Raw genomic sequence first — 57,671 nt, 5'->3', positions numbered from 1 at the left:
TCATTGCTAATGATAGATGTGGACCACTTTAAAGCTTACAACGACAGATTCGGCCATACGCAGGGAGATGCATGTTTGCAAGCCATTGCCAGAGTTCTGTCTATGGGGCTGCGGGACCCGGCCGATGCGGTAGCCCGTTTCGGAGGGGAGGAATTTGTGGTGTTACTGCCGGACACGGATCGCGAGGGGGCTGCCAAAGTGGCCGAGCGTTTACGTCGGCTGGTTCTTGCCGAAGCGCTGCCTCATCCGGACTCTTCAGGTTGCTTCGTCAGTATCAGCCTGGGCGGGGCTACATGTTCTCCAGAGCAAAATATGGCTGAGTTGGCATTGTTGCAACAGGCCGACGAGCAGCTCTACCGGGCAAAACGCCATGGTCGAAATTGTTACAGCATGGAGCACAGAACCTGGCAGGATTAAATTGACTGACGGCAGAGCGGATAAAAATGTTTGTTTGCCGCCAAACAGGCCATTAACCTACTGAAAATTGCAGTAACGAGAGCATAATGACAACAAAAAATCATGCGATTAGTAGCCCCTTGGTGGTAATCACGTTTTTAACCACTTTTGCGTTCTGGCGGCCAGTCAGTGCCGAAAACCTGGAGGAAATGCAGGAAATGGCCGAGCTGATGGCCATGCTTGAAGAAGAAACCGCCCTGGCTACCCATAGCAAAATGAACGCTGATTATGTACCTGGTATGGTCAGTGTATTGCATGGTGATGACCTTACCGAACGTGGTGTGCACAATGTAGGCGCTGCCCTGGATCAGATTGCTGGCTTTTACACTATGGTCAACAACAGCGGCGACATGGTTAGCGTGGTCAGGGGCATAGGGGCAACGCTAAATGGCAGCAACCTGAAAATTCTGGTCGATGGCGTACCGGTCAACCGCCCGGTGGATGCCTCGGCCGACTGGCTGATGCGCTTGCCAGTTAGTCAGGTGGAACGTATTGAAGTGGTGCGAGGCCCTGGTTCGGCACTGCATGGGGAATTTGCCTTTGCCGGGGTGGTGAATGTGGTTACCCGGCAACAAAATAGCCTGCTACTAAGAGCAGGTAGTCAGGATTACGGTCAGATCGATCTGTCACTGAATCACCAATGGCAAAACGGCCTGTCAACCTCATTCAATTTTTCAGCCTGGGATCAGAACGATGTTGGCAGACTGACCAATCCGGATAATTTTGCTCGTGGAGGGCATGGTTACTCACCTGGTGAAATCTATGATCGCGAAAAAGGTCGATTGCTGCTGGCCCAGGGCGAATATCAGGGCTATCAACTAAACCTCCAGTATGCAGAGGTTGAACGTGGCGGCTGGTATGGAAAAAACGCAGCCATGCCCCAGGCACTGGAACCCAGACTGGAGACAGTGCAGGGGATTCAGTTAAGTAAAAACTGGACCCTGGCAACAGACATGGAATTGGGTTTGACGCTGGCCAGTATGCAGACCCGCCTGAATGAAGCGACTTACTTGCCTATTCCGGCCGGTATTAATGGGCCTGGTGGCAGGCCAGTGCTGCGGGATAATTTCGTTCGTGAAGGCAGTGAAGACTCCACCTTGCGAGCCGCACTTGACTTGCATTGGCAGTTTTCAGCCAATCATCAATGGTATGCACAAATAAGTCATAGCCTGAATAAGGTGGATAATGCCTTCCACCAACTATATGCGCTGGGGCAGCCCATTGTAGAAAGCCTGCCTGAGCGCGTGCTGGTGATGTCGGGAGTAGAACGACGCCTGACCAGTATTACGTTGCAGGACCAATGGCAAGCAACAGACAAGCTGGAGATCACATGGGGCGCACGCTATGACAATTATGACGATTGGGGTAATCAAGCCTCACCCCGCATAGCGGCGGTGTGGCGACACAGCGACAGTCATATTTTCAAGGCGCAGTATGCCGAAGCGTTCCGCCCGCCTACTCTGAAAGAAAGCTACCCGGGCAGTCTGTCTGTGGTGGCGTCACAGTCCACCAAACTTAGCGAAGAGTCTTTGTCATCCAGCGAGCTGGCATATATCTATCGGGCGCCGGGTTTTAGTTTTCGCTCCACCTTGTTTTTCACCAAGGTTACTGACCTGATTGAATACTATCTGCGCCCAGGTCAACCCCCTGTTTGGCGCAATCGAGGAGATATTGACAGTCGTGGTGTGGAACTGGAATGGCAACAGGATATCAATCGAAACTGGCATTGGTTTGCCAACTTGTCTTATGTGCATGCCAAGGACCATCTGGATGAAACCGACGGCAAACTGCTGGGAGCGGTGGATTGGCTGGGTAACCTGGGGGTGACCTGGCGTTCTGATAGCATGGCTACCCATCAGGTTATGCTTCGCCACACTGGCACACAAGAGGGCTGGGATGTGCAATTGCGTACACCTGTTACTCGTGAATTTGACGCACACACTACCCTGGATTACAGCCTGACCATCAACGAATTGTTTGACCAAAATGGTCTGACGTTCACCGCCAGTATCAACAACCTAACGGACCGGGAGTATGACATTGTGCCAAATCTGATTCAGTACCCTGAAGGACTGCCATATGGTGGACGTCAGGCTTACGTGCAACTGCAATATGCATTCAGATAGGATTTGCCGTCATCCTGAAACAAGGTGATGCGACAAGATTATGCAGCATATAAGGCGCTGGTTTGCATGTCTGTTGACACTGACTGTTTTGTCAGTGCCAGCACCTGTGCAGAGCCTATATCTGGCCGACGGTTATGGCCAGCATCGAGCCTATGTTGGTTTGAAACTGTTTCGAACCCTGGTGACCTCAGATCTTGGCCTGCACGAGCGAATTGCACAGGACCAGACGCTGGTGTTTTACCTGATTCATGTCAATTCCGATGAGGACGCGCAGCTTTACCGGCAAGTACTGGCAGACAGTTTCGAGCAGCTGCAGAATGCCAAAACCCGTGTAGAAGTAGTCACTCTGGAAGAGCTGCTTGCGTTGCCGGGCAAACAAATTGCCGGCGCTTTTATTACCCAACCGCTAAATGACGATGAACTTAAGGCACTGGTGGCGAAGAGTATCGCTGAACCTTTTGTGTTGTTCTCGCCTTTTGAAGGGGATGTTGAACAAGGGGTGCTTGGCGGCTTGTCGGTGCAGGCAACAGTGCGCCCGTACATTAATTTGCGCACGCTGAAACGCAGTGGCCTCAACATTAAGTCCTTCTATATGAAGGTAGCCATACAATATGAATAACAGGCAAATACAACGCTGGCTCAAGGGCAACAGCAATCTGGTCAATCACCTGGTGATTGCCATTATCTTTCTGACCCTGCTGGCGGTTTTTCTGTGGTCATTGGACAGGTACTGGCAAAAAACCTTACAGCCCAGATTGTATCTGGCGGCGAAAACCCAGGCCAGTATCCTGGCCCAGTCACAAGGCACGGTTTTATTAGGAACCTTGGAACACAGTAATGCCCTGGCTGAGGACTTGATGAATACCATTCGACAGATGCTGATTGTGGAAGATCCAGCAATTGGCGGGCGTTATATTCATCACTTCAGCCTGGAATTAAATTATGACGCCATCGGGGCTCCGGCAGGGAGCCTGGATTACAGTACCGAAGGCACCCCCTGTCCTGATTGCTTTCGCGTGGATATTCCGCTCATCAGCCACATGGGAGAATTGATGGGTGTGGCCATGTTTGATATTAGTGACGCTTATTTTCGAAGTTTAAGAGCGGAAATGAAGTCCAAGTTGTATGCTGAATCCAGCATTGCCCTGGGCTTGTTGGTGGCTGTGTGGTTGGCACTGGCCATTATGTTCCAGCGACTCAATTCCGCCAAACTGCTGATTGAGGCTTCTGATCAGGCTAAAACAAAGTTTATGGCCAATGTAACCCACGAGCTGCGTACGCCATTGAATGCCATTCTTGGCTACACGCAGCTGTACAAGCAAAACAGTGCGCTGATGCAGGAACACAGTCACGGTATTGAAACCATAGACCGCAGTGCCGAACATCTTCTGTTGCTGATTAACGATATTCTGGAATTTTCCCGCACCGATGAGGACAGCCTGACAATTCACCCCCGCGAGGTTAAATTACCCTTACTCCTGCGCACGCTGGTGGACATGATCAGCATCAGCGCAGAGGTGAAAAACCTGACGTTCACTCATGTATTTTCTGCAGACCTGCCGGATATGGTGCTGGTGGATGATAAACGCCTGCGCCAGATATTGCTTAACTTGTTGCACAATGCGGTGAAGTTTACCCATTCAGGACAGATTAATTTTAGCGTCACGCACTTGAAACAAAGCCGCGATCATCGGCATAAGGTACGCTTTAGTGTCAAAGACACGGGGATTGGCATCGCCAAAGAGCAACTTCAGCACATTTTTATTCCCTTTCAGCAATTGGACAACGACATTACCCGCGCCGAAGGCTCAGGCCTGGGCCTGACTATCAGCCAGCGACTGGTCAGGCTGATGGGCGCAGAATTGGAGGTGCGCAGCGTGCCGGAACAAGGTAGTGAGTTCTGGTTTGAACTGGAGCTGCGCAGTATTGCTACCGCGGCTGAGATGGAAAACGCGCCTGAGCCCAGTCAAATTAACACGCCGTTAGTGCTGCCGTCGCAGGACATTCTGCAGCAACTACAACTGCTGGCCCGACAACACAATGTGCTGGGCATCCGGGAGCTAGTAAAGGATCTGGAACTGCACCATGAATATCAGGCATTTGTGCAAAAGATCCAACCTTTTATCCGCCAATACAGGTTCAAGCAACTGGTGGTCTGGTTAAATCAACTGCCCTCAGACGATATATAGAGCATCTCTGCCAGAAGGGCGGAGAACTGCTTAATCGTTAGGTATGCGCTGAAAGAGCACCAGGTTGTCTGTTGAACCTTCCAGCTTAAAGGGGCCAAGGGAAGAAAAACCGGCTCTTTCCAGTTGACGAATGGAGGCCTGATTGTCTGACTGGCAATAGGCCAGGATTTGCTTCAAACCTGTGGCGTCGGCATTTGCCAGCACCGCCTGAATGGCTTCCTGCGCATAACCTGCGCCACGGCCTGCCGGCAGAAATGCATAGCCCAGATCCGGGTGGTCAAGATAGTCACGTTTAAGCAGGCCACATAAACCTATGGCTTGATCTGTGTCCCGCAGAGCCACCCTCAGCAGGCAGTATCCATGGCTTCTATACATGGCTAACGGGCCATCCTGAATGTGCTGGCGGGCATCTTCCAGACTTCGCACATTTTTGTCACCGATATACTGCAAGAACGCCGGATCATTGAGCAGTGCGAGGATAAAGTCGGCATCCGCTTCGGTCAGCAGGCGTAAAGATAATCTTGGCGTCAATAATTGCATGGTGGGTGTACAAGTGTAGAAATCATCTCAGGCATCATAACTGGGAGAAAATATGTTGCCAATCAATGCTTTTCTAATGACTTTTTTGAGGGCAGTTGCCGGCGGACTCAAGCCGCCGGACAATAGAACAGCTTAATAGCCGCGGCGCTGGCGGTATGCCAGCACTGCCAGGCTTAATAGGAAGATGGCAAACAGTGACGGCTCTGGCACTTGTGCCACACTCAGGCTGTAATCGTAGACATCTATGCCTGGGCCAAAGTCATTGCCACCCACGGCCAGGGTATAGAACCCTGCAGCCAGGTTTATGCCAAACATATTGCCCATGCCTGGTACATAAGGTTCGCTGCCACCAACATAGGCAAGTTCTCCGTCGAACAAGCTGGTGAAGTTTTGATCATGGAAGAACAAAAAACCTGGGTCAGCGCTCAGGGTGCCGCTGAACAACGACAGGCCGAAGGTAATGGCTGAACTGACCGAAAATTCATAGTTGCCAGCCTGGGTGACTTCAAAAGTCCAGAAATCCACCCCGGCGGTGTCATCCATTTGCCAGGCATCCTCGCCAACCACTTGGCCCGTTACTGTGCCAGGCACGGTCATCGACATAATGGCCGCCTGAGTGGTAGTGCTGAGCATCAGCAGCAAAGCCAGGCCAGCGGATTTAATTAATGTTTGCATTGCTATTCTCCAATTAAATAAGGCGGGGCGCAGTGCGCCCCGGAGTCAATTACAGGGCGCCATTTTCCCAGGGACCGGTAATCGCAAATGTCACGCCAGGGGTCTGGATATTGACGAACAACCAACGATCATGGAAACAGGCTCCGGCCCACTCACTGCTGGTGAAGCTGCGGCGACTGGAACCATCGGTGGAATTGCCAACACTGGAGAGGAAGTTGGCACGAGTGCCAGGGTATACGGCATCAATAATGGCCAGGTCGCCCTGATCCAGCGCAATGCGGTTTTCAGCAAAATGGAACGTATTGCCTTCCATCGTTAAGCCGACCAGACGCTTGGGATTGGAACCCCCATCTTCACACATCAGAATGTTGCCACGGGGGCTAACGGCGATATTGTCCGGGCCATCTACTTCATCACGGCTCTGAGACTCAAACACCAGGGTGAGTTGCTCTTTACGTGGGTCGTAGCAGAAGATCTGTCCCAAATTGGCTGCACCGCCAGAGGTGGAAACAAAGTAAATTTTACCATCGTCATACCAGCAACCTTCACCACGCTCGATAATGGCTGCGTCGGTTGCCTGGCTGAAACATCTTTCGTTAAAGGCATCGGGATCTGCTACTTCCTGCCAGCTCACGTTCCATGTACTGCCTTCAACCAAACCGCCGCGCAGGTCCAGGCGAGGCGTATTGTCCAGCACCATGGCATACAACTTACCGCCTGATTTCAGGTCGCCCCATTTACCGGCAGGAACAAATTTGTAGAACGCTGACTGACCCGCATCTTCGGTTTCGTACACTACACCGGTGGCTGGGTCGACGGCAGCAGCTTCATGAGAGAAACGGCCCATTTCACGAATAGGTTCACCGTCAGACAGGCCAAATCCAGGTACTTCAAACACATAGCCATGATAGAAACCTTGCGCATTCTGATAGGTTTCTTCACAGGACATCCAGGTCCCCCAGGGCGTCAGTCCGCCAGCACAGTTGCGAATGGTGCCGCCCAGGCTGTTGTAAGAAGACAGGAATTTACCCTGAATGACATCAAATAGGATATTACTGGTACCGCCGCGCTGAGCGGAGTTGTAAACACCACGACCACCGCGAGGGGCGGAAGTATGGCCGCTGCCGCCCTGCTCATGGTTACGGACTAAACAAACTACGCTACCTTTGGTGGCAACCACAGCCATGCCATCATGGGCGCCAGGGGTGGGCTGGCCATCCGCCTGGTTGTATCCGGTCCAGCCAAATGAGGTATATTCAAAACCTTCTGGCAGAGCAAGCAGTTCCAGGCCTGTGGCCTGACATGGTTTTACCGTCAGTGGACCATAGGAATCGGAATAGGGCAGACTGGCTGCAACAGCGCGATTTGCCATCATGGCAAAGGCGGTACTGGCGGCGACCATGCCGCTGCCTTTAACGAAGTCGCGTCGATTCACTACGGGTTGGATTTCATTGCTATCGTTGGAGAGATTACTGGTCATCATTGCACCTGCTAAACAGTTGTTTTTGAAATTCTTTGGGTTACCTGCAAACCTCAAGGCAACAACACCCAACTGGTTATTCCAGCCAGGCCAATGTAGCGGGGGCAGATGACAGTGTTCCGTCAAATAGTTGACACTTAGTGGAAAGTTTTATGACACCATTGGCTGGCACTAAACAACCTGTCTGTGCGAAGGAATGGCAGCTTCTGCAGGTAGGTCAGATACTGGCCTGACGTCGCTGTCGGCTGCTGGCGTCGGCCTCGGTCCAGTGAATCAGCCAGATGGACAATTCGTACAACAGTAAAACCGGTAAACCCAAAGCAATCTGCGAGATAAGATCCGGTGGGGTGAGGAGAGCCGCCAGCAAAAAAATTGCCACTACGGCATGGCGACGATAGCGTTTCAGTCCTTCGGCGCTGGCTATTCCGGCTTTGGCCAGAACCAGCAGCAGGATGGGCAGTTCAAAACACAGGCCAAAGGCCAGAATCAGCTTAATGACCAAACCTAGATATTCACTAACCTTGGCTTCCAGCTCCACACTGATGGCATCACCGCCGCCCGGTGTTTCAAAACTGATAAAAAAATCCCAGGCCAGTGGCATGACGATGTAAAACGCCAGGGCGGCCCCGCCAACAAACAATACTGGTGTCATGGCAAACAATATCGACAGGCTTTTTTTCTCATGCTGATAAAGCCCCGGTGCCAGAAAACGCCATAACTGGATAAGCATCAGTGGCAGGGTGAAGAACAAGGCGCTGAAAAATGCCAGTTTCAGGTACGTAAAGAAGGCTTCATGCAGGCCGGTATAGATCATTCTTCTACCACTGTCTGGCCCAAAAATGACTAACAAAGGGCGCTGCAAAAAGTGATAAATATCCTGGGCAAACACATAAGAGAGGGCAAATGCCAGAGCGAAGAAGCCAAGGCAATACAACAGCCTGGTACGTAACTCCAGCAAATGACTGAGCAATGGTGCCTTGGACAAATCCAACGGGTTCTGATGGCTCATGGCTGTTGCTCTTTGCTCTGCATGGCCTGCTGCCGGGCTTGATCCAACTGAGTGCGACGTTCAGCATGCTGTTCGGCACTCATGCTGCCCGGCGTGAAGTCAGCCGGCAGGTTGCGTACTTCATCGGGGAGCCACTGTCGCCATTGTTCGTCGGGCTGGCTGGTTTTACCGGAGGCCATATCCACCTCCCGCTCCAGTTGACTGATGCTGCCAAGCATATCCTTGTAAATGCGCCTGGCTTTTGCCATCAGCTTGCCACCGGTGCGAAACAGGGCAGGCAGATCTTTGGGGCCAATTACAATCAGCGCCATCACGGCGACAAACAGCAATTCCATCCAGCTAAGGTCAAACATGATCAGGAAGAGGGCTGTTGGGACTTAGTGTTTTGTTCGGCCTTATCGGCGACATGACCTTGCTCGAGCCTGGAAGTTGCTTGCTCAGCTTCCTGCTGCTCTTCGCTCATGCCTTTCTTAAAGCTCTTGATGCCAGCGGCCAGGTCACCCATCAACGCAGGAATTTTGCCACGGCCGAACAGCAACAGGAATATCAATACCACCAACAGGATTTGCCAAACACTCAGGCCCATAACGCCTCCGCAGACAATTAACTATCCGGCAATCCTAGTGGTGGTTTATGTCGGGCACATGACGGAAATATGAACGATTTCAGTCAGCCAGATAATACTCAATAGTCGACACAACCCTGATGGTTTTAATATGAGGATTGTTCTTATCGCGATCTTCAATACTGAACTGGCCCTGAGAAGCTCGGCGAATCTTACCGACCTGGCTTTGCGAATCCTTAGCGAACTTCTCAGCGACCGCACGGGCGTTGGTGGTGGCTTCCTGCACCATGGCCGGTTTTAATTCGTTCAGGCCGGTAAACTGGTACTCGGTCATGTGTTCGTAGTTGTTGGCACTGAACACCAGCCCTTGTTTACCCAGCTCAACAATATCCTGCATGGCGTCACGAACCAGCTCGATTTGCGGGGAATACACTGTCACCACCTGAGTGGCCAGAAAGCGAAATTCTGCTTTTTCACCGCCACCCCATTGCTGGGCTGATTTGTCAGTAACGGATGGCGCATTAATACTGACAGCACTTTCATCTATGCCCTTGAGAGTGAGATAAGCGCGGATCTTTTCAACGTTCTTTTCCATATCCAGATACAGTTGCTCCAGGTCGTTTCCCGCTTCGGTAAAGGCAATAGGCCATATCACCACATCGGCCGGTACCTCTCGTTCAGACAGGCCTTTAACGGTGACGGTGCGCTCGTACTCTTTAACCTGGATGGCTGCATTGCCGAGCAAATAGCCGAGCAGCGCCAGGCCCAAGAAAACGCCCAGTGCCAGCAGACTGTTTTGTTGTTTTTGCATATGCTTTCTCTCTTGTATATATGTTGACCCGGATAGTTGGCCAAGCATAACGCCAAATCCTGGCAATACTATGGCAGCAAAAAGATGAATAGGGGATGACGCAGGCTAGGAACGGGGCAAAAAACCGAACAAGCGCTTACTCCAGTCTTCAACATAGCCCTGCTCCAATCGTAGCCGGGCTTTTGCCTGCCAGCTGTCGGATAACGCATCGCATGCCAGCAATTGCTTCAAGAATAGTGAATTTAACGGGTAGTTGAAAAATTGCCAGGCTACTATGCGTACGGTTAAATCCGGCCAGTTTCGCTGCAACAAACAGACGCTATCACCGGGTGTTACTAAACCGGGCTCCAGCACCCGCAGCAGATAGCCAGCCCGGCCGGTCAGTTGCAATTGCAAGGCCATATCCGGCACCCCAAAGCGCAGATTCAACTTAAAGCAAGGGGAGCGTGGCTGACTGATTTGCACTGTTGCCTGGCCTATCTGAAACACATCGCCAATACAAACCTGTTCCTCTGTCATACCGGTCAGGCTGATATTTTCACCAAAGGCCCCCGGCACAAAGTCTGGATGCTCAGGATACTGTTGCTGCCAGTAGGCATAGTGTTCCTGCGGGTAAATATGCAGGGCGCGATCCGGACCGCCGTGGTGTTTTTGGTCGGCCTGCTCGTCCCCGGCAAAACCCTGTCGGCTAAGCAGCAAAGCTTGCTGCTGTTTATGCTTAAAAATAGCGCTTTGTATATCCTTACCAAGCTTACCTGACTGACCAACAAACAGGTCTAACTTCACGCTCATACTCGTCCTGAAAATTGATGAGTGGCTTAGCAACTGCCGTCTCAAACTGCGACCAATACCAGACGGCGGCTGCGAGCCACTGATTTGGTTTACCTAGATGAATACCCGGCAGTCTGACATTGAAAACCTAATAGGTACAGCCATGGCAAATAAAGATGCACAAAGATCAGCCAGCGCCCCACTTGGTGCCAGCCTGCCATGCCGATGACACTAAGCTTTATGACAGCAGATGCTCTGCTGTCATGGGCTGCGTTGCTTTAGTCAAAGCCGCATAGTTGCAAAGGGCAACCAGAAGCGCCGTGCCTGCTGCTGCCACACACAGCATAAAGCCCTGAGCGGTACCTAAGCTATCCACTACCCAGCCAGCTAAGGCGGCGCCTGTGGCAACCCCGATACTCAGGCCGGTAATCAGCCAGGTCAGGCCTTCTGTCAACCTTGCAGGGTCCAGTAAGCGTTCCACCATAGTCATGGCCAGGATCATGGCCGGAGCAAAAAATAAGCCTGCTACAAACACGGCCAGTGACAGCTGATAAATCTGCCCAACCCACAAAAACGGCAGTGCACTTAACAAGGTCGCCAGTGACGCCAGGACTAGCTGAGCTGGCAGTGACATTTTGAGCCTCAGGGCCCCAAACGTCAGGCCAGCCAAGCAAGACCCCACAGCGTAAGCTGACAATACCAGGCTGGCCGCAGCTGGTTTGCCAAGCTGTTCGGCAAAGGCCACGCTAATTACATCAATACTGCCGACAATCACCCCAAGGGCCAGTAACACCAGGATCAGTGCAGGCATACCGCGGGCCATTAAAATGCTGCTCTGTCGTTTTACCACAGGCGGGTAAATAGCCGGCTCAGTGCGCTTTTGCCAGATAAACGCCATAACACCCAGTGCCAACAGTGCCGCTGCCAGCAAAGGGCCAGCCTGAGGAAACGCCAGTACACTTAATCCCACCGCCAAAGGCGGGCCAATAATAAAGCTCAGTTCATCCAACACCGACTCCAGCGCGTAAGCCGTTTGTAATTGAGGGGTATTGCGGTAAATCTCCGTCCATCTGGCTCTGATCATGGCTGGCATACTGGGCATGGCACCGCCGGTGGCAGCCAATACAAACAGCAGCCACACCGGCCCTTTGTACATGCTGACCACCAGCAGCAAGAGTACCGACAATACCGACACCGCGGTCACCAGGGGCAATACCCTGGACTGACCCAGGCGGTCTACCCACTTGGATATCTGTACCGACAGCACGGCCATGGAGAACGTAAAAGTCGCCGCCACTGCACCGGCCAGCCAATAGGAATCATACAACTGCGACAGCATGGTGATTAGACCAATACCCATCATTGATAGTGGCAATCTGGCCAGCAGCCCAGCTAAGGTAAAAGCCGAGCTGCCCGGCGCTTTAAACAGCGCCAGATAAGATAACGACATAACATCTCCTGAATGAGGGAATAAGCACAAAAGCACACACATACGCTGCGTATGTTATTTAAGTTAATTGACATACCTTGTGTATGTCAATGTAAAATAGCCAGGTAGCGAACTGGGAGCAGACAATAATGCGCAAGGCCCGCAGTGAGATGATTGAAGAGACCCGTACCAAGTTAATAGCTGTCGCCAGACTGCATTTCGGTAACCGCGGATATGGCAAGACCGTAATGGATGAAATGACCGCCGAGGCCGGCCTGACCCGGGGTGCTCTGTATCATCATTTTGGTGACAAAAAAGGTTTGTTTTTGGCGGTTTTAATAGAGCTGGATAATGAAATGGATCAGAAGCTCGCAGCTATTTCAGCCGAAAGCAGTGATCCCTGGCAGGCCTTTAAAAGCCGCTGCCAAACCTTTATCTGCATGGCAGTAGAGCCGCAAATTCAACAGATTATGCTAAGAGACGCCCCCTCAGTGCTGGGCGCAGATTATTTGCAGGCCAGTAAAGGCGACTGTGTTGGCTCTATCAGCGATTTACTGAAACACCTGATGAAACGTGGACTGGTCCGGCAGGCGCCGGCCGAGCCCCTTGCCAGACTGATACATGGCGGCCTGATGGATGCTGCCCTATGGATAGCTGACAGCGACCAACCTCAGCAAGCTCTGATGGATTCATTGCAGAGCCTGGATTTATTACTGGATGGGCTCAAAGTAGCGTAGTGCTGTCGTGCGGACAAGAAACTGGCTCTGTTAGCAAATTAAGTGCTAATAGTAAGTTGCTTCTGCGGGAATAGAGGCCTCCTGCATTATTTGGGTTAGTTTCTTGCGGTTTTTACGATATTCATTGAATCTCTACTATATCCATCACTTGGTTTTTCATTGAACGTAGAATTGTGAAACGTGAGTATGACAAAGGATATGCACGTGAGAAAGACAATATGGCAGGTTGCTGGCACCTTCTTCATCGGTGTCTTTGCCACTGGCCTTATTACATGGGACGTGGAACGAACCACTAAGGTAAGAATCGAAGAAGCCCTTGCTGACAGTCACAATAAAGCTGTCGCCGCCGTACTGGAGCGGATAAGACTCTACCAATATGGTCTGCATGGTGTGCGGGGGGCTGTTCATACTGTCGGGTTGGCAAACCTGTCCAGAGCCGCATTTTTGCGTTACACCGAAACCCGGAACTATAACCGAAACTTTCCTGGAGCAAGAGGCTTTGGTGTTATTCGCAAAGTGTTGCCTCAAGAGACTGAAGCATTTGTTCAACAAGCCAGGGATGATGGTTGGCCTTCTTTTAGCCTCACTGAGCTATCTGCCAATGCAAGCGAGCGCTATATCATTCAATACATTGAACCAGTAGACAGAAATGTTAAAGCGGTAGGGCTGGATATCGCATCAGAGAGAAATAGGCGAGAAGCGGCAAGAAAAGCGCTACTCACTGGTGAAGTGCAGATAACCGGGCCAATTACCTTAGTTCAGGTATCAGGGAAACATTTGCAATCATTCCTGATCCTCATGCCTATCTACCAAAGCACCACACTCCCCCCTGTTGCACAAAGAGAAGAACTGGCATTTGGCTGGAGTTATGCACCATTGCTAATGTCCGAAGTGCTGGCCGATATTAAGGTCGATACGGATACAAGTTTTCTACGGATTCAGGATATTACCGAGAGTGCATCAAGAGAGTACTTCTACGTCAGTGAGCCGTCGGATGAAGACATCATTCGTTGGCAAAGTTCGACTGTTGAGGTATTCGGACGAAAATGGAAGTTTGAATTTGGTATTAAGCCGGATTTCATATACCAGTTGAGTCCAGCAAACAGTATGCATTACCTGGCTGGAGGACTAAGTTTAAGCTTGCTTTTGTCTACCCTTGTTTATGTACTGGCATTGGGAAGAAGGAGCAGACAAGCGACTATTGATGCGCAGGCTAAGATGGCCTCGATTGTTGAGAATTCGGAAGACGGAATTTTAGGTCTGACAGCTAACCGGGAATTAATTAGTTGGAACCATGCTGCCAAAGAGCTGGTTGCCAATCAGAAGCCTTTGGAGCCTGGCGATGAGTTTCACAATCTTTGGGAGCCGCGATATCAGCCTTTTCTTGACCAGGCGTTTTCTGCATTGGACAAGGGGCAGCGCATTCATACTTTCCATATTCAACGGGAGCGTGATGAAAAAGTTCAATGGTTAGCGATCACGATCAGTGTTATTGGCGATACTGAACAAGGGTACTCAGTTGTGATCCGCAATGAGACAACGCAAAAAGAGGCTGAACTAACCATACAAAATGCCAATCTCCTGTTAGAGAAAAAAGTCGCATCCAGAACAACAGAACTTCAGAGTGTTAATCAGCTGCTCCAATCTGTATTAGATGCAGCGTCACAAGTTGTCATTATTGTTTTTACTGCAGAAGGTATTGTTACCTTGTTTAACCGTGGTGCCGAACAGGTGTTGGGGTACAACGAAGACGAGACCCTTGGCAGCAACATATTGGCGCTGTTCAATGACAATGAATTAAACGCCAGAAATGTCAAACTAGCCGCAGGAGTCAACTACTGCCCTGTTGGTTTAGCGGCACTCACCGGGCCTGCACAAACAGACGGTATTGAAAAGTTCGAATGCCACCTTATCAAGGCTAACCGCTCAACAGTACCTGTATCAATGGTTATCACGGCTATCAGAGGAACTGATAATGTCACATCGGGTTATCTTCTTATCGCCAACGACATCTCTGAACAAAAAAGCATAAAGGCGGCGCTGGAGGACACCAGGGATCGCTTGCTTATGGCAACGAGTGTTGCTGAGTTGGGTATCTGGAACTGGGATGTTCAAAGCGATGAGCTTAACTGGAACGACAGGATGTACGAAATCTATGATTATGGCACTGATATCAAATCGCAGGGCATCACCTACCAACATTGGCGCCGCAGAGTGCATCCGGACGATATAGAAATGGTTGAGTCAGCGTTAATGGACGTTGTGCTAAGAGATCTGGAATACAACACGAAGTTTAGGCTTATCAGTCCCCAAGGTGAGATTAAGTTTATAAAAGCGGAGGCTCGCAGCGTAAAAGATAGTGACGGTCGGGTAATTTATGTAACTGGTATCAACATAGATGTTACTGACCAAGTGGAAGTCGAACAAAGTTTACGGCGTGCCAAAGAGAATGCTGACGCGGCCAGTGCCGCTAAGTCAAATTTTCTAGCCAATATGAGTCATGAAATCAGAACCCCAATGAATGCAGTGATTGGCATGTTACAGCTCATTAGTCAAACGCCTCTTACTGACAAACAGCAAGATTACCTCAGCAAAGCACAATCGGCATCAAAGTCACTGCTACAATTGCTTAACGATGTTTTGGACTATTCAAAAATTGAAGCGGGAAAAATTGATATCGATTTACATCCCGCAGACTTGGAATCCTTGATAAGAGAGCTCACCGTGGTGTTCAGCGGGAGTCAGATGAAAAGTAGCGTAGAATTGCTCTATGACATTGATACGAGCTTACCTAAGTCCGTGCTTGTTGACAGTCTCAGATTAAAACAGGTGTTGATAAACCTAGTCAGCAACGCCTTAAAGTTCACTATGGCAGGGACGGTCACCGTTGTGGTGAAACGACAATCTAACGGAGAAATTCAGTTTGGTGTTAAAGATACCGGTATTGGTATTACTGAGGCGCAACAAAAGAAAATATTTCAAAGTTTTAGTCAAGCCGATCCATCGACCGCCAGACGCTTTGGTGGCTCGGGCTTGGGGCTTGTTATTTCAAGACGCCTTACCAACTTGATGGGGGGAGAGCTTCAATTTACCAGTGAGGAAGGAGAAGGTAGCCACTTCTGGTTTTCACTCCCACTAGTGGCTGTAGATGACGCTAATGCACCATCCATACCAACAGCCCAAGTTCTCTTTGAAAGGGTTCTAGTGATTGATGACAATCCCTATGCTCTTGAAATCCTCTCAGAGAGCTTAAAAGGATTTGGTCTTGAAGTTGACCAAGCAAAAACGGGCAAAGAGGGTATCGCAAAGTTTGAACACCATAGTAGATCGCATCCGATAGATCTATTGTTGGTTGACCTGCGCTTACCTGATATCAGTGGATTAGATGTGGCTCGCAGCGTGCGTCGTTCTGCTCCCTCATTGTTGCAACCTAGAATTGTAATGATCACTGCGCATGGAAGGGATGAACTAGAAGGTGAGTTAAACGGTGAGAAGCCTTACTTTGACTGTTTTATCACCAAACCTGTAACGCCTTTACAGTTATTTGAGTTGATAAGTGCTGCGAAAAAAGATGAGACAGTTAGTGAGAGGCCCAAGAATAACCAAAAAGCTAAACGGCTTAGTAATTTGACTATTCTTTTGGTTGATGACAATGAAATAAACCGTGTTGTCGCCAATGAATTACTGTCTGCTGAAGGAGCCAAGGTCTATTGCGCCGAGGGCGGTGCGGAGTGCATTACTATGCTGAAAGCAAATAAAGAACGCATTCAATTAGTGCTGATGGATATGCAAATGCCGGACGTCGATGGAATTGAAGCGACCACTCGCATAAGGAAAATCCCCGAATTTACTTCGCTACCTATAATCGCTATGACGGCCAACGTCTCAAAGGATGATATTCAGGCCTGTTTAGATGCAGGTATGAATGACCATATTGGGAAACCGTTTGATCTAGAGAACGTTGTTGAGAAGATTTTAAGCGTACTAGCTCGAACCTGATGTAACTGCTAGCCAATAGGTAAATCAGCATCATCAGTGAGTTGCTTCATCAAATCTGAATAGCTATTTTGTATTTTGGCGAGAAAAGAGGGAAGTAAACTTGTATCCCCTCGTTTTGCCACATCTTCCAATTCGGACAGCTCTGATGCCAAATGTGAGGCACCGACATCACCCGCTAATCCCCGAAATGCGTGGGCCGTTTTTCTTACGGCATCGATGTCTTGTTTCTCTATAGAGCTATTGAGTAACTGCAGTTTCTCACCGGAATAGTCAATGAACATTCGAACCACTTTGTCAAACAGCGTTTGGTTGTTCTGCATTCTGGTTAATGCTGCTTTTTTGTCCCATACCGGCAGGCTGCTACTTTCCCTGGGCGACACTTTTTTAGGAACCTTCTGTCCATCACACCACTTAATCAGCTTATCTTCCAAGATGGTTGCTGAGATAGGCTTTGTAAGGTAATCGTTCATGCCACTGGCCAGACACTTCTCCCGCTCTCCGGCCATCGCGCCTGCCGTCATCGCAATAATCGGGATCTCAATCAGTTTGTCACCAACTTCACCTGCTCTTATCCTCTGTGTTGTCTCGAAGCCATCTAAGATGGGCATTTGGCAATCCATTAAAATACAGCTGACTGATGGGTGCTCAGACAATACATGCAGTGCCTCTTTTCCGGAGTTGGCAACAAGGATATCTACTTGCAAAGGTTCGATTAATCCTTTTGCCACTTCAACATTGATGGCATTGTCGTCCACAATCAGGATGGTGTGCCCTAAAAGTGATCTATTGGAAGTTACTTGCGGTCTTTCGAGGATTGATTGGACATTCGAGGTGACGGATGCCAAGCCTGCAATTTTTTCAAGTAGCTCTGTTTGGGTCAATGGTTTGTTTAATATCGAGTAATCAACAGGAAGTGCTTTTTCCTCGTCCTTAAATGGGCCTAACAGCGCGAAGCAACGGAGTTGTTCTTGCGCTAACATGTCTACTACCTCTGTCAGTTCGGCATAGTTGTGATCAAATATGCAATAATCTGATTTCTCCAGAGCTTGTGGTAGTAAACTTCCGTCCTCTGGAGCATTTGCCGATGCGCCGAGTTTAACCAACAAGCGCTGTGTACACTCCCGCAGGACAGGGTGACCTACAAGAATGGTGACATGTTTGTCATTAAGGGCGGCGGAGACATCTTGAGTCAGTATAGGTGGCTTCTCTGGAACCACGTAAAATCTAAAGCAACTACCCTCGCCTTTTTGGGACTCGAATTCAATTTCTCCTCCCAAAAGGTGGCAAAGTTGCCGACAGATAGATAGCCCCAGTCCAGTTCCACCATATTGCTCTGAAATGCCTGAATGCTCCTGGCTAAAAGCCTGAAACATCTTGTGCTTATTCTCATCAGCTATGCCAACACCACTGTCCTGAACCTCAAAGTGCAGTCGATCTTTTCCATTTTCATCTACGTCATTGAAAGCCGATAGCTTAATGTAACCATGCTCGGTGAACTTGGACGCGTTGGATAACAAATTGGTCAGGATCTGTTTCAAGCGCAGTATATCGCTTTGCACTTCATCAACATGCAGGTCAGCTAGGTCCAAAATAAATTCCAATCCCTGCTCTTGTATCTTCACCGCCATGGAACCTGCCAACGTTTCGAGCATATGTACAACATTGAATGAGGCTAGTTCAATATCCAATTTGCCGGCTTCAATTTTTGACAGATCCAGAATGTCGTTGATCAGCGTGGCTAAGGTGTTTGTGCTACTTTCGGTCATCGCCAGATATTTCTTCTGGTTATCTGTCAGGGCATCACGTTTTAATAACTGTATTGAACCCATCATGCCATTTAATGGGGTGCGCATTTCGTGGCTGACATTTGAGATAAAAGCACTTTTTATCTCGCTGGCTTGCACGGCTTTTTGGTGCGCGACAGCCAGTTCAGCGGTTCGCTGCTTGACCTGTTTTTCCAGTTCTTCTTTGGCCAGTAGGCTTTTCTGCTCGGCTATCTTTTGTGCTGTTATATCCTCAATTGACACGGCAAAACCTTTCAAAGTACCGTCATTTGTAATCACCGGTGACAGGGATATCTTTGCATCTATTTGAGACGTCACCGTTTTAAATTGTGTTTCGGTAACTTCAACTGAACTGCTGTTAATTGCCTTATCTATGGCTTCATTTAGCTGTTTGTTGTTCAAAGCCGGTAAACTGTTATATACCGCCCCTAAGACATTGGCCGTAGACAAACCAAATAATCTCTGCGCTGCAACATTCCAAGTCTTAATGCGTCCAGCAAGATCTATGCTGAAGATGGCATCGGAGGCACCATTTACTATCGCTTCGGTTTCTGCCAGTGTCTCAGAAAGTTTGATTTGGGATCTAAGTTTCCCATTAAAGATCAATAAAATGGTTAAAAGTATGCTGGATAAAATAAACACAAAACCATAAGACGAAAGGCGTTCTTGCATTAGCATGAGTTGAATATTTGCTTGGGGATAAGCGAGGAGCAGTTGCAATATCCCGTCATCGGAGCTACCGCTAATGCGGATATCTTTACGGATAAACTGGAATGCCTTGGCGTCTTCCCTTGAAACGAGGCTTCCCCGGCGACCACTATCCGTGGTTGAAAGCATATACTCTGAATTCAACGATAATTCAGGGTTTAAATCTTCTGAATACTGCAGTCGTTCATCTGGGTGATAGATAAAGTGTCCGTCGTCGTCTAGCAGCATTAAGACAACCTCAGAATCCAGGGAATTAATCAAGCGGGTAAGCAATTCTTTCGCGCTGATGTTGATGATCAGGAAACCATACTGAGCGCCAGAGTCGTAAAAAATGGGCAGTGCCAATCTAAGCATTGGACGGTAAGGGTATTCAATTTTTCCGTACTCGCGATTTAGATTGATATTGGATATATAGAGCTCACCAGGGTGAGAGTCTTTAAGTACCTTAAAGTAACCGCTGTCAGATTTAGTTTGTAAGCGTTCTGTGGGGGTAGTTAACAGTGCACCAGCCACTCGATCAACTCGTACGACTTCCCTGCCAGCCCTTTCAGTACTGATAACTCTTAATTGATCAATCTCAATTCTATTCTGCATCAGAGCAGTAAATATTGTACTAAGGCGTTGTTTCCACTGTTCCAGTTTTGTGCCATCTAACGGGTCAACACCGTTGTTTTCTGTTGCTCGCGCTAAGCCTGAAATAGGGGGAGTGGCATGTAAAAAAAGTAGTTCTTGTCGGTATTGTCTAATCGCTTCGTTGACTAGATTAGCACTTAAAACTATGCCTTGCTGGAGCCGTTGATCTACCTCATCCTTAACTTCTTCATTGAGTCTCGATTCATAGTAAATCGTCAAAAGCACGGTAATAAATGCAACAACGGTCAGGGCGGCAGGCAGAAAGTACTTGAAGACATCTAAGCGTTTTACACCGCTATTAAACGCTACTCGCTTTTCATCTGAGCCTTCTGAGTCCACTGTCATTGTTTCTTCTCAATCTATTGGCCATTTGAGGTAACGCAGACATGATTACGTCCATCTGTTTTGGCCCTATACAATTGATCATCTGTACGTTGGAGCCAAGCCTCCCAATTCGCGCCATCTGACTCCTCAAGTTGTGAGAGTCCCCCGCTCAGCGTGACGACCCCAAAAGGGGATTCTGGATGACGTAATTCAAGTTGCTTAATCGCCGCTTTGATGCGTTCGACCACATTCAGTGCGCCATTTAAGTCTGTATCTGGTAACAGGCATAGAAATTCTTCACCACCATAGCGGACCAAGGCATCTGAGGGGCGCAATAGGGTACTTTTCAGTGCGTGTGCTACCTGTTTTAGGCACTGATCGCCCTGTATATGGCCAAAGTGGTCGTTGTAGCGTTTAAACCAGTCCACATCAAACATGGCTAAGCAAAAGGGCTGTTGCTTTCGTCTGGCTTGTCGAATTAATCGTGGCACGGCGTCGTTTAGCCAGTGTCGGTTATATACCCTGGTTAAGCCGTCCAGCACACTCTGCAGTTTAAGGAAGTCAGTTTGTAATTTCAGTGTCAAATGGGCTTTTACCCGATTGATCAAGGTAACCGCATTCACGGGCTTGACAACATAGTCGACGCAGCCAGCTTCCCAACAAGCTTGTTCGTCGTCGTTCTCGCTCAAAGAGGTGATAAAAATAACGGGGATATGTTGAAGGCCTGGTTCTGATTTAAGCAATTTACAGAAGGATAACCCATCCATCTCCTTCATTAAGATATCGGTCAATATAAGATCGGGAGGGGTGCGAGAACAGTACCTGACCGCTTCTTCCGCACTGGCAACAACGGCAACCTTACAAAGATCGTCAAGGTAGTTCGCAATAATTGTTCTGGTAATAGGCTCGTCTTCGACGATGAGTACCGTAGATGTACTTAGCTGGTAGGGAGTGTCGATCAAACTTTGCAAGGCCAAGCATCCTTAATATCACTTGCGAAACACTCATAAAATGAATGATTTATGCGCATTTACAGCAGCATTGATGAAAATAGTCGATACTCAGGGAAAGTGCCAGTACGGAGACGGCTTAACTATGTTGTTCATCCCACAAAAGCAAGATCTGCCCATCATTCTAATCGTGGATGATGAAGCAATTAACCGAATCATTCTTTCTGAGGCTGTGCAGGATCTCGGTAAGCTTGTGGAAGCCGAAACCGGCGAGCAGGCTTTGGAGCTGGCAGATAAATTGCGCCCAAAGGTGGTGCTGCTGGATATTGATCTACCCGGCATTGACGGTTTTGAAGTCTGTAGGCGTTTAAAAACCAATCCAAGCACGTCAGAGTGCGCTGTTGTTTTTGTGACATCTCATAGTGAATCCAGCTACGAATACCATTCCCTTAGTCAGGGGGGGATTGATTTTATTGGTAAACCAATAGATTTGGGTCTGTGTCGCCTGCGCGTTAAAAATCAATTAATACTGCAACAGCGCACTGAAGCGTTACAAGTCGCCAAAGATGACCTACATGAACTGGTGACACAAGTACCGGTGTTCATCTCCTGTTGGTCCAAAAAGCTAGAAAACCTGTTTAGTAACGACTTCGGAGGTGACTGGTTTGGTATCAACGCCAAAGCAATGACTGACCAACCTATGCAGCATGTATTCCCAGCAAGTCTCTACAATCTGATTCAGGAAAAGATACAAGAAGGTCTCCCCCTGGGTACGTTCACCGTTTACATGCCAGAACGGCCTAATGACATTGAATATGCTCAGGTTTACTTAACCGCACGTCGGATGCAGGAAGAAGAAATTGGCTTTCTGTTGACATTGGTTGATGTCACAAGCGTCAGGCGAGCCAAGCATGATTTAATGCTGGAGAAAGAACGGTTAAAAGTCACTTTAAATTCCATTGGGGATGCCGTTATCGCGACGGATACAGATGGCCGTGTGACGTTTATGAACCCTATTGCAGAGAGAATGACTGGGATGCGCTCCAAAGAAGCCGAAGGTGAGCATATCGAGTCAGTCATGAACCTTTGTGACGCAGATTCTAAAAAGCCCGGGATAAACCCGATCATGCTGGCACTTCAGGAGAAAAGAATTGTTGCCATGGCGCTGAACAGTCAGCTTACCGCTAAATCTGGCGAGGTATACAGAGTTGAAGACTCAGCTGCGCCCATTCGTGATGATGAAGGTAATATTATTGGTGCCATTATTGTGTTTCACGATGTTAGTGAATCCATCGCGATGGCCGTTAAGATGAGTTACCTGGCCAACCATGACCAACTCACTGATTTACCCAATCGCATTTTATTGCATGACAGGCTTGGTCAGGCCTGTAAACAAGCCAATTCGATGGGCAGGCAAGTGGCCGTATTCCTAATCGACGTCGACCATTTTAAATACCTGAATGACTCGCTTGGCCATCATCATGGTGATTTGATCATCAAACAAGTTGCCAAGCGATTGGAATCGTTGGTTGATGCCAGTGCAACACTGGCGCGAATAGGCGGTGATGAATTTGTTTTAGTGGTACCAGGTATTCGAAATTCAGGGATTGTGGATAGTATTGCCACGGCCATTGTTAAGGAAATGGCTGATCCGTTTATTATCGAAGCGCAAGAATATCGATTGTCAGTCAGTGTCGGTATTAGCCTCAATCCAACCGATGCTGATGATGAAGAAAGCTTAATGCGTCATGCTGATGTGGCTATGTATCGTGCTAAGCAAGAAGGACGAAATCGTTATTGTTACTTCTCGGAAGAGCTAGAAGCAAAACTATTACAGCGCCATAACGTAGAGTTAATCCTCAGGGCTGCAATCTCTAACGATGCGCTTGAGGTACATTATCAGCCTCAGATCGAATTAAACTCTGGGCGAATTATTGGTGCTGAAGCACTTGTCAGACTGCGCGATGACAAAGGTGGCCTGATTTCGCCGATACATTTTATACCATTGGCCGAAGAGACTGGGTTGATTACTCAATTAGGCCTACAGGTGATGCGTAAGGCCTGCATGGCGGCGAGCAACTGGCAACAGCAAGGGTTCGACATCAGAGTGTCCGTCAACATTGCAGCAAAACAATTTGTCGAGTCCAGTTTGAGTGACGATGTCGCCAGGCTTTTGGAAGAGACAAAATTATCAGCCACACAACTCGAACTTGAAGTGACCGAGAGTGCCCTGATGGACAACTTTGAAGAAACGCAGAATATTTTAACCAACTTGGTGGAAATGGGTGTTTCGATTGCAATTGATGACTTTGGTACCGGCTACTCTAGCCTGTCTTACATGAAGGCATTTCCCATTAATGTGTTAAAAATTGACCAGTCTTTTGTTCGTGACATGCTTTTGGATAAGCAAAGTCTGGATATCGTGAAAACCATTGCTTATCTGGCATCGTCATTAGGTCTGACGCTGATTGGTGAAGGTATTGAAGAAGAACAACAAAAGTTGGCACTTATGGATTTAAATTGCGAGCTGGGGCAAGGCTACTTATTCAGCAAACCCTTGCCTCTCGAATCGTTTGATAAGTTACTTTTAGCAGGGCAAGTGTGAACAATTATGGAGTGTTTATGGGCAAACATCCGTGTTTACCCTGCCTGCCCTATGTAAAGTATTCAAAGCGCCGGTAATTGATTTGTTTTAGCGCATCGTCACGTATTCTTCGGCACTGGTGGGGTGAATGGCGACGCAGGCATCAAAATCGGCTTTGGTCGCGCCCATTTTTATGGCCACGGCAAATCCCTGCAGAATTTCATCCATGCCTAAACCTATACCGTGCAAACCTACCACTTTTTCCTCTGGGCCCGCGCAAATCAGTTTCATCCGGGTAATCTGCCGATGACGTGTGACCGCTGTATACATAGCGCCAAAACTGGAGTTGTAGACTTTGATGTTGTCTTGTCCATACTGCTCAGCCGCCTGGGGTTCTGTCAGACCGATGGTGCCGATGGTGGGGTGGCTGAATACCACAGTCGGCACCAGGTTATAATCCATATGGGCCTGGCTCTGGCCATTAAACAGCCGCTCTGACAGCAGGCGACCGGCCTTGACCGCCACAGGGGTCAGCTCAATTTGTCCGGTGTTGTCACCAAGCGCATAAATACCTGGGGTGCTGGTATTCTGGAATTTATCCACCTGAATGTAGCCATTGGCATCAGTGGCCACCCCAGCTTTGTCCAGATAGAGTTTATCAGTGGCTGGCTGACGGCCAATTGCCCAAATCAGGCAGTCCACCAGTAAACTCTGACCATTTTTAAAGGTGACATCCAATGCGCCATCGCCGCGCTTATCCACCCGCTGTACATCACTGTGGGTATGTAACTTAGGGCCATGCTGCGCCATCAGTTCTACCAAAGTATCGCTGAGCATAGGATCAAAACTGCGTAGTGGCTTTTCTTTACGTACCGCCAGATGAGTTTGGGTACCCAGGCTATGTAATACACCGGCCAGTTCAACGGCGATGTAACCGGCACCCACCACTAATGCTCGTTTGGGCTGCTGGCGCAGGGCAAAGAAACCATCCGAATCTATGCCATGTTCAGCACCCGGTACATCCGGCCAGCTAGGTCTGCCGCCAGTGGCAATCAGAATATGTTTGGCGCGATAGTGTTGGCCATTAACCTCAATGGTATTGCTATCCTCAAAACGGGCAAAACCCTGAATACGTTGGATGTTGTTGTTGCCCAGTACCCGATCATATGAACCGTGGATGCGCTCAATATAAGCCTCGCGACTGTCCACCAGGGTTTTCCAACTGAAATTGTTCAGGGTCAGATCAAAGCCATAATCCGGGGCGTAGAGCTTAATGGCCTCGGCCACCTGGGCACCAAACCACATGGCCTTTTTGGGCACACAGCCCACGTTTACACAAGTACCGCCAATTTTATTCGCTTCGACCAGGGCAACCCTGGCACCGTGGCTGGCAGCGCGGTTGGCCGAGGCGATACCGCCGCTGCCACCGCCTATACAGATATAGTCAAATTCTTGCATCTTGGGTGCTCACTTATTCTTGATACGGCGATTCTGCCAAACTTCATTGGCAATGTCAGAACATTAAGGGACCCGGCTATCAGTGTTTGTCTTTCTGCTTGGTAAATCTAATTGCGACGGGCCTAAAGAAGGCACAGCCACGATTGCAAATTGATACAGTTTCTTCCATGCCAGGCTGGTCAAAGGTTAGCGAACTTTTTTTTCACTAGTTTGATTAAATGCGTGGCGATATTGTTAACAAAATGTTGACTGATAGGGGGTGAGTGATATGTTGGATTTGAGCGATTTTTGCTCACAAAGAAATAGATATCATCAAGGAGAATTAAGATGAAGCAACAATCCCCTACCAAGCCTTTTGCCTTTCAACTGGCAGAAAAAACCAAATCCACCAATCAATGGAAAGTCCGTAAAAACGTTGCCGTAGCTGGTTGCTCGTTACCGGACTATCGTGCAGATCACCCCTGGACCGGTCGTCGTGATGCCGGTATGTGGTGCTAACCCCCTTAGATCTGTCAAAGACTAAGGTAACAACTGTTCCAGACTATTTTCGCCCAGGTGTGTAAGGCCTGTTTGGCTTGTCGGACGATTGTGTCTGGAAATTTTTATTTCAAGGAGATAGACATGAATAAACAATCAGATAATAAAATTTTTGCCTTTAAAGTTGCTTCACAATCTGCGCCTGCCAAGCAGTCCTGGCAAGTCAGAAGCAAAGTATCAACTGCAGGTTGTTCAGGCCGCTTTACTCGTGCTGACAATATCTACACTGGTGCCCGTGATGCGGGCATTTATTGCTAGGTAGGCCTTCAACCCTGTCCCGGTCTAGGACCGGGACTTTCTAAGTTATACTATGCAAAAAAAAATCCTGATTATTACCAACAGCCATGATTTGCATGCAGATCTGTTGGACAGCAAATTACAGCGCAAAGGTCATCAGCCTTTCAGGGTGAATCTGGATCATTTCCCCTGCGATTACCATATTCAACACACTTTCAGTCACGGACAAGTCCGGGGTAAGCTCACCCACCTGCCTTCTTTAGCTAGCCTGAAACTGGAGGAGGTGGCAGCAGTGTGGCTGCGTAAGCCAGCCGATTACCGCTATTTCAGCGATGATTTGAGCGCTCAGGAACGTGCCTTTGCCAAACTGGAAACCGATCAAGCCATGTTTGGCTGGCTTTATTGCCTGGACTGTTACTGGATAAGTCATCCCCTGAGTTTACGTGGGGCAATGTGGAAAACCGAGCAACTTAATCGTGCCCAAGCCCTTGGTTTCTGTATTCCTGACTCGCTAGTGACAAATTACCCGGATGACGTGAAAAGCTTTGCTGACCAGCTCCACAGCCCAATGATATTCAAAACCCTGTCCTCGCCAGATCTAGGCGCAGATCAGGTCAATGACAGCGACGTGCACACGCCAGGCGGGCTTGCCACTACGTTGGTGAGTGAAGAAATGCTAAGTGCTCTGGATGCGGTGCGCGAAGTGCCTTGCCATTTTCAGCGTTACATTGATAAAGAGTATGAGCTCCGGGTCACCATTATTGGCCAACATGTCTTTGCCGCGAAAATCCATTCACAGGATGATGAAAGAACGAAGGTAGACAGCCGGGATATGTCGGCAGAAATCTTATATGAAGCCACCCAGTTGCCTGCGGATGTTGAGAAACGTTGCCTGGCCCTGGTAAAAAGCTATGGCCTGAACTTTAGTGCGCTGGATATCGTTGTAACTCGGCAGGGGGAATATGTTTTTCTTGAGAACAACCCCAACGGCCAGTTTCTCTATGTAGAACAGTTAATCCCTGAATTTACCATGCTGGATTGTCTGGCTGACACTCTGATACAGGAAGTAAAATGTCGCAGTTAGAAACGACGTCGTTTTTCTCGTTAGTTCGTGCTGTTGAAGAACAGCGAAACAGCAAAGTCCTGGTGCTGGCTGCCTCCCATCTGGAAATGGAATTGTTACCCCAGTTGTACGACCAACTGCAAAGCATGGGCCCATGCGAGCGTTTGGACGTATTAGTTCATGCCCGTGGGGGCGAAGTGAATGCAACCCGGCGTATTGCCTTATTGTTGCGTCAGCACTGCGATAAGCTGGGTTTTATCGTGCCTTATGTGTGTCAATCTGCCGCGACCTTGCTATGCCTTGTTGGCGATGAAATTCTTGCTGGTCCGTTAGCCATGTTTTCCCCTATTGACCCTCACTTGCATGGTGGCACAGAAACGGAACAAGATGTTGCCATGTCCAGTGAAGACGTTCGTTTGTTTGGCGCAATGTGTCAGGAGTGGTTTGGTGTTGAAGCCGAACAGGCCCGGCAAGAATCCTTGCAACTGCTTTGTCAGAGCATTTTCCCGCCCAGTCTTACTGCTTTCTATCGTACGACCCTTGAAATCAAACAAATAGCCATGGAATTGCTTGCCTATCAATTACCCCATTTAGAGGATGCAACACGCGCTCAACTGATTGAAGAATTGGTTAGTGGCTATCATTCACATGGCTATGCCCTGAGTGGTCAGGAAATGCAGAGAATGGGGCTGAACTGTGTAACCCATCAGGATGTACAAGCCTTAGCCTGGCAGGTTTCTCGTCAATTACAGGCAACCGTAGGAGGCGCGCAACGCAATTCTGCGGATGAGCCATGGTGTGATGCCCTATTGGCCAGCAATAAAAGTGTACTGGTTCGTCAGCGCAACCACGCCATGTTAGCAGGATGTTGGCACAGTCTGGTGGATTGTCATGATTGACGCTGTATATATTAGTGAGCTGATCCGCTGCATGATTGGATTGCTGTTTTTACAGGCAGCCTGGAGTAAAAGCCGGGATATGTCAGCCTTTCGTGGCAATCTGCACGAAACCTTTGCTGTACCTGTGCCGTTGGCCAACTGGTTGGGACCCGCGCTGGCGTTAATTGAGGGGGCGGTGGCGATAACGATGCTCAGCAATTGGTTGGGGTACTGGAGTATGCTGTGTGCATCGCTGATGCTCACATTTTTTACCCTAAGACTAGCCTGGCCATACCTGCAGGGAGACCTGATCCGTTGTCATTGTTTTGGTTCGTCACAAAGACCCGTTTCTGCCTTCGATTTGCTAAGAAATCTGTTGCTGATTGGCCTGACAGTCACTTACTTACTCAATCCTGTTCCACCGTCTTTGCCACTTTCCGAACTCCTTCTTCTGGCAGCCCTGGCATTGGCATTGAACCCGTTGTTAATGCATTTTCATGAGTTAATGGAGATATTAAGGGATACGACAGGAGTCAAACATTAATGGATCAATCGTTACTTTATCTTTGCCTGTTGCTGTTGGCATTGGGATTAGCACTCAATCTGAAACTGACATTCTATTTGTATTATCGTATCCATAATCCTCCGCCTCCTGTTGCGTTGACGCAAGTGCCACCAGGAGAGCGGCTGGTGCTGCCAAAAGCCAGGCAATGGCTGAGTGGTTGCAAAGTAGAGCTTGAGGCAGATCAGCAGGCCAGGGTTTTACTTTTTTTATCCAGTCGTTGTGACAAATGCAGAGAGAAGTTACCACAGCTGTCAACTTTGCCACCATTGGCCGAACAGGCCGGTGTCAGGCTCTGGCTGCTCAGCACCGAGCCGGACAAGCGTTTGCGGCGTTTTTTAACTGACAGTCCGTTGATTGATCACCTGTTAAAACTGGACAAGAAAGCTTATCAATCTTTGAATCCCTCCTGGTCCAGTCCCTTTTATCTGTTTATTGATCATGCCGGATATCTGCAGGCGGCGGGTACCATTGGCGATGAAGACTGGCAGTCCTTTATGCAGCAAATGGATGAGGTCAGCAGAGAAATGGAGGTCGCGTCTTGAGCAACTCGCACTTAAAACGCCTGTTTTTGTTAAAAGGCCTGGCGTCCAGACTGGCTCTTGGCTTGGTTGCAATGCTGACTACCATTGCCATCCAGCTTTATTATCCCAAAGCGTTATCGCACTTTATTGACAACATTGATGCGGCAATGGCGAGCGGCTGGCTGTCAGACTATGCGGTTGTGATGCTTGTGTTGTTGACCTTACAAGCGGGTGCCGCTGCGTTACGATACTATTTGTTTGAGTCTGCCGGTTTACTCGTTGTGGCTAAAGTGCGTACTTTGCTGCACCAGTCTCTGCTCTGCCAGCCTATCGCCTTTTTTGATCAGCATAATGTCGGTGAGATGACCAACAGATTGAATGCTGATACGGAAGTTTTGCATGACACCCTGACCATGGGACTGGCCATTTCACTGCGCTCCCTATGCATCTGTATTGGTGGCTTGATTATGCTGCTGAGCATTTCACCGATGCTATGTTTGGGATTATTGTTTTTTATTCCAACCAGCATGTTTCTGGGGCGGTGGCTGGGCCAGCGCATTCGCCTTCGATCTCAGGCCATACAAGACTGTCAGGCTGATTGTGGCAGAGTGGCCCATGAGAACTTTGCCAACGCCCGGCTGGTACATGCGTTTAACCAGTGGCCGCTGGCACAGCAGCATTATCAGCAGGCAACAGACAAAGCGTTGCAAACATCTTTGTCATGCACAGGTTTCCTTGCAATGTTTAATGGCCTGGCATCTTTTCTGATGTTTATGGCACTGCTGTTTACATTGTGGCTTGGCGGCAGCCTTATTAGCCAGGGAATGTTGACGGTGGGAGAACTTACCAGCTTTGTTATCTATGCCGCCATGGTCGCTTCTTCTGCAGAAGCGGTAAGTGGTTTCTGGAGCGATTGGATGCGAACGCTGGGGGCAACCGACAGAATTTTCAGCATTATTGATGACAGTTCTGTGCCCGCTAAAGTTAGCCAGACCCCGTTGTGTTTACAGGGGCATATTGTTATTGAACACCTGAGCTTCAGTTACCCACAACGCCCGCAAAACCTGGCGTTAAGTAATTTTAATCTGACTATTCAACCGGGCGAGAAAATTGCCCTGGTGGGACCATCCGGTGCGGGCAAGTCCACCCTGGCAAATTTGTTGCTGGGATTTTACCAACCAAATAGTGGCCGGATTTTGCTGGATGGGCAGCCACTTACTGCGCTGAATCTTGCAGATGTGCGCAGTCAAATGGCGATAGTAGAACAGGAGCCCTCCCTGTTCTGGGGCAGTCTGTACGATAATATTGCGTTTGCGGTACCTGGTGGTCGGCCCAGTCAGGCGGAGGTTGAAGCGGCAGCCAGGCAAGCCAATGCCCATGACTTTATTCTCAACTTCCCGGATGGTTACCACACCATGGTGGGAGACCGGGGAGTGCAACTTTCCGGCGGTCAAAAACAGCGCATCGCTATTGCCCGTGCGCTTCTGCGTAATCCCCGGATCCTGATTCTGGATGAAGCCACCAGCGCCCTGGATGGTGAAAGCGAGAATCTGGTGCAAGATGCGCTTGAGCGACTGATGGCAGAACGCACCACAATTATGATTGCTCATCGTTTTTCCACCATTGCCAAAGCAGATAAAGTGGTGGTGGTTGACCAAGGTACTTTGCTTGAATTTGGCAGCCATCAGGAACTGCGCCGTACATCCTCTTTTTACCAGCGTTTATTGCAAAACCAGCATAGCGAGCGACAGGTTTCTCTATGCTCATGAGTACCCAGGGCAGCACTGTCAGATAGTGGGGCCGATAAGGTGGCAAGCGCGCTTCGATAGTTTCATGCCAAAACCCTTACGATTCCGCCTTTGGCGTACAGCAAGCTCACAGAAGTCACCTTTAGTTTGATTTAGAACAAATTTTGTACACTTTGGTGTTGAAGGCCCATCAATCCATCCCTATTTTTATCTGGCATTCACCCACAAACGGAGGTCATCATGAGTATTTTTCCTCAGAGCGTGTTGACCTTCTGAATATGAATTTTGTTCAAATCCAGCCCCTTCTGGTCACGACGCCGGGCTGCAGGCCTAGTGGGCCTAAGTCAAAGCCCGGCAACACCGAGCAGGAGGGGCTGGGTTGAACCCTTCGGGCAGCGCTTGTGGGCCCTTTCTACGGCGTTATCGTTCACTTATGTAGAATAACTACACTACGTTTCGCTCTGCCTTGTACAAAGGGCCCACAAACTGCTGCAAAATCAAATTCAGAAGGTCAAAACGCTCTAGTGTTCGGCCACCAAAAACCCGAGGCCGTAACATCTTTACGCAGTCGCCTGGACAATGTCTTCGACGACTTTTTTAAAGACTGGCCCGAGGCTGGCGCGGCCAAGTGGTTGCGACCGGCTGTTGATGTCGCAGAAACCAAAGAAGGATTGGAAATCAAAGTGGATCTTCCGGATATGAACCGGGAAGACATTCAACTTGAACTGCACGGTGATCAACTGCTGATTCAGGGCCAGAGAGAGTTTAAAAAAGAACAGAAGGAAGACAAAGGTTATCACCTGATGGAGCGCAGTTACGGTTCCTTCCGGCGTGTGATCCCGTTGCCTTTTAGTTTAAGTGACAACAGTGATGTTAAAGCCAGCTATGAAAAAGGCGTGCTGACCGTGATGCTGCCAAAGCCGGTAGGTGAGCAGGTCAATAGCAAGCGCATCGAAATCAAATAGCCCCGCGGGGTAAGCTGCAAAGCAGGCGCCGATGGCGCCTGTTTTTTTCTCGCGGCACTTGAGATCCGTGCGCCGGGCCCAATCTTGTCTGTATCTTTGCAGACAGGATTTACTATATGAGCGCAGCCCTTCTTCCGCAGTTTTCTGCCATCCAGCCAAAAGACATTCAGCCGCAGGTTGAACAGGCCATTGCCCATTGCAAAGCCGAAATTGAACGTCTGGTTAAGCAGGACCATTTCAACTGGGACAATCTTATCGCCCCACTGGATGAAGCCGATGACAGGCTCAGCCGCTTCTGGTCGCCGGTTTCTCATATGAATTCTGTGGTCAGTAATGACGAATTGCGCGAAGCTCATGATGCCTGTCTGCCATTGTTATCCGATTACGGTACCTGGGTCGGCCAGCATGAGGGCCTATACCGGGCCTACAAGGCCATTCGTGAAGGCGCTGAGTATCCCAAACTGACAGAAGCGCAGCGCAAAGTAATAGATAACGCCCTGCGGGATTTCGAACTATCCGGTATTGCCCTGGCGGATGATAAGAAAAAGCGCTTTGCTGAGATTCAAAGCCGTTTGTCAGACTTATCCAGCAAGTTCAGCAACAACCTGATGGACGCCACTCTGGGCTGGACCAAACATATTGAGGAGCAGCAAGAACTGGCCGGTTTACCCGAGTCCGCTCTGGAAGCCGCCGCCCAGGCTGCCCGGCAAAAAGACTTACAGGGCTGGTTATTTACCCTGGATATTCCCAGCTATTTACCGGTAATGATGTATGCCGACAATCGCGCGTTACGCGAAGAAATGTATGTAGCCTACAGTACCCGCGCTTCGGATCAGGGCCCCAATGCGGGTAAATGGGACAATAGCGCGATTATGGAAGAAACTCTGGCGCTACGTCAGGAACTGGCGCAGCTACTAGGTTTTGACACTTATGCCCAGCGTTCACTGGCCACCAAGATGGCGGAGTCCACCGAGCAGGTGATTGGCTTTTTAGACGATCTGGCCACACGTTCCAAACCCCAGGCTCAGGCCGACTTGGCCGAATTACGTGAGTTTGCTAAAGACGCATACGGGGTCGATCATCTGCAAGCCTGGGACCTGGCCTATTACAGCGAAAAGCTCAAAGAAGACAGATACGCGATTTCTGATGAACAGTTGCGCCCTTACTTCCCCGAACACAAAGTGGTCAGCGGTTTATTTGAGGTGGTTAAACGTTTGTACGGTCTGCGCATAGAGTCGCGTGATGGGGTGGATGTCTGGCATAAAGATGTACGTTTCTTCGATATCTTCGACAAGAACAACGAACTGCGTGGCAGCTTCTATCTGGATCTGTATGCCCGCGCCCACAAACGCGGTGGTGCCTGGATGGACGTCTGTCTGGACAGACGTTTGCTGGATGGCGGCGAAGTGCAAAATCCGGTGGCCTACCTGACTTGTAACTTCAACGGCCCGGTTGGCGATAAACCCGCTCTGTTTACCCATGACGAAGTGGTGACCTTATTCCACGAATTCGGCCATGGTATTCACCATATGCTGACCAAAGTGGCGGCCAGCGGCGTTGCCGGTATCAACGGCGTGCCCTGGGATGCGGTGGAACTGCCCAGCCAATTTCTGGAAAACTGGTGCTGGGAAGAACAAGCCCTGAGCTTCATTTCCGGCCATTACCAAACCGGTGAGCCGCTACCCAAGGCATTGCTGGATAAGATGCTGGCGGCCCGCAACTTCCAGTCCGCCATGCAGATGGTCAGACAACTGGAATTCAGTCTGTTCGACTTCCATTTGCATCAGGATTATCGGGCTGGTCAATCCGGTCAGGTACAGCAAGTGCTGGATAAAGTGCGCCAGCAGGTGTCGGTGGTGATCCCGCCCAGCTTTAATCGCTTCCAACATAGTTTTGGGCATATCTTTGCTGGCGGCTATGCGGCAGGTTACTACAGCTACAAGTGGGCCGAAGTATTGTCAGCCGATGCCTTCTCGCGTTTTGAAGAAGAAGGTATTTTTAACCCGCGCACCGGCGAAGACTTCCTTACCCATATTCTGGAAATGGGCGGTAGCAAGGAGCCGATGGAACTGTTTGTGGCGTTCCGTGGCAGGGCGCCGCAGGTGGATGCTTTGCTGCGCCATAGCGGTATTGGTGGTTAACAAGTCTCAAGCAGTCAGACGTCAGACAATGTATGTTGTCTGCCAAATTAAAAAATGCTGTAGCAGACTTATTGCCGTGTCCTTTGCTGGCTATTCTACTTTGTGGCTTAGCCAGAATGCGGCAATCAACTAACACAACAGGCAGTCCTGATGGAATATGAAACTTTCGAGGCGCTTTATCAGCGTGCTTGCGAGCGCAAAGGCGGTGAGCAAGCCCTTGAGGCTATGCTGGGTAAACCTAAGTCTGCTGACGAACTTAAGGCAATTGGCGATGATCGCTTCTTAGCCGAGTTCAGCAAAAAGATCTTTCAGTCCGGTTTTGTCTGGCGGGTGGTGGAACAGAAGTGGCCAGCCTTTGAGGAATGCTTCTTTGGTTTTGATATCGACAAAGTGCTGCTGATGCCAGATGAAATGTTGGAACGCAAAGCTGCCAACCCCGACATTATTCGTAACTTCAATAAAGTGAAAACCATCCGGGATAATGCCCTGATGATAGATACCGTGCGCAAGCAACACGGCAGCTTCGGTCATTTTATTGCCGACTGGCCGGGCAATAACATTATCGGTTTATGGGAATACCTAAAAAAGCATGGTGCCCGTTTGGGTGGCAATACCGGCCCTTATGCCCTGCGCTTTGTGGGGAAAGACACCTTCCTGCTGAGCCAGGACGTGGAAAGCTATCTGCGTGCCTATAACCTTATTGAAGGCGGTCTCACCAGCAAGCGTAACTTGCAAGCCATCCAACAGTATTTCAACCAACTGGCGGCACAAAGTGGTCGTTCATTGCAGGAACTCAGCCGCATTATTGCCTTTAGCGTTGGCGACAACATTACCCAGCAATAACGTCGCTAAATGCCATGCCTGGGGCGGGGGATTCTGGTATTCTTGGCCCATTCGAGTACACTGGCGCGGCAATTTGCCCAGCCCACAGGACAGCGCATGAATCAGCAACCCGAATCCAATCAAACCCACTTCGGTTATAAGACGGTAGACAAGGACAGTAAGGCCTCTATGGTGGCGGGCGTGTTCCATTCGGTGGCGGCCAAATACGATCTGATGAATGATCTGCTGTCCATGGGTATTCACCGTATCTGGAAGCGCTTCACCATTGATTGCAGTGGCGTTCGCGCTGGTCACAGGGTGCTGGATTTGGCCGGTGGTACCGGCGACCTGGCGGCGAAGTTTTCCCGTCTGGTGGGGGAAAAAGGCCAGGTGGTGTTGGCCGATATCAACGATTCTATGCTTAAAGTGGGCCGCGACAAGCTGCGGGATAAAGGCATTGTTGGCAATGTAGAGTATGTGCAGGCCAATGCAGAATGCCTGCCCTTTCCCGACAATCATTTTGACCTGATTACCATTGCTTTTGGCCTGCGCAATGTGACCGACAAAGATAAAGCCCTGGCGTCTATGTTCCGCGTATTAAAGCCGGGCGGGCGTTTGCTGGTGCTGGAATTTTCCAAGCCAGAGATTGAAGCACTCAGTAAAGCCTATGATCTGTACTCCTTCCACGTGTTACCAAAAGTGGGGCAACTGGTGGTGGGTGATGCCGAAAGTTATCAGTATCTGGCAGAGTCTATCCGCATGCACCCGGATCAGGACACCCTGAAAGGCATGATGGAGACAGTGGGCTTTGAGCAGGTGACATACCATAACCTGACCGGTGGCATTGTTGCCCTGCACCGCGGATTTAAATTCTGATGCCAGTGCCGCAATTACTGGCCGGTGCCCTGGAGCTGGCCCTGAACAAGGTGCTGTCACTGGATAACGCCAGTCAGCAGCGTTTAGCACCGCTGTGTGGTAAGCGTATGCGCGTAAAACTCAAAGAACTGCCCTGGCCACTGACCTTTGTGTTTTCTTCGCAAATTGACTTGCTGATGGACGACGAGCAGCCGGTGGATTGTGCCATGGAGCTGTCATTAACCCATCTGCAGGAAATGCAGGACCCGGCCAACATCAGTGCCTTGATTCAGGATAAAAAACTCAGCCTCAATGGTGATATGCATACGGCACAAAGCTTCGCCGCCCTGCTCAAAGAACTGGATATTGACTGGGAAGAGCAGTTATCACGTTATACCGGTGACGTCTTTGCGCATCAATCGGTACGACTGGCCAAAAGTCTGCATCAACGAGCCAAAGGTCATTTGCAGCAATTAGGGCAAATCATTAAAGACGGTGCATTGCATGAGAAACAACTGGCTGCGCACCCGTTGGCGGTTGAAGATTTCAGTCGTGATGTTAACAAACTGCGTGCCGATACCGCCCGACTCGAAGCCAGGCTCAGTCAGTTGGAACAATTAAAGGCCAGCCGATAGTGCGTTTGACCCGTCTTTACACTATTCAGAAAACTTTATTGCAACACGGCCTGGATGAACTGATTCCGGCTAAGTGGCTGCCTTGGTACGCCCGTGTGGCCAGAAGCAGCGCCTTCTGGTTGAGCAATAAGTACCCGGATAGAAACTGTGGCGAACGTATTCGTCTGGCCTTGCAATCCTTAGGGCCGGTGTTTATTAAGTTTGGTCAGATGCTGTCGACCCGCCGCGATTTACTGCCGCCGGATATCGCCGACGAGTTGACCTTGTTACAAGATAAGGTGCCGCCCTTCGATAGCGAACAGGCCCAGCATACCATCCGCAAGGCTTTGGGGCTGAACAGCCTGGATGAATTGTTCGACCAATTTGATGCCAAGCCGCTGGCCTCGGCGTCTATTGCTCAGGTGCATACCGCCCTGCTCAAACCCCATGGTGAAAGGGTAGTGGTCAAGGTGATCCGCCCGGATATTGAAGATACCATTCAGGCCGATATCGAACTGATGCACACCCTGGCCCTGGCGGTGCAAAAGTGGCTGCCCGACGGCAAGCGGCTGCGCCCGGTGGAAGTGGTCAGGGAATATGAACGCACTATTCTGGATGAACTTGACCTGCTGCTGGAGGCATCCAACGGGATTCAATTAAGGCGTAACTTCGAAGATTCTGACTCTTTATACATTCCACATATTTATAGTGACTACTGTCGTAAAAATGTGATGGTGATGGAGCGTATTCAGGGCATACCAGTGGCTGATGTAGATGCACTGATGGCCCAGGGCACCAATATGCAAAAATTGGCGGAACGGGGGGTTGAGGTGTTTTTTACCCAGGTGTTCCGGGACAGTTTTTTCCATGCCGACATGCACCCGGGCAATATTTTTGTCAGTACCGAAAATCCCCATGATCCCAAATATATCGGTATCGACTTTGGCATAGTCGGTACCCTGAACCGCGAAGATAAACGCTACCTGGCCGAGAATTTTGTGGCCTTCTTCAATCGCGACTACCGCAAAGTGGCCGAGTTGCATGTGGATTCAGGCTGGGTACCGGCTGACACCAATATTGATGAGTTTGAAGTGGCGGTTCGCACCGTATGCGAGCCTATCTTCCAGAAGCCATTGGCGGAGATAAGTTTCGGTATCGTGTTGTTGCAGCTGTTTAATACCGCGCGGCGCTTTAACATGCAGGTACAACCGCAGTTGGTGCTGTTACAAAAAACCTTGCTGTATATCGAAGGCCTGGGCCGCCAGCTATATCCGCAACTGGATTTGTGGAAAACCGCCAAGCCCTTTCTGGAGAACTGGATGAAAGAGCAGATTGGCTTGAAAGCCATGCTTGGCAAAGTGAAGGCCAACCTGCCTTACTGGTCGGAAAAAATGCCCGAAGTACCGGATTTGTTGTTCGATGCCCTTAAGCAGGTGAAACAATTACCGCAGCAACAACAACAATGGCTGGAGGCGTTACAACAGCAACAGCATCTGCAGCACCGCAGCCGTCGTTATCAGACCCTGGGGGCAACTTTGGTGGTGGTGGCGGTGTTATTGCCCTTGTATCCCATCAGCCACGCTTATGCCGCTGCTGTCGGCGTGGCAGGTGGTTTGTGCTGGTTGCGTTCCTGGCTAATCCGCTAGAGCGGAATTAAGTGGTCAGTAATCAGTCGGCAGAGCAGGGGCGACTTGAACTGCCAACTGTATAGCAACCGCGGATTTTGAAGCTATTGTTGTTGGGCTTAAGCCCAACCCACAGTGGGTCGAAATTGATTCCGACAGCAAAGTCCAGATAAACACAAAGAGTCAGAGTTGATTTCGACAGCAAACCCAGTCTAAACGCCGTGGGTCGGACTTGAGTCCGACTAAACCGCCCCTTCAAAGCCCAATTGCCGCCAGGCTTCAAACACCATTACAGCCACCGCGTTGGACAGGTTCATACTGCGGCTTTGGGCACGCATAGGTATTCGCAATCGCTGCGCCTCGGGCAGTGATTCAATCACGGACATAGGCAGCCCACGGCTTTCCGGCCCAAACAGCAGGGCATCGCCCGGGCGAAATCCTGCTTCTGTATAGTTAGCTTTGCCTTTGGTTGTGCAGGCGAACAATCTGGCGGGCTTTACCGTCGCCAGACAGTCTTCCAGACTGTCATAGCGCCCAACCGCAGCAAATTCATGATAATCCAGGCCAGCCCGTCGCAGGCGTTTATCGTCCCAGGCAAAACCCAGTGGGCCGATAAGGTGCAAGCGAAAACCGGTATTGGCACACAAGCGGATAATGTTGCCGGTATTGGGGGGGATTTCAGGTTCGTAAAGCAGAATATCCAGCATAGGCACGAGCTGCAGTCAAAAGGTGGCCAAGAATAGCATTTTCTGTGCGCCTGTGCCCGACCTGTGCATCGCTGGCACGTCGGGGTATACTGCTCAGCACAGCAGGAATGAAGGCAGGTGAAGGGTGATATTCAGCAAAAAAGCCAATACGGACAGTTATAGTTATTGGGTACGCCTGGCCAGCTCTTTTGCCCTTTTTGCCGCCTTTTGCATGATCCTGGTAAAAATCTGGGCCTGGTACAGAACCGATTCAGCCGCCATGCTGGCATCCCTGACCGATTCTTTCTTTGATGTGGCCGCGTCAGTGATCAATTTCTTTGTGATCCGTTATGCGCTGATGCCGGCAGATGATGATCATCGCTTTGGTCACGGTAAGGCCGAGTCCCTGGCGGGATTAGCCCAGGCCGCCTTTATCTTCGGCTCAGCCCTGCTACTGGTATTACACAGCGTCGACCGCTTAAAAAATCCCATACCATTACAGCAACCCATGCTGGCCGTGTATGCCACCCTGTTTACCGTGGTCATGACATTGGCCCTGGTGGGGGTGCAGCGTATGGCCATTCGTCGCACCAGGTCTGTGGCAATTCGGGCCGATTCATTACATTACCAGTCGGATTTGCTGATGAACCTGGCGGTATTGCTGGCCTTGTGGCTAAGCACTCAGGGCTATTTGTCCATGGATGCCTGGTTTGCCATCGGTATTGCCTTGTATCTGATGTGGGGAGCAAAAGGCATAGTGCAGGAGTCTGCCAACGCCCTGATGGATAAAGAGCTGCCAGAAAGCTTTAGTGAGCAGATTATGGCGCTGGCCACTGCTCATCCAAAGGTGCATGGGGTGCATGATATCCGCACCCGCCAGGCCGGTCGCACTATTTTTATTCAGTTTCACCTTGAACTGGACGACAACCTGCGCCTGCTGGAGGCCCACGATATTACCGTTTGGGTGGAAAACAAAGTGAAAGACGCCATACCGGAAGCCGAGGTGTTGATACACCAGGATCCGGTGTCTGTTACTGCAGAAAGTCCAGGATCTGCTGCATAGCAGGCTGTCGATACTGGTCGGCTTCCATCAGCAGTTCATGCTTGGCTTTGTCTATTTGCACTAGCCGACAGTTGGGCATCATGGCGCACACATGATCCTGCGCGCTGTTTTCCACCACCATATCCGCGCCAGCCTGTAGTACCAGTACTGGCGTCTGAATTTGCGGGGCCAGCTCCGCAATTCTGTGCATGGCCTGTATGGATGCAGCCAGCCAGTTAAAGGTCACGCCACCTAATTGTAATCTGGGTTCTTGTTCATATTCCTGTCTGAAAATCTGATAACGCGCTTTGCTGTGAGTCAGTACATTCAGGGCAAAAGGCACGGCCAGATAATCGCCTTGACCAACAAAATACCAGGGTCTGGAGGCAAACCATTGGTTCAGGGTCTGACCGCTACTTATCAGCGCTTTGGCCAGCCACATTGGCAGTGGCGTTTTTATACCAAACATCGGTGAGGTAAAAGCCGCTTTGGCAAAGTCCTGAGGATGTTGGTGCAGGTACAGCGCACCAATTGCACCGCCCATGGAGTGGCCCAATAACACAGGTTTATGCTGGGTGTTCGGCGTAACTACCTGGTCATAAAAGGTTTTTATATCCTGCACATAATCCACATAGTCCTGTACATAGCCATGGTGTGGATTATCACTCATGCGTCCGGACAAGCCCTGGCCGCGATGATCAAGAATGAATACAGAATAGTGGTTCTGATACAGATCGAAGACCACTTCCTTGTATTTAAGAAACCCCTCAATGCGGCCACTGCTTATTACAATGCTGCCGACTGCTTCCGGGTGCAGGCTGTAGGCGTAGCTAATGGGCACATTGTCGACGCCCTGGAATTCACCTGTTGTGACCTGATTATGCCAGAACCCTTGAATTTGCATGGGGTAGCTGGATTCCAACTGACTTTCTTCGGAAAAATAGTAATCCATGGCCGGCAAGGATGAGCAAAAGCCTAAAGATAGCAGAAAGCCGTAGCAGATTGTCAGGACTTTATGATGCAAGGGTATGCAGCTCCAGGTTAACCTGCAGACCACCACTGGGCAGGTTTTCTGCCCATATTCTGCCACCATGGGAAGCCAGGGCGCCAGCGGCAATGGCTAATCCCAGGCCGGTACCGCCGCTTTGCCGGGTTCTGGCGCTGGAAACCCGATAAAAAGGTTTAAACACCGCCTTAAGTTCTTGTTCTGGCAATCCCGGACCGTCATCGCAAATACGGATGCAAATCAGCTTACCTTGTTGCTCCGCATCTAAGGCCACACGGCTACTGGCATAGCGCAAGGCGTTACGTAGTACATTCTCCAGGGCGCTGCTGATAAGCCGGGTGTCGACTTGCAGCTTGACCGAGTTCGGATAGCTACAGGTAAATTCAACTTTACCTGCGTTGGCTTCAAATTGAATATCCTGACAGAGTGGCTGCAACAACTCATCAAGGGTAACGGTTTCCAGAACCAGTTTCTGCTGGCCGGCATCCAGTTTGGCCAGGGTCAGCACATGTTCCAGCATGGTATCGATGCGGTTGGCTTCCTGTTCGATTCGGGCCAATTCCGGAATGGTCTGCTGCTCGCGTTGCTGGGCGATGCCAATCGCCACCTGCAGTCTGGCCAGGGGGGAGCGTAATTCATGGGAAATATCTGCCAGTATGCGTTTCTGGCTGTCCACCAGAGCTTCAAGCTTATCGGCCATATGATTAAACTCGCGGCCTAGCTGGCCCACTTCATCATGGCGATGAGCCACTCTGCTGGCACGACTTTGCAAGTTACCACCGGCCATGGCCTGAGTAGCGGCCTTTAACTGGCCAATTGGGCGGATAATCGACCAGGCCAGCAGCAAACAAAGGGTGCCGCTCAGCCCCAGCACCAGCGCTGCCAGCAGATAGGGATGCTCTTTGATCTGACTGAACAAACCCGGTGGACGATGACGGCCGGCAAACAATAAATACTGCTGGTCGGCCAGCATGATAGGTAGCGGGCCGGTAAACTGCCAGAACATGCCTTCAATCTGGATCATGCCGGTTTGTTGTTTCAGGGATAAAAACGGCTGGATGTCGAATCTGTCTTCACCGGGAAAGCCAGCGATAAAACTGTCGTCTGCAGGATTGAGCAGCAGCAGGCCCATCCGGTGACGCATGCCCATACCGCGCAGCAAGCGGTTCAGATCTTGCTGGTCGGCATCGCGTCGTTGCGCCGCGTCCAGCATACGGCGGCCGATTTGCTGCAGCTTTTCCACCTGCTCGGCATTGGCCGGTGAATATCTGGCTTGTTCGGCAAGCTGCCGCGATGTCCAGCCTGTGGCCACTATCATGATCAATGCAGATAGCCAGAACCAAAGAAAGATGCGGCCAAACAGGCTATTCAGCGGATTCAGTTTCAGCCACCATGTTGTCATGGAATTTCCACCAGCATATAACCTGCGCCACGGATGGTTCGGATCCGGTCTTCTTCCACCACCATCGCTAGCTTGCGGCGTAAATTACTTACATGCATATCGATGCTGCGGTCAAAGGCACTAAGCTTGCGTCCCAGCACCTTCTCGCTGAAATCCTGCTTAGTCACCAGCTTACCCAGATTGCTCATCAGTAAATGCAACATGGCAAATTCGGTACCGGTCAGTTCCAACTCGGTATCGTTAAGACTGGCCTTTTGGGTGGACGGATCAAGCTTTAACCGGTCGATATGCAACACCTGCTGCTGGCTGGTGGCGGGCAATAATTCCATCCGCCGTACGATGGCCTTAATACGGGCCGATAGTTCTCTGGGATTGAATGGCTTAGGCAGGTAGTCGTCGGCACCCAGCTCCAGACCGAAAATACGGTCAAAATCATCGCCCTTGGCGGTCAGCATTAAAACCGGGGTCAGATGCGTCTGGCGCAGTTTCTTCAGTACTTCAAAGCCATCCAGTTGCGGCAACATCACATCCAGCAGAATCACATCAAAGTGTTGGCCACTGGTGGCCATGGCCAGCCCCTGCCTGCCGTCGTGAGCCAGGGTCAGTTGATAGCCCTGGGGAGACAGGTAGTCACACAGCAGCGCCGTCAACTCGGTATCATCATCGATCAGCAGCAGGGATTTATTCATATCGCTTAACCGTCAAGTACTATGAGTTGGATGCTACCCGCGCGCACAGAATTGTCAAAGCCAGCCTGCCATGCCTTTACACAAGCTTTACATTGGCTTTGCGTTACTTTGCATTGCACTGGTTAGACTTATCTCAACGTCGCGATATGCGAATCAACCAAGGAGATTGTTATGAAACCATTGACCAAGTTGTTGCTGCCGTTGGTTGTCGGCTTGACCTTCGGCGCTGCCGTGCAAGCAAAAGAACCGCCCAGAGGCCATTTATTCAAGATGTTTGAAGCGTTACAGCTTAGCGAGCAGCAACGTCAGGATATCCGTACCCTGTTTAAACAAGGCCGTGAGGACATGGGCGTGTTTCGCGAAGACCGGCGGGCGACATATGAGCAGATGCAGGCGCTGATAAAAGCCGACAACTGGGATGCTCAGGCAGCGCAGACATTGCTGGAACAAAGCAGTGCAGACCGCCAAGCGGCCATGTGGGGCAAGGCACAAATGCGCCAGGCAGTCTGGCAGGTGTTAACTAGCGACCAGCGTGAGCAGTGGCAGGACATCCAGGAACAGCGCTTTGACGGCCCCAGAGGGGAACCATTCAGTGGCCGCTGGCTGAAAAAGCTGGAACTGACTGACGAGCAACAGCAAGCGCTGGAAACCTTGCAAGTGGCTGCCAGCGCGGCCAGACAACAAAGCCAGACTTTGCGTCAGGGTTTTGCCGATGCCGAGCTGGACCTGATTGAGCAAGGTAAACTCAATGAGCAGAATTGGCAGGCCCTGTACAACCAGTACCAGCCACAATTTCTGAATCTGGAACTGCAAAAGCTGGTACAGCGCCATGATTTTTATCAATTACTGAGCGAAGATCAGCGCAGTGCATTGCAACAGCGTATGGAAAAACGCCAAAAACGTCAGAAACACCAGCACCGTCAATCATAAACATACCGTTATGAGTGGTGTCTGACATATCACGCTGATACCCAGGGGCTGAATCATCGGCCCCTATTCTGTTCTGGGTTTTTTCGCCAACTTGCGCTGCAGAGTGCGTCGATGCATACCCAACTGGCGGGCTGTGGCAGAAATATTGCCCTGATTCTGCATCAACACCTGCTGAATATGTTCCCATTCCAGGCGTGACGTAGACATGGTGGGCAAGGCTTGCAATTCTGTGCACTGGCCAGCCAGGGCCTGTATCAAAGCCTGTGTATCCACTGGCTTGGCAAGATAGTCATCGGCGCCAATTTTTATCGCTTCTACCGCCGTGGCAATACTGGCATAGCCGGTCAGCAGAATAATCCGCGCTTCGGGTAATAGGTTTCGCAGGTTGGGTAAAATACTCAGACTGTTGTCCTGACCTACCTTCATATCCAGGATCACATGACTGGGCAGGTGAGCATGCGCCAGACTCAGGCCCTGGGCCAGGGTCGCAGCATGCAGGCTTTGATAGCCATGGCGGTGTAGACGCCGCTGCAGCACATCGGCAAAGCTTTGTTCGTCTTCAATCAGCAGTACGGTATTCATTGTACTGCCACCAGGCCAATACTGACCTCTGCCACCGCACCACCCTCTTTATGATTGTAAAGCTTCAACTGTGCGCCCAGGCGCTCCAGCGTGGCGTGGCTGAGCAATACACCCATGCCCAGGCCCTGTTCACTTTCCACCAGGCTGGCTCCTAATGCCAGTAGATTCTGTGGCGGCAAGCCCCGACCATAGTCCCTGATTTGCAAGGTCAACTGCTGCCCGTTTACCTGGCTGCATAATTGAATGCTTTGCTGGTGATTTCGTCGGCTGGCCTGCACCGCGTTTTGAATCAGATTCAACAAGGCGGGCAGTAAGGTGGTATCGGCGCGAACTGCCAGATTGTTTTGTTCTGCCAATTGGTACTGGGGCTGAATATCGGCAAAATTTAGCTGCACTTCGTCCTGTAATTGCTTGAACAGCAGGGTAACGGGAATATCGCGCTTGCGATTGAGCTTCACCTCTTCGGCAATGGCGCGAAAATCCTGCAGATGACGGCTGCAGTGTTGCAACTGTTGCTGCAATTGCTGCAGCACAGGGGGATGATCTGCCAGGTCTTCCTGAAGCTCTTCGGTCAGCAGCGTAGCCGTAGACAATGGCGTAGCCATATGATGGGCAAACTGCGCCGCCGTGGTACCCAATGCCACCAGTTGTTCCTGGCGCAACTGTTCCTCGCGCTGCTGGCTGAAAAAGCGCTCCTGACGCTGCATGGCTCTGGCCAGCGACGCTACCACCAATACCACTACCAGTGCGGATAATACAAAGTTCACCCACATGCCGATAAAGTGCTGCTGCATATCCATATTGTGCAACTGATGGGGATTAATGCTCAGCAGCAGCGCGGTATAAGCCGTTAAGGCCGCCAGACTGACCAGTAATAGCAAGCGACGAGACAAGGTGACGGCAGCAATGGCCACAGGTAAAAGTAGCAGGGACACAAAAGGGTTGGTGGCGCCGCCGGCAAAATACAACAGCAGGGTCAAAAACAGAATATCGAGCAGCACCTGTAATAAATACTCGGCGGGATGCGCATTGCGGTTACCCCGGTAGCAAAAATACAGCAGCATATTCACGGTTAGCTCAACGGCCACTACCGCCTTTAAGCTGTGATAGGGTAGTTCAATGTCGAACCAGTGTTGTGACAGCAGAATGGCCAGCAATTGCAGCAGGATAAAGCCATATCTGAGTTTAATCAGTTGCAACAGGTGGCGGTTGGTCTGCAAATACTGCGTCAGCATCCGGTGATATCCAATTCAAAAAGAAGTCCACCAGGGCGATCCGAGCAGAAACCGCCCCGGTGGCAAGAAATTTTTCACCAGTTTACCGCTTTTTTAACGGCTGTCAGTGATGGTGATGATGCTGCATGGCGGAGGCACTGGGGTTGTCTTCCACTTTCACCTGAACCTCCAGTTGGCCGCTGCGGGCGAAATGTAAGGTCAGGGGAAAAGTATCCCCTTCTTTCAACGGTGTCTTCAGGCCAATCAGCATAATGTGGGTGCCGCCCGGCGTTAAATGCAGATTACTGTTGGCCGCGATCAGAATGCCGTCTTTGGCTTCCCGCATCATGGTCATGTCATTCTGGTGCAGGGTTTGGTGAATTTGCACACTGGTTGCCAGGGTGTCTGCGACTGTGGCAGCGATTAACTTTTCATCCTGGCTTTGCGGATTGTCGATATTCAGGTATACCGCACCGGTGCCGGTGACCGCCAGGGTGGGGCGTGCCCAGGGATGGTCAATGCTGAGTTTGCTGTTGGCATAACTGTGGGTAAAGGCGCTGACAGACAGCAGTGCAAAAGGCAGGGTCAGCAGTAATCTCAATACATGACGCATCTGGAAATCCGTTTTCTATCAACAGGATGATAGGGCTTATTGTAAAAACTCCGGCGCTGCAGGCAATGCGGCATATTGTCGCACCTTAAAGCCGGCCAAATTGGCCACCTGCGACATTTTGTCGCATCCCCCTTAATGGCTTTTTTCAGTAAGGTTTTCTAACTCACTGACAAGCAAGGGAAACACAATGCTCACCAGCCAACGCAATTTTCTGGCAAGTTGCCTGGCCTTATGCCTGGTACCTCAAGCCTATGCGGATGATGCCAACCCTGATAACCATAATCAGCCACTCGAACGCATATTGGTACAAGGCGCACAGAGCAAGCTGGATATTGAGTCGGAGCAAGCCTTAACGCCAGGTGGCGTCAGCATTGTTGACAGCGAAGACTTTTATCAGCGCAATGTGGCGAATCTGGCCGATATGCTGCGCTTTGTACCCGGCCTGTGGGTGGCCAGCGGCTCCACCGGCGACTCCAGTTTTTTTTCCAGCCGGGGCTCGAATCTGGACGCCACCAGTTATGATGGCAATGGCATCAAATTGTTGCAGGACGGCCTGCCCATTACCGCCGCCGACGGCAATAATCACAATCGCAGCGTTGACCCGCTAAGTACCCGTTATGCGGTGGTAGCACGCGGTGCCAATGCGCTGACTTATGGCGCCAGCACGCTGGGCGGCGCAATTGATTTCATTTCCCCCACGGCCCATGATTTAGAGCCACTGCAACTGGTGATAAACGGCGGCAGCCATGGTCTTTGGCAAGGGCGCTTAAGTGCGGCTAAGGTGAGCGGTAATCTGGATGGGGTGGTCACTTTGGAAAGTCGCAAGTGGGATGGTTTTCGCGGCCATCAGCAACAAAACAGGCAAAGCCTGTATGCCAATGGCGGCTGGCAGGCCAGTGATAATCTTGCCACCCGCTTGTATCTGACCTATATCGACAACGATCAGGAACTGCCTGGCGCACTAAGCCGTGCTGAGTTTAATCAGGACCCATATCAGGGCCAGGCAGGTGCTCAGCTTGGGCATTATCAATACAATGTGCGTAGCTGGCGTGTAGCCAGTAAAACGCAGTGGGATATCAGTCCCGTCAGCAGCTTGTCGGTGGGATTGTCCCATGAGCAGCAGGCCTTGTATCACCCCATAGTGTATAACCCGTTCTTCAGCCTGCTGATTGACACCGACCAGCACAATAGCGGCTTGTCGCTGCGCTACAACCATCAATGGCATGCGCATGATGTGTTAATGGGGCTGAATTACGGCCAGACCAGTGTCAAAGGCGGAAATTACCGCCATGACAAGGGGCGCAGAACCGAGCTGATGACCAGGGTGGATAATGATGCCGATAGTCTGGAAGCCTTTGTGGTGGATCGCTGGCAATTTGCACCAAACTGGAAGCTGATTTACGGCGTGCAGGGCGTGCTGGCCAGCCGCGAGGTGCGCAATCTGAATGTCGACACTGGTGCTTTGTATCACCCGGATGCTGACTATCAAAGTGTTAATCCCAGGCTTGGTCTGATTTATCAATGGCATGACAATATCGAAGTCTTTACTAATCTCAGTCGTTTATACGAGCCGCCGACAAATTACGAACTGGAAGACGATGCCAGCCCCGATGACAGTGCCCTTAAGGCCATGCAGGGCCAAGTCATTGAAATAGGTAGCCGCGGCAGTAATAACCTGGGGCAACGTGGGCTGTGGCATTGGGAGTTGGCGCTGTATTACGCCAGATTGCAGGATGAGATATTGTCGGTGGACGATCCGGATGCACCAGGAACCAGCTTGGCCACCAATGTGGATAACACCATTCATGCCGGACTGGAAGCGATGTTGGCAGCCAGCCTGGCACTTGGCAAAGGCACGCATCGGCTCGAACCTAAACTCAGTCTGACCCTGAATGAATTCTCCTTCGACAAGGATAGCCACTATGGCAACAATACGTTGCCTGCCGCACCGGGGTATGTACTCAGAGGTGAGGTGATTTACCGGCACGACAATGGTTGGTTTATTGGCCCCACCTTTGACAAAGTGGATGCGCGTTATGCCGATTTTAACAACAGCTACGAGGTTGACGGCTACAGTCTGCTGGGATTGCGCGGTGGTTACAGCGGCAAGAGTTGGGAGATTTTTGCCGAGCTGCGCAACCTGACAGATCGCGCTTATGTGTCATTGGTGAGTGTCAGAAATCAGGCCAGTGCTGATGCGGCGATTTTACAGGCCGGTGAACCCCGTTCTTTTTATGCCGGTTTCAGGATGGGTTTTTAAGTGTCAACCACCGTTATCAATAAGTCGGTGCCCCCGCCGACCGACAAACAAAATGGCCGGTTTTATCAGGCAGTCTGGCGTTGGCACTATTATGCCGGGCTGCTGGTGATGCCATTTATGCTGATACTGCTGTTAAGCGGACTGTTAATGCTGCTGAGCAAACCACCCGAGTCGCTGTTTGCACAGTCCAGTTTACAGGTAGAGGAAAATGCCAAACCACTGCCAGCCTCTCAGTTGTTGGCAAAGGTCCGCCAGCGCTACCCTGATGCAAGCGTTAAATTGTATATTGCGCCGCACAATGCCAGTAGTGCCGCGCAGTTTTATCTGCAAACGGCAGCTCATCATCAGGGCGGCCATGCTGGCCATGGCGCAGGTGGTGAACAGGTGTTTATTCATCCCTACAACGGCGAGATTCTGGCCAGCCAGCAGCCTGCTCACAGCTTGTATAACTGGCTGAAAGATCTGCATGGCAGTTTATTTCTGGGCAAACTGGGTGATGCATTGATTGAGACCGCAGCAGGGCTGGGTATTCTGATGGTGTTGTCCGGGCTTTATCTGGCCTGGCCCAGAACCGGATGGCGATCTTTAAGTATTCATTGGCGCCCGGCCAGTCGCAGCCAGTGGCGGCAGATCCATAAAGTGGTGGGGTTGCTGGTAACCTTGCCGCTGCTGTTTTTCCTGCTGTCCGGGCTGGCCTGGACCAATGTCTGGGGTGGTATGCTGGTGCAACCCTGGGGCTCATTACCAGGGACTAGTTTTAAGGGTGCAAAAAGTGCGGAACAACATCAGAGCATGAATCATGCAGGCATGCATCAGGTGCCCTGGGCCATGGAGCAAACCCTTATGCCTGCATCGGCGGGCCGCCTTGAAGCGCTGGATCTTGATCAGGTTACCGCTATTGCTGCCCGGCAGGGCTTGAGTAGCTATAGGGTGCATTTCCCGTTGGATGACAGCGGCGTATGGACTATTTCCGCCACCACCATGGCCGGGGATATCAACAACCCCTTGCAAGAACGCATTGTACATCTGGATAAATCCAATGCCGAGGTACTGGCGGATATCCGCTTTGCTGATTACCCCCTGATGGGACAGGCCATGGCCGCTTCCATTCCATTTCACCAGGGTGATTTGGGAGTATGGAACTGGCTGCTGAATGTGTTGCTGGTTTGCCTGATTTTGCTGCTGACCATCAGCGGCCTGATATTGTGGTGGAAGCGGCGTCCCAAACGCCGAGCACTGGCTGCGCCCCCTCAGGCCAAGCCCTCATACAGTAACGCGGCAGCCGCTCTGATGTTGCTGGTAGCGCTGTGCTTTCCACTTTCTGCATTGGCTTTGCTGGGCATTATTTTACTGGACTGGCTGGTGGTCGTCAGAAGACCGGCATTGGGCTAAGCTGCACTGACAACAGAAATCCAAATAAAGTCGGTAAATCAAGTAGAATGCCGGCAATTGGTTTGATGAAGGTGGTCGACGTGGCGTTACAGTGGTTTCCGGGGCATATGCATAAGGCCCTGAAAGAAATAAAAGAGTCTTTGCCTCAGGTAGATATTCTGATCGAGGTATTGGATGCACGTATCCCCTTTTCCAGCGAGAACCCTGAAATCGCCAAGATTCGTGGTGACAAGCCTTGCCTTAAGATTCTGAACAAATACGATTTGGCCGACCCGGATATTACCGCCCGCTGGCAGGCCCATCTGGAAAGTGAGCGCGGGGTAAAAACCATTACCACCTCCAGCGATAAACCAGCAGAAAGTAAACAGATTATGCAACTGGTGCGCAGCATCTGTGCGCAAAAAGATGCCTCGGTAAAAGCCATTAATGCCATGATCACCGGCATTCCCAATGTGGGCAAATCTACCCTGATCAATATTCTGGCCGAACGTATTATTGCTAAAACCGGCAATGAACCAGCGGTGACCAAGAACCAGCAACGCATTAATCTGGGCAGCGGTATCGTGTTGTATGACACCCCCGGCGTGCTCTGGCCCAAGCTGGAGAACCCCAATTCTATTTATCGTCTGGCCGCCTCCGGGGCGGTAAAGAATACCGCCATGGAATATGACGATGTCGGCTTTTACGCCGCCGACTATTTGATCAATGCCTATCCGGCGCAAATGCAGGAGCGCTTTAAACTGGAAGAATTGCCTGATACCGAGCTGGAATTTCTCGAAGCGGCCGCTAGAAAGCGCGGCGCCATTATGAGCGGTGGCCGGGTTAATCTGCATAAAATCTGCGAAGTGCTGCTGAACGAACTGCAATCCGGCAAGCTGGGCCGAATTAGCCTGGAAACCCCGGAAATGCTGATGCAGGAAAAAGTCGAGATGGAAGCGGCGGCGGCCAAGAAGGCGGAGGATAAGGCCAAACGCAAGCAGCGCTTTAAAGACGGCTCATTAACGCCGGATAAACAGGACCGCAAGGAAAAGCGCACCGAAAAACGCCAGGAACAAAGCCGCCGCATGAAGAAACGTTAATTATTATTTTAGAATTAACCACAGAGGCACAGAGAACACGAAGTGGTTGAAGGTATTGTTCCTCAGCGTCTCAGCGTCTCAGCGTCTCAGCGAGAAGCCTTCGATTATTTACTGCAGAGACAAATCTAACGTCCAGTTATCAATAAAATAAATAGAGAGATCGCCTTGATCTCTCCGTGCCCTCTGTGTCTCTGTGGTGAAATCTTATCTCTCTTACAGAAAATGCCGCTAGCCCTTAAAGCCCTTGCCGACCAGATAGACTTCGCGGGAGCGTGGGCGGGACGCGGCCGGTTTGCGCACCAGCACCTGATTAAAGGAAGTGCGCACATCCTTAACGTACTCTTCATAACCCACGCCCTGGAACACCTTTGCACAAAAGCTGCCGCCGGGCTTCAGAACATTGCGGGCCATATCCAGTGCCAGTTCCACCAGATACATAGAGGCATACTGGTCGGTAGTATTCACACCGCTCATATTCGGTGCCATATCGGAAATCACCGTATCAACCTGGCAGTCTCCCAGGGCTTGCAGAATCTGCTCGTATACGACTTCGTCGGTAAAATCGCCCTGGATAAAGGTAACACCGACAATGCCGTCCATCGGCAGAATATCCGAGGCAATCACCCGCCCGCTATCACCGACAATAGGCGCGACAATTTGTGACCAGCCACCAGGCGCTGAGCCCAGGTCCATTACCACACTGCCGGGGCGAAACAACTTATCTTTTTCATTGATTTCAAGCAGCTTATAACTGGCGCGGGAACGATAGCCGTCAATCTGGGCCTTTTTCACGTAGGGATCGTTTACGTGTTCGTCCATCCACTTTTTACTGGTTTTTGATTTGGCCATAAGATAAGTCTGCTGCTGTCGCTGAAACGGCGCATATTGTAAGCTTGCGCCCCTGAATTGCAAAATCCTTCGGCTGGGTTGACGGCAGAAGGAAAAACCACAGAAAGCCAAACCACAGAGGCACGGAGTACACAGAGATCAGAAAGTCTTGAGACTTAACTGACGGTGAAGGGAAATATCTCTGCTACCATCCCAGTATTCCCACAGTGCCCGAGCGTCGAGGGGAACAATCAAGCACAAGCACATCCTCATATTGGCACTCTCTGTGTTCTTCGTGTCTCTGTGGTAAGTATCTTTTTGTATTGGGTATCTTTATGAAACTGGACGACGTTAAAAAGCTGCATCAGAAAAAGTATCGCACCGAATTCGGCCATTATCTGGTAGAAGGCGAGCACCTGATTCTGGAGCTGCAAAAAGCCATCAAAAATCGTGCAGATGCAGGCCGGATGACCCTGTATATCACCGAGTCGCATCAGGATTGGGCCTGCCAGCTACCTGCGGATTTTCAACTGGTGGTACTGAATGAAAAACAGATGGCCCAGCTCAGTGATACCAAAACACCACAGGGCATGATTGCCTGCGTGCCGTTACCCGAGCCCGGCAGCCTGCCAGCGCCGCAACAGGGTGAACGTTGTATTTATCTGCATGAAGTGCAGGACCCGGGCAATCTGGGCACTATTATCCGTACCCTGGCCTGGTTTGGACAGTTTCGTTTACTGCTAAGTCCCAACAGTGTCGACCCGTTTAATTCCAAAGTGGTGCGCGCCAGTATGGGCGCGATATTCCATCTGCCTGTTGAGCAGGATGTTGTGCTGGACGAGCTGCCGCAACGCTTCAGCCGCTTTGCCTATCTGGATTTGCAAGGGCAGAACATCAGTGCGCCGGGCTTTGCCGGTTACCACTGCTATTTGTTTGGTAATGAGGCCCGCGGCGTGCCATCAGAAGCGCTGCAGGCCTTTAGCGCTGATGCTTTTACTATTGCCGGATGCGGTAGTATTGATTCGCTGAATCTGGCCAGCTCGGTGGGAATTTGTGCGTATCAACTTTCGTTAACCTGAACCGGCAAACCTGCATGCTTGGCTCTGTGTCGGTGAATTGCGTTACTGGGGCTTAACTCACAGGTAATTTATCGGCACCCAGCAGGGCAAGAATTTGTTCCTGCGCGGCCTGTAACAACTGTCGGCGTTCATCCTCATCGGCAATCACCCGCGCCACGGTTACCGCGCCAACCAGAGAGACCAGTACTACCCTGGCCCTGTTGGCAATCAGGCCCTGATCACTTGTTTGCGGCTGTTTATTCAGTCTGCTTAGCGCCTTGATTCGGGTTTCCAGCATTTTAACCAGGCTGCTGTAGGCCTGGCTGAATAAGGCCTGCACCTCATTGTTATTGTTGCCTATTTCATTAAACAAAATGGCTTCGGGGCCGGGCAATTCCAGGGATTTGGTTTCCTGCAGATTCCAGTAGCTGGTGGCCAGTGCCACCAGATTTTGAATAGACAGCGGCCCTTTGACCAATCTGGCGGTGCGGCTGGCCTTCAGGCTATCCACAAACGCCGCGCTATACAGCTCTTCCTTGGATTTGAAGTGATTATAAAAGGCACCATGAGTCATTTTCGCCCGGCGCATAATCTGATTAATCGAAACCCGGTCAAAACCATGCAGGCAAAACAAGTCACGGGCCGCCTGCAGAATGCTGCGACGTGACTGATGCTTATGGTCTTTGCTGTAGGGCATGATATCTCCTCTGCCGACGGCAGATTATTATCTTGATCATATATTGCCTGAGTTTAGGGTGCTTGCGTTGGCAACTTATCAGGAGTTTTTATGCATTCACCTATTGTAATCACCGGCATGGGTATGATCAGTCCTCTGGCTAACGGGGTCAAGGCTAACTGGCAAAGGCTGATTGCCGGACAATCCGGTATCAGAACCCTATCGCATATTGAGCTGGGCGATGTGCCCGTGCGTATCGGCGGCGTGGTGCCAGGTATTGAAGAAGACAGTGAAGCAGGTTTTGATCCGCTTAGTGTGGTGGATAAGAAAGATCTTAAGAAGCTCGATCGCTTTACCCTGTATGCCATGGCGGCGGCGCAGGAAGCTTTACAACAGGCAGCCTGGTTGCCACAAACAGAGCAGGACAAAAGAGCCACTGCCACCATAGTGGCTTCGGGCATAGGCGGTTTTACCACCATCACCGAGGCGCAAAACACCCTGATGCAAAGGGGATTTAAACGCCTTTCGCCGTTTACTGTACCGGCATTTCTGGCCAACCTGGCGGCTGGCAATATCTCCATTCGTTATGGCTTTAAAGGCCCGCTGGGTTGCCCTGTTACCGCCTGCGCTGCCGGGGTACAAGCCATTGGCGATGGCATGCGCCTGATTCGAACGGGTGAAGCCAAAGTAGCGCTGGTGGGCGGGGCAGAAGCCTGTATCGACCCATTATCCCTGGCCAGTTTCAACGCCCTTAAGGCGCTGTCATTGCAAACCGAGCAGCCGACACAGGCATCCAGGCCCTTTGATAAGGACCGCAACGGTTTTGTGATGGGCGAAGGTGCGGGCTTGTTAGTTATTGAAACCCTGGAACATGCCCTGCAGCGCGGTGCCACACCACTGGCCGTGCTCAGTGGTTACGGTACCAGTGCCGATGCCCATCATATTACCGCCGGGCCGGACGACGGCTCAGGTGCTGCCATGGCTATCGAAACGGCCTTGGCTATGGCGAATCTCAGTACCGGCGATATTGGCTATATTAATGCCCACGCCACCTCTACTCCGGTTGGCGATCGGGCGGAAATTGCCGCCTTACGCAATGTGTTTGGTGCGGCGCTGGCCAACGTGCCGATTTCCTCAACTAAATCTGCCACTGGCCATTTGCTCGGTGCCGCAGGTGGTGTGGAAAGTATTTTCTCGGCTCTGGCCGTCATAAATGGGGAGTTGCCGCCGACCCTGAATTTCCATGCCGCCGACCAAGAGATGCAGGACCTGGATTTTGTGCCACGCACCGCGCGTAAAGCCAATATTCAACATGCGCTGTGCGACGGCTTTGGCTTCGGTGGGGTCAACGCCGCACTGATTGTCAGTCGTCTGCCATAACGCAGGTTTAGCCTAGCAAAATAGCAGCAATGGAAAAGAATCTTTGGGGCATCCGCCATAGCATGGTGATGAACCATTAGCTTTGGACGGATTGTGAGCAGAGACATTCATACAGACAGGATCAACAGGGTTATACGCTACATTGAAAACAACCTGGATGCGGATCTGGATGTGGACAGGCTGGCGGATATTGCCTGTTATTCAAAGTTTCACTTTCATCGACTGTTCTGCGCGGCCTTCGGCGAGGGGGTGTATGCCTTCAAGAAAAGACTGTTACTGGAAAGATCGGTAAAGCACCTGCTGCATTCCAGTGACAGTCTGACCGAGATTGCCTTTAAGTGTGGATACGACAATCAGGCGTCTTTTCATAAGGCGTTTAAAAAGCAGTTTTGCTGTACACCCAGTCAGGTCAGAAAGCTGGTGGTTCATATTGGTAACCATGCCATTCAACCAATTCCCACAAGGAGTATTGATATGCAACCTGATATTGTTGAACTGCCAGACATGCCTGTGATTTGTGCCAGGGCCTTTGGCACTTATGCCCAAGCGGCGCCACAAGCCTGGGCCAAGATAATGAAATTCGCGTATTCAAACCGCCTGATGAATAGCCAGGTCAGGCTATTTGGCATTCCCAGAGATGACCCGAATCTGACTCAGCCAGATCGGATTCGCTATGACGCCTGCCTGGATATTAACGCCGACCTGGGCGGCACCACTGACGTCAGTCAGCATGTGATTGAAGGCGGGCGATACTTAAAGTTTCTGCATCGCGGCGCCCATGAAAAACTCAGTGAAACCTACACCAGCATATTTCATCAATGGTTGCCTGAGAGCAATTATAAGTTGCGCGATGTGCCGGTCTTTGAGCTGTACCTGAACCGCGACCCACGCAAAACCAAGCCACAAAATCTCAAGACGGAAATCTATATCCCGGTCGAATAATCCGATGTTTCAAGGTAACTGGCAAAACAGCCCGTTACCTTTTATTTTGCCTGTGCAGTGATGTTGAATGCCTTCAAGCGTTGCATAGCGTTAAGCTGGCTTTTCGTGCCATCAGTAATATCAGCAGATAGAGTAAGGCACAGTGCAGACTGCCACCTGAACGATTATCTGCTGCTTTTTCCGTTGCCCTTACCGTTACCTTGGCCTGCTGCGGGGTACTGGATAACAGGCCGTCAGAGGCCGTGACAGAAAACGACAAACTGGCACCCGCCGGGTTGTTCGGTGCTCGAAACTGTAATTGATTGGCATCCGTTGTCATGGATACCGCAGGTCCTGCTGTTTGTGTCCAGGTCCAGGTCAGGCTGTCGTTTTCTGCGTCTCTGCCCTGGGCAATCACGCTGACATCAGTGCCTGGCGCTACCAGCTGTGTGGCAATAGTGTCGATGCTGGGCGCATCATTAACCGCAGAGACAATCAGTGTAACCTGGGTCGCCGTTGACAATTCACCGGTTTGGTCAGCAACCTGATACGTCAGGGTATCATGGCCATTAAAGTTTGGGTCAGGGGTGTAATTGATACGACCTTCTACAACCGCGGCACGACCCTGCAATGGCGCCGACAAAATACTCAGAGTGGAGGCATCAAGCGGCGGCAAGGGTAAAGACATTAAACGCTGTGCCTCCGTGCGCTGTTTTGTGCCGGTCAGTTCGGCCGTGATAACAAGGTCACGTGGAGGATTGTCATTTTTCAGCACATCAATGCTGACAGACTGATCTTCCTCGATACGGATCTCATCCGCCTGGGCCTGGATACCCGCTGCTTGCAGGGCAATGGCATAGTGAATATCTGCCATGCCGGCCGGTTGTGAGGTTAAGGCCAGCGACACGTTGCTGCCCTGGATAGGCATGGGTAAGGTTAAGCCGTTGGTTTGCGGCGAATAGGTTACACCCAGGGTGGCATCATGGTTTTCCGCCCCTATGATGGCATTAACTAACTGCGTAACGTGCAGATAGTTAAACAGAATCTGGTCGCTGTTGGCTTTAATAATGACCTGAAATGTATAAGGCTCATAGCCTTCCTCGTCATAACCGAACAACCCCACCTGATTCCATTCAACCACCAGATACTCCTCGCCCTGCCAACTGACCGTATCGATATAAAGTTCACCCTGGCCACTGTCGTCGGGGTTGCCGGGGTTACGCAGATCGTACTCGGCCCACAGCGGGGCAATAACGTTATTCAGCTTGTCTTCGCTGGGCAACGTCATCACCGGGTTGGCGTCAAACGGCCCAAGTTCCATCTGGCCTGCCACAATAAAGCCATTGCTGGATACCGTAATTCCCTGATACTGCTGACCATGGTAAATAAAGGGAAAATCCACCTGTTTGGAAAAGGCGAAACAGCTGTCCTGGCAGGCCACCGGCGGCACGCCGCTGGCTTTTAAGGTTGGTGCGTTCCAGGCCGTAGTTGGTTGCAACTGCATATTGCCCGCGCTAAGTGTGCCCCGCCAAAGCAACTTGCCATCGCTGTTGATAGCCAGCTGGTTGGTTTGGCCGTTAGAAGTGTCAGTGCGGATGCTGTTAGCCAGGATAGTGGCAAAGTCTGGCGTGCTGATACTCAGAGAGGGCGGGCTGACAAAATCTATGTTTCTGACTCTGGTGGTGGCGTTTAACTGACCATCCGGGCCGAGGGAAATATTGGAGCTTAATGCCCGGGTGTCGCTGTTGTCATTGGCATAGACCGCGATTGGGAGCTGCTGAATTTTACCGTTACTCAGGGTCAACACCACTCTGCCAAATACCCAGGTAGCGTTTTCAACTGCCGAGGTGTCGATACTGAAGCTCAGATTGGCTGACGAGCCGGATGAACCCGCTGCAGATAAATCAAAATAAGGTTGCGCCAGTGTGTAGGACGCCAGCGGATGGTCCAGTTGAATACTGACCTGCACAGACTGGTCCTGATCACTGACATTGGTTATTTGATTCGCAAAATGACAGCGCGCCACACAAGCACCATGGGCATGGGATGCGGATGTAAAGGTTAATGTTGCCTCGATGGCCGCCGCAATATTCAGCAGGCCCGCGCCTTGTTCA

At 50.6% G+C, this 57,671-nt stretch carries 50 protein-coding genes (2 of these 50 cut by a window edge); 28 read left to right on the top strand and 22 right to left on the bottom strand.

All coding sequences use genetic code 11. The features are described 5' to 3' along the window. From ABD028_RS11510 to ABD028_RS11495, 4 genes are all read left to right on the top strand, one after another. Positions 1–417: the 3' end of a diguanylate cyclase gene (locus tag ABD028_RS11510; protein WP_343845003.1), read on the top strand. 516 nt of this gene lie to the left of the window's left edge; 417 of the gene's 933 nt are visible here — the last part of the coding sequence; its start codon lies beyond the left edge, outside the window; it ends in the stop codon at positions 415–417. An 86-nt stretch (positions 418–503) separates the two neighbouring features. After that, on the top strand, positions 504–2,582 hold the full coding sequence (locus tag ABD028_RS11505) for a TonB-dependent receptor plug domain-containing protein (protein WP_343845002.1): 2,079 nt from the start codon (positions 504–506) through the stop codon (positions 2,580–2,582). Between the two features lie 73 nt (positions 2,583–2,655). Further along, complete coding sequence (locus ABD028_RS11500) at positions 2,656–3,201, top strand: hypothetical protein (RefSeq protein WP_146027086.1); 546 nt, start codon at positions 2,656–2,658, stop codon at positions 3,199–3,201. Further along, positions 3,194–4,771 (top strand): sensor histidine kinase, encoded by a 1,578-nt coding sequence (locus ABD028_RS11495; RefSeq protein ID WP_343845001.1) that lies wholly within the window; start codon positions 3,194–3,196, stop codon positions 4,769–4,771. The genes ABD028_RS11500 and ABD028_RS11495 overlap by 8 nt, the downstream gene beginning before the upstream one ends. 30 nt (positions 4,772–4,801) lie before the next feature. Here ABD028_RS11495 and ABD028_RS11490 read toward each other — a convergent pair whose 3' ends face one another. From ABD028_RS11490 to ABD028_RS11450, 9 genes are all read right to left on the bottom strand, one after another. Further along, positions 4,802–5,311 (bottom strand): GNAT family N-acetyltransferase, encoded by a 510-nt coding sequence (locus ABD028_RS11490; RefSeq protein WP_343845000.1) that lies wholly within the window; start codon positions 5,309–5,311, stop codon positions 4,802–4,804. Positions 5,312–5,443: 132 nt separating this feature from the next. Then, positions 5,444–5,986: a hypothetical protein gene (locus ABD028_RS11485; protein WP_102794647.1), complete on the bottom strand. Its 543-nt coding sequence runs from the start codon at positions 5,984–5,986 to the stop codon at positions 5,444–5,446. A 49-nt stretch (positions 5,987–6,035) separates the two neighbouring features. Further along, positions 6,036–7,469 carry an alkaline phosphatase PhoX gene (locus tag ABD028_RS11480; RefSeq protein ID WP_343844998.1) on the bottom strand — a complete coding sequence of 478 codons (1,434 nt, stop codon included), beginning with the start codon at positions 7,467–7,469 and terminating at the stop codon, positions 6,036–6,038. A gap of 214 nt (positions 7,470–7,683) precedes the next feature. Further along, positions 7,684–8,475, bottom strand: coding sequence for a twin-arginine translocase subunit TatC (tatC, locus tag ABD028_RS11475; protein WP_343844997.1), 792 nt, complete (start codon positions 8,473–8,475; stop codon positions 7,684–7,686). Continuing rightward, positions 8,472–8,828, bottom strand: coding sequence for a Sec-independent protein translocase subunit TatA/TatB (locus ABD028_RS11470; protein ID WP_343844995.1), 357 nt, complete (start codon positions 8,826–8,828; stop codon positions 8,472–8,474). The genes tatC and ABD028_RS11470 overlap by 4 nt, the downstream gene beginning before the upstream one ends. Positions 8,829–8,830: 2 nt before the next feature. After that, a complete protein-coding gene (gene tatA, locus ABD028_RS11465) occupies positions 8,831–9,061 on the bottom strand; it encodes a twin-arginine translocase TatA/TatE family subunit (protein WP_343844993.1) in 231 nt (76 codons plus the stop codon). Between the two features lie 79 nt (positions 9,062–9,140). After that, positions 9,141–9,851 (bottom strand): SIMPL domain-containing protein, encoded by a 711-nt coding sequence (locus tag ABD028_RS11460; RefSeq protein WP_343844992.1) that lies wholly within the window; start codon positions 9,849–9,851, stop codon positions 9,141–9,143. Positions 9,852–9,956: 105 nt separating this feature from the next. Beyond that, entirely contained in the window at positions 9,957–10,643 is a 687-nt protein-coding gene (locus tag ABD028_RS11455) for an MOSC domain-containing protein (protein WP_343844991.1), read from the bottom strand. Between the two features lie 217 nt (positions 10,644–10,860). Beyond that, the gene (locus ABD028_RS11450) at positions 10,861–12,072 is read right to left on the bottom strand and encodes an MFS transporter (RefSeq protein ID WP_343844989.1); all 1,212 of its coding nucleotides are present in this window, start codon (positions 12,070–12,072) and stop codon (positions 10,861–10,863) included. A gap of 128 nt (positions 12,073–12,200) precedes the next feature. Here ABD028_RS11450 and ABD028_RS11445 point away from each other — a divergent pair, with 128 nt between their 5' ends. Continuing rightward, positions 12,201–12,788, top strand: coding sequence for a TetR/AcrR family transcriptional regulator (locus ABD028_RS11445; protein ID WP_343844987.1), 588 nt, complete (start codon positions 12,201–12,203; stop codon positions 12,786–12,788). A 204-nt stretch (positions 12,789–12,992) separates the two neighbouring features. After that, on the top strand, positions 12,993–16,787 hold the full coding sequence (locus tag ABD028_RS11440; RefSeq protein ID WP_343844986.1) for a PAS domain-containing hybrid sensor histidine kinase/response regulator: 3,795 nt from the start codon (positions 12,993–12,995) through the stop codon (positions 16,785–16,787). A gap of 8 nt (positions 16,788–16,795) precedes the next feature. Here the strand turns inward: ABD028_RS11440 and ABD028_RS11435 are convergent, their stop codons facing one another. Continuing rightward, on the bottom strand, positions 16,796–20,257 hold the full coding sequence (locus tag ABD028_RS11435; RefSeq protein WP_343844985.1) for an ATP-binding protein: 3,462 nt from the start codon (positions 20,255–20,257) through the stop codon (positions 16,796–16,798). Positions 20,258–20,271: 14 nt separating this feature from the next. Next, positions 20,272–21,207 (bottom strand): GGDEF domain-containing response regulator, encoded by a 936-nt coding sequence (locus ABD028_RS11430; RefSeq protein ID WP_343844984.1) that lies wholly within the window; start codon positions 21,205–21,207, stop codon positions 20,272–20,274. Between the two features lie 73 nt (positions 21,208–21,280). Between ABD028_RS11430 and ABD028_RS11425 the strand changes: the two genes are divergently transcribed. Further along, entirely contained in the window at positions 21,281–23,791 is a 2,511-nt protein-coding gene (locus tag ABD028_RS11425) for a two-component system response regulator (RefSeq protein WP_343844983.1), read from the top strand. A gap of 87 nt (positions 23,792–23,878) precedes the next feature. Here the strand turns inward: ABD028_RS11425 and gorA are convergent, their stop codons facing one another. After that, a complete protein-coding gene (gorA, locus tag ABD028_RS11420; RefSeq protein WP_343844981.1) occupies positions 23,879–25,228 on the bottom strand; it encodes a glutathione-disulfide reductase in 1,350 nt (449 codons plus the stop codon). Between the two features lie 327 nt (positions 25,229–25,555). Between gorA and ABD028_RS11415 the strand changes: the two genes are divergently transcribed. The 13 genes from ABD028_RS11415 (at position 25,556) to ubiB (ending at position 37,820) form a co-directional block, all read left to right on the top strand. Beyond that, a complete protein-coding gene (locus ABD028_RS11415) occupies positions 25,556–25,726 on the top strand; it encodes a hypothetical protein (protein WP_172449206.1) in 171 nt (56 codons plus the stop codon). A gap of 123 nt (positions 25,727–25,849) precedes the next feature. Then, positions 25,850–26,023, top strand: a complete 174-nt coding sequence (locus ABD028_RS11410; protein WP_172449205.1) for a hypothetical protein — start codon at positions 25,850–25,852, stop codon at positions 26,021–26,023. Positions 26,024–26,075: 52 nt separating this feature from the next. After that, positions 26,076–27,086 carry an MvdC/MvdD family ATP grasp protein gene (locus ABD028_RS11405; protein ID WP_343844978.1) on the top strand — a complete coding sequence of 337 codons (1,011 nt, stop codon included), beginning with the start codon at positions 26,076–26,078 and terminating at the stop codon, positions 27,084–27,086. Next, entirely contained in the window at positions 27,074–27,964 is an 891-nt protein-coding gene (locus ABD028_RS11400; RefSeq protein ID WP_343844977.1) for an SDH family Clp fold serine proteinase, read from the top strand. Before ABD028_RS11405 ends, ABD028_RS11400 begins: the two co-directional genes overlap by 13 nt. Then, on the top strand, positions 27,957–28,487 hold the full coding sequence (locus ABD028_RS11395; protein WP_343844975.1) for a MauE/DoxX family redox-associated membrane protein: 531 nt from the start codon (positions 27,957–27,959) through the stop codon (positions 28,485–28,487). The genes ABD028_RS11400 and ABD028_RS11395 overlap by 8 nt, the downstream gene beginning before the upstream one ends. After that, complete coding sequence (locus ABD028_RS11390) at positions 28,487–29,050, top strand: hypothetical protein (RefSeq protein ID WP_343844973.1); 564 nt, start codon at positions 28,487–28,489, stop codon at positions 29,048–29,050. The genes ABD028_RS11395 and ABD028_RS11390 overlap by 1 nt, the downstream gene beginning before the upstream one ends. Beyond that, entirely contained in the window at positions 29,047–30,798 is a 1,752-nt protein-coding gene (locus ABD028_RS11385; protein WP_343844971.1) for an ABC transporter ATP-binding protein, read from the top strand. Before ABD028_RS11390 ends, ABD028_RS11385 begins: the two co-directional genes overlap by 4 nt. A 503-nt stretch (positions 30,799–31,301) precedes the next feature. Then, on the top strand, positions 31,302–31,742 hold the full coding sequence (locus ABD028_RS11380) for an Hsp20/alpha crystallin family protein (protein ID WP_343844969.1): 441 nt from the start codon (positions 31,302–31,304) through the stop codon (positions 31,740–31,742). A gap of 116 nt (positions 31,743–31,858) precedes the next feature. After that, positions 31,859–33,883, top strand: a complete 2,025-nt coding sequence (prlC, locus tag ABD028_RS11375) for an oligopeptidase A (RefSeq protein WP_343844967.1) — start codon at positions 31,859–31,861, stop codon at positions 33,881–33,883. Between the two features lie 150 nt (positions 33,884–34,033). Beyond that, positions 34,034–34,726, top strand: coding sequence for a DNA-3-methyladenine glycosylase I (locus ABD028_RS11370; RefSeq protein ID WP_343844965.1), 693 nt, complete (start codon positions 34,034–34,036; stop codon positions 34,724–34,726). Positions 34,727–34,822: 96 nt separating this feature from the next. After that, entirely contained in the window at positions 34,823–35,581 is a 759-nt protein-coding gene (gene ubiE / locus ABD028_RS11365) for a bifunctional demethylmenaquinone methyltransferase/2-methoxy-6-polyprenyl-1,4-benzoquinol methylase UbiE (RefSeq protein WP_102794864.1), read from the top strand. Then, a complete protein-coding gene (locus ABD028_RS11360) occupies positions 35,581–36,195 on the top strand; it encodes a ubiquinone biosynthesis accessory factor UbiJ (protein ID WP_343844963.1) in 615 nt (204 codons plus the stop codon). Before ubiE ends, ABD028_RS11360 begins: the two co-directional genes overlap by 1 nt. After that, on the top strand, positions 36,195–37,820 hold the full coding sequence (gene ubiB, locus ABD028_RS11355; RefSeq protein ID WP_343844961.1) for a ubiquinone biosynthesis regulatory protein kinase UbiB: 1,626 nt from the start codon (positions 36,195–36,197) through the stop codon (positions 37,818–37,820). Before ABD028_RS11360 ends, ubiB begins: the two co-directional genes overlap by 1 nt. A 221-nt stretch (positions 37,821–38,041) precedes the next feature. Here the strand turns inward: ubiB and trmL are convergent, their stop codons facing one another. Beyond that, on the bottom strand, positions 38,042–38,506 hold the full coding sequence (gene trmL / locus ABD028_RS11350) for a tRNA (uridine(34)/cytosine(34)/5-carboxymethylaminomethyluridine(34)-2'-O)-methyltransferase TrmL (RefSeq protein WP_343844960.1): 465 nt from the start codon (positions 38,504–38,506) through the stop codon (positions 38,042–38,044). A 124-nt stretch (positions 38,507–38,630) separates the two neighbouring features. On the opposite strand from trmL, the gene ABD028_RS11345 reads away from it, so the two are divergent. Then, positions 38,631–39,548 carry a cation diffusion facilitator family transporter gene (locus tag ABD028_RS11345; RefSeq protein WP_343844958.1) on the top strand — a complete coding sequence of 306 codons (918 nt, stop codon included), beginning with the start codon at positions 38,631–38,633 and terminating at the stop codon, positions 39,546–39,548. Here the strand turns inward: ABD028_RS11345 and ABD028_RS11340 are convergent. Genes ABD028_RS11340 through ABD028_RS11330 form a run of 3 tightly spaced genes read right to left on the bottom strand, consistent with a single transcriptional unit; the run spans position 39,517 to position 42,624 of the window. Beyond that, positions 39,517–40,551, bottom strand: a complete 1,035-nt coding sequence (locus ABD028_RS11340) for an alpha/beta fold hydrolase (RefSeq protein ID WP_343844956.1) — start codon at positions 40,549–40,551, stop codon at positions 39,517–39,519. The two genes, ABD028_RS11345 and ABD028_RS11340, sit on opposite strands and share 32 nt — an antisense overlap. Beyond that, on the bottom strand, positions 40,541–41,935 hold the full coding sequence (locus ABD028_RS11335) for an ATP-binding protein (protein ID WP_343844955.1): 1,395 nt from the start codon (positions 41,933–41,935) through the stop codon (positions 40,541–40,543). Before ABD028_RS11335 ends, ABD028_RS11340 begins: the two co-directional genes overlap by 11 nt. Next, entirely contained in the window at positions 41,932–42,624 is a 693-nt protein-coding gene (locus ABD028_RS11330) for a response regulator (protein WP_343844954.1), read from the bottom strand. The genes ABD028_RS11335 and ABD028_RS11330 overlap by 4 nt, the downstream gene beginning before the upstream one ends. A 171-nt stretch (positions 42,625–42,795) precedes the next feature. On the opposite strand from ABD028_RS11330, the gene ABD028_RS11325 reads away from it, so the two are divergent. Continuing rightward, entirely contained in the window at positions 42,796–43,554 is a 759-nt protein-coding gene (locus tag ABD028_RS11325; protein WP_343844953.1) for a Spy/CpxP family protein refolding chaperone, read from the top strand. A 63-nt stretch (positions 43,555–43,617) separates the two neighbouring features. Here ABD028_RS11325 and ABD028_RS11320 read toward each other — a convergent pair whose 3' ends face one another. The 3 genes from ABD028_RS11320 to ABD028_RS11310 form a co-directional block, all read right to left on the bottom strand. Further along, positions 43,618–44,136, bottom strand: a complete 519-nt coding sequence (locus tag ABD028_RS11320) for a response regulator transcription factor (RefSeq protein WP_343844952.1) — start codon at positions 44,134–44,136, stop codon at positions 43,618–43,620. Beyond that, the gene (locus ABD028_RS11315; RefSeq protein WP_343844951.1) at positions 44,133–45,371 is read right to left on the bottom strand and encodes a sensor histidine kinase; all 1,239 of its coding nucleotides are present in this window, start codon (positions 45,369–45,371) and stop codon (positions 44,133–44,135) included. The genes ABD028_RS11320 and ABD028_RS11315 overlap by 4 nt, the downstream gene beginning before the upstream one ends. A 103-nt stretch (positions 45,372–45,474) precedes the next feature. Next, positions 45,475–45,963 carry a copper chaperone PCu(A)C gene (locus tag ABD028_RS11310; RefSeq protein ID WP_343844950.1) on the bottom strand — a complete coding sequence of 163 codons (489 nt, stop codon included), beginning with the start codon at positions 45,961–45,963 and terminating at the stop codon, positions 45,475–45,477. A 187-nt stretch (positions 45,964–46,150) separates the two neighbouring features. Here ABD028_RS11310 and ABD028_RS11305 point away from each other — a divergent pair, with 187 nt between their 5' ends. From ABD028_RS11305 to ylqF, 3 genes are all read left to right on the top strand, one after another. Further along, positions 46,151–48,223, top strand: a complete 2,073-nt coding sequence (locus tag ABD028_RS11305; RefSeq protein ID WP_343844948.1) for a TonB-dependent receptor family protein — start codon at positions 46,151–46,153, stop codon at positions 48,221–48,223. Continuing rightward, the gene (locus ABD028_RS11300; RefSeq protein WP_343844947.1) at positions 48,224–49,615 is read left to right on the top strand and encodes a PepSY-associated TM helix domain-containing protein; all 1,392 of its coding nucleotides are present in this window, start codon (positions 48,224–48,226) and stop codon (positions 49,613–49,615) included. A gap of 80 nt (positions 49,616–49,695) precedes the next feature. Then, positions 49,696–50,694: a ribosome biogenesis GTPase YlqF gene (gene ylqF, locus ABD028_RS11295; RefSeq protein ID WP_343845198.1), complete on the top strand. Its 999-nt coding sequence runs from the start codon at positions 49,696–49,698 to the stop codon at positions 50,692–50,694. A 228-nt stretch (positions 50,695–50,922) separates the two neighbouring features. On the opposite strand, the gene rlmE is transcribed toward ylqF, so the two are convergent. Next, on the bottom strand, positions 50,923–51,543 hold the full coding sequence (rlmE, locus tag ABD028_RS11290) for a 23S rRNA (uridine(2552)-2'-O)-methyltransferase RlmE (RefSeq protein WP_343844946.1): 621 nt from the start codon (positions 51,541–51,543) through the stop codon (positions 50,923–50,925). Positions 51,544–51,857: 314 nt separating this feature from the next. Between rlmE and ABD028_RS11285 the strand changes: the two genes are divergently transcribed. After that, a complete protein-coding gene (locus ABD028_RS11285; protein WP_343844945.1) occupies positions 51,858–52,601 on the top strand; it encodes a TrmH family RNA methyltransferase in 744 nt (247 codons plus the stop codon). Between the two features lie 52 nt (positions 52,602–52,653). On the opposite strand, the gene ABD028_RS11280 is transcribed toward ABD028_RS11285, so the two are convergent. Continuing rightward, positions 52,654–53,277, bottom strand: coding sequence for a TetR/AcrR family transcriptional regulator (locus ABD028_RS11280; protein WP_102794612.1), 624 nt, complete (start codon positions 53,275–53,277; stop codon positions 52,654–52,656). A 90-nt stretch (positions 53,278–53,367) separates the two neighbouring features. Between ABD028_RS11280 and fabF the strand changes: the two genes are divergently transcribed. Both fabF and ABD028_RS11270 read left to right on the top strand, forming a co-directional pair. Beyond that, entirely contained in the window at positions 53,368–54,636 is a 1,269-nt protein-coding gene (gene fabF, locus ABD028_RS11275; RefSeq protein ID WP_343844943.1) for a beta-ketoacyl-ACP synthase II, read from the top strand. Positions 54,637–54,729: 93 nt separating this feature from the next. Next, the gene (locus tag ABD028_RS11270; RefSeq protein ID WP_343844942.1) at positions 54,730–55,578 is read left to right on the top strand and encodes an AraC family transcriptional regulator; all 849 of its coding nucleotides are present in this window, start codon (positions 54,730–54,732) and stop codon (positions 55,576–55,578) included. 73 nt (positions 55,579–55,651) lie between these two features. Here the strand turns inward: ABD028_RS11270 and ABD028_RS11265 are convergent, their stop codons facing one another. Further along, on the bottom strand, positions 55,652–57,671 hold the 3' portion of the coding sequence (locus ABD028_RS11265; RefSeq protein ID WP_343844941.1) for a S8 family serine peptidase. Its footprint extends 1,823 nt past the window's final position; 2,020 of the gene's 3,843 nt are visible here — the last part of the coding sequence; the start codon falls outside the window, past its right edge; its stop codon occupies positions 55,652–55,654.

Source organism: Bowmanella denitrificans, from assembly GCF_039522935.1.
Classification (GTDB): domain Bacteria; phylum Pseudomonadota; class Gammaproteobacteria; order Enterobacterales; family Alteromonadaceae; genus Bowmanella; species Bowmanella denitrificans.
Note: the sequence above shows the minus strand (reverse complement) of the source record. Positions and strands in the feature narration are given on the sequence as shown.

Coding starts and splice junctions, on each gene's coding strand:
- ABD028_RS11410 (WP_172449205.1), top strand. CDS start 25,850: ATGAATAAACAATCAGATAATAAAATTTTTGCCTTTAAAGTTGCTTCA.
- ABD028_RS11450 (WP_343844989.1), bottom strand. CDS start 12,072: ATGTCGTTATCTTATCTGGCGCTGTTTAAAGCGCCGGGCAGCTCGGCT.
- ABD028_RS11305 (WP_343844948.1), top strand. CDS start 46,151: ATGCTCACCAGCCAACGCAATTTTCTGGCAAGTTGCCTGGCCTTATGC.
- trmL (WP_343844960.1), bottom strand. CDS start 38,506: ATGCTGGATATTCTGCTTTACGAACCTGAAATCCCCCCCAATACCGGC.
- fabF (WP_343844943.1), top strand. CDS start 53,368: ATGCATTCACCTATTGTAATCACCGGCATGGGTATGATCAGTCCTCTG.
- gorA (WP_343844981.1), bottom strand. CDS start 25,228: ATGCAAGAATTTGACTATATCTGTATAGGCGGTGGCAGCGGCGGTATC.
- ABD028_RS11495 (WP_343845001.1), top strand. CDS start 3,194: ATGAATAACAGGCAAATACAACGCTGGCTCAAGGGCAACAGCAATCTG.
- ABD028_RS11415 (WP_172449206.1), top strand. CDS start 25,556: ATGAAGCAACAATCCCCTACCAAGCCTTTTGCCTTTCAACTGGCAGAA.
- ABD028_RS11280 (WP_102794612.1), bottom strand. CDS start 53,277: ATGCCCTACAGCAAAGACCATAAGCATCAGTCACGTCGCAGCATTCTG.
- ABD028_RS11445 (WP_343844987.1), top strand. CDS start 12,201: ATGCGCAAGGCCCGCAGTGAGATGATTGAAGAGACCCGTACCAAGTTA.
- tatC (WP_343844997.1), bottom strand. CDS start 8,475: ATGAGCCATCAGAACCCGTTGGATTTGTCCAAGGCACCATTGCTCAGT.
- rlmE (WP_343844946.1), bottom strand. CDS start 51,543: ATGGCCAAATCAAAAACCAGTAAAAAGTGGATGGACGAACACGTAAAC.
- ABD028_RS11335 (WP_343844955.1), bottom strand. CDS start 41,935: ATGACAACATGGTGGCTGAAACTGAATCCGCTGAATAGCCTGTTTGGC.
- ABD028_RS11370 (WP_343844965.1), top strand. CDS start 34,034: ATGGAATATGAAACTTTCGAGGCGCTTTATCAGCGTGCTTGCGAGCGC.
- ABD028_RS11470 (WP_343844995.1), bottom strand. CDS start 8,828: ATGTTTGACCTTAGCTGGATGGAATTGCTGTTTGTCGCCGTGATGGCG.
- ABD028_RS11425 (WP_343844983.1), top strand. CDS start 21,281: ATGAAAATAGTCGATACTCAGGGAAAGTGCCAGTACGGAGACGGCTTA.
- ABD028_RS11310 (WP_343844950.1), bottom strand. CDS start 45,963: ATGCGTCATGTATTGAGATTACTGCTGACCCTGCCTTTTGCACTGCTG.
- ABD028_RS11480 (WP_343844998.1), bottom strand. CDS start 7,469: ATGATGACCAGTAATCTCTCCAACGATAGCAATGAAATCCAACCCGTA.
- ABD028_RS11505 (WP_343845002.1), top strand. CDS start 504: ATGACAACAAAAAATCATGCGATTAGTAGCCCCTTGGTGGTAATCACG.
- ABD028_RS11400 (WP_343844977.1), top strand. CDS start 27,074: ATGTCGCAGTTAGAAACGACGTCGTTTTTCTCGTTAGTTCGTGCTGTT.
- ABD028_RS11395 (WP_343844975.1), top strand. CDS start 27,957: ATGATTGACGCTGTATATATTAGTGAGCTGATCCGCTGCATGATTGGA.
- ABD028_RS11315 (WP_343844951.1), bottom strand. CDS start 45,371: ATGCTGACGCAGTATTTGCAGACCAACCGCCACCTGTTGCAACTGATT.
- ABD028_RS11325 (WP_343844953.1), top strand. CDS start 42,796: ATGAAACCATTGACCAAGTTGTTGCTGCCGTTGGTTGTCGGCTTGACC.
- ABD028_RS11490 (WP_343845000.1), bottom strand. CDS start 5,311: ATGCAATTATTGACGCCAAGATTATCTTTACGCCTGCTGACCGAAGCG.
- ABD028_RS11455 (WP_343844991.1), bottom strand. CDS start 10,643: ATGAGCGTGAAGTTAGACCTGTTTGTTGGTCAGTCAGGTAAGCTTGGT.
- ABD028_RS11390 (WP_343844973.1), top strand. CDS start 28,487: ATGGATCAATCGTTACTTTATCTTTGCCTGTTGCTGTTGGCATTGGGA.
- ABD028_RS11360 (WP_343844963.1), top strand. CDS start 35,581: ATGCCAGTGCCGCAATTACTGGCCGGTGCCCTGGAGCTGGCCCTGAAC.
- ubiE (WP_102794864.1), top strand. CDS start 34,823: ATGAATCAGCAACCCGAATCCAATCAAACCCACTTCGGTTATAAGACG.
- tatA (WP_343844993.1), bottom strand. CDS start 9,061: ATGGGCCTGAGTGTTTGGCAAATCCTGTTGGTGGTATTGATATTCCTG.
- prlC (WP_343844967.1), top strand. CDS start 31,859: ATGAGCGCAGCCCTTCTTCCGCAGTTTTCTGCCATCCAGCCAAAAGAC.
- ABD028_RS11330 (WP_343844954.1), bottom strand. CDS start 42,624: ATGAATAAATCCCTGCTGCTGATCGATGATGATACCGAGTTGACGGCG.
- ABD028_RS11435 (WP_343844985.1), bottom strand. CDS start 20,257: ATGACAGTGGACTCAGAAGGCTCAGATGAAAAGCGAGTAGCGTTTAAT.
- ABD028_RS11320 (WP_343844952.1), bottom strand. CDS start 44,136: ATGAATACCGTACTGCTGATTGAAGACGAACAAAGCTTTGCCGATGTG.
- ABD028_RS11485 (WP_102794647.1), bottom strand. CDS start 5,986: ATGCAAACATTAATTAAATCCGCTGGCCTGGCTTTGCTGCTGATGCTC.
- ABD028_RS11460 (WP_343844992.1), bottom strand. CDS start 9,851: ATGCAAAAACAACAAAACAGTCTGCTGGCACTGGGCGTTTTCTTGGGC.
- ABD028_RS11405 (WP_343844978.1), top strand. CDS start 26,076: ATGCAAAAAAAAATCCTGATTATTACCAACAGCCATGATTTGCATGCA.
- ABD028_RS11285 (WP_343844945.1), top strand. CDS start 51,858: ATGAAACTGGACGACGTTAAAAAGCTGCATCAGAAAAAGTATCGCACC.